The sequence below is a fragment of the Streptomyces turgidiscabies Car8 genome (assembly GCF_000331005.1).
Taxonomy (GTDB): domain Bacteria; phylum Actinomycetota; class Actinomycetes; order Streptomycetales; family Streptomycetaceae; genus Streptomyces; species Streptomyces turgidiscabies.
Genome location: NZ_AEJB01000506.1, coordinates 1 through 56,181, shown reverse-complemented (window position 1 = coordinate 56,181; position 56,181 = coordinate 1). Strand labels below are relative to the sequence as shown.

At 70.6% G+C, this 56,181-nt stretch carries 51 protein-coding genes (1 of these 51 only partly in view); 27 read left to right on the top strand and 24 right to left on the bottom strand.

What is annotated here, in order from left to right; all coding sequences use genetic code 11:
* From STRTUCAR8_RS36330 to STRTUCAR8_RS36295, 8 genes are all read right to left on the bottom strand, one after another.
* Window positions 1–1,081, bottom strand: the 5' portion of a protein-coding gene (locus STRTUCAR8_RS36330; RefSeq protein WP_006381271.1) for an alpha/beta fold hydrolase. Its footprint begins 221 nt before the window's first position; the window shows 1,081 of its 1,302 coding nt (coding positions 1–1,081); the start codon lies at window positions 1,079–1,081; the stop codon falls past the left edge of the window.
* A gap of 145 nt (window positions 1,082–1,226) precedes the next feature.
* Complete coding sequence (locus tag STRTUCAR8_RS36325) at window positions 1,227–2,258, bottom strand: LacI family DNA-binding transcriptional regulator (protein ID WP_006381247.1); 1,032 nt, start codon at window positions 2,256–2,258, stop codon at window positions 1,227–1,229.
* Between the two features lie 91 nt (window positions 2,259–2,349).
* The gene (locus STRTUCAR8_RS36320) at window positions 2,350–3,774 is read right to left on the bottom strand and encodes a BNR repeat-containing protein (RefSeq protein WP_006381265.1); all 1,425 of its coding nucleotides are present in this window, start codon (window positions 3,772–3,774) and stop codon (window positions 2,350–2,352) included.
* Window positions 3,775–3,825: 51 nt separating this feature from the next.
* Window positions 3,826–4,146, bottom strand: a complete 321-nt coding sequence (locus STRTUCAR8_RS36315; RefSeq protein WP_044473500.1) for an L-rhamnose mutarotase — start codon at window positions 4,144–4,146, stop codon at window positions 3,826–3,828.
* 17 nt (window positions 4,147–4,163) lie between these two features.
* A complete protein-coding gene (gene rhaS / locus STRTUCAR8_RS36310; RefSeq protein WP_006381231.1) occupies window positions 4,164–5,246 on the bottom strand; it encodes a rhamnose ABC transporter substrate-binding protein in 1,083 nt (360 codons plus the stop codon).
* Between the two features lie 103 nt (window positions 5,247–5,349).
* The gene (locus STRTUCAR8_RS36305; RefSeq protein WP_006381269.1) at window positions 5,350–6,330 is read right to left on the bottom strand and encodes an ABC transporter permease; all 981 of its coding nucleotides are present in this window, start codon (window positions 6,328–6,330) and stop codon (window positions 5,350–5,352) included.
* On the bottom strand, window positions 6,323–7,363 hold the full coding sequence (locus STRTUCAR8_RS36300; RefSeq protein ID WP_006381222.1) for an ABC transporter permease: 1,041 nt from the start codon (window positions 7,361–7,363) through the stop codon (window positions 6,323–6,325). The genes STRTUCAR8_RS36305 and STRTUCAR8_RS36300 overlap by 8 nt, the downstream gene beginning before the upstream one ends.
* Complete coding sequence (locus tag STRTUCAR8_RS36295) at window positions 7,360–8,877, bottom strand: sugar ABC transporter ATP-binding protein (RefSeq protein WP_006381232.1); 1,518 nt, start codon at window positions 8,875–8,877, stop codon at window positions 7,360–7,362. Before STRTUCAR8_RS36295 ends, STRTUCAR8_RS36300 begins: the two co-directional genes overlap by 4 nt.
* Before the next feature lie 288 nt (window positions 8,878–9,165).
* On the opposite strand from STRTUCAR8_RS36295, the gene rhaI reads away from it, so the two are divergent.
* The 8 genes from rhaI to STRTUCAR8_RS36255 all read left to right on the top strand — a co-directional run bounded on the left by rhaI (window position 9,166) and on the right by STRTUCAR8_RS36255 (window position 19,275).
* Window positions 9,166–10,326, top strand: a complete 1,161-nt coding sequence (rhaI, locus tag STRTUCAR8_RS36290) for an L-rhamnose isomerase (protein ID WP_006381237.1) — start codon at window positions 9,166–9,168, stop codon at window positions 10,324–10,326.
* A 132-nt stretch (window positions 10,327–10,458) separates the two neighbouring features.
* Window positions 10,459–12,498 carry a bifunctional rhamnulose-1-phosphate aldolase/short-chain dehydrogenase gene (locus STRTUCAR8_RS36285; protein ID WP_006381258.1) on the top strand — a complete coding sequence of 680 codons (2,040 nt, stop codon included), beginning with the start codon at window positions 10,459–10,461 and terminating at the stop codon, window positions 12,496–12,498.
* Window positions 12,495–13,946, top strand: coding sequence for a rhamnulokinase (locus STRTUCAR8_RS36280; RefSeq protein ID WP_006381223.1), 1,452 nt, complete (start codon window positions 12,495–12,497; stop codon window positions 13,944–13,946). Before STRTUCAR8_RS36285 ends, STRTUCAR8_RS36280 begins: the two co-directional genes overlap by 4 nt.
* Window positions 13,947–14,018: 72 nt before the next feature.
* Window positions 14,019–14,774 (top strand): (Fe-S)-binding protein, encoded by a 756-nt coding sequence (locus STRTUCAR8_RS36275; protein WP_006381272.1) that lies wholly within the window; start codon window positions 14,019–14,021, stop codon window positions 14,772–14,774.
* Entirely contained in the window at window positions 14,771–16,249 is a 1,479-nt protein-coding gene (locus tag STRTUCAR8_RS36270) for a LutB/LldF family L-lactate oxidation iron-sulfur protein (RefSeq protein WP_006381282.1), read from the top strand. Before STRTUCAR8_RS36275 ends, STRTUCAR8_RS36270 begins: the two co-directional genes overlap by 4 nt.
* Window positions 16,246–16,902: a LutC/YkgG family protein gene (locus tag STRTUCAR8_RS36265; protein WP_006381245.1), complete on the top strand. Its 657-nt coding sequence runs from the start codon at window positions 16,246–16,248 to the stop codon at window positions 16,900–16,902. Before STRTUCAR8_RS36270 ends, STRTUCAR8_RS36265 begins: the two co-directional genes overlap by 4 nt.
* Before the next feature lie 139 nt (window positions 16,903–17,041).
* Window positions 17,042–17,899, top strand: a complete 858-nt coding sequence (locus STRTUCAR8_RS36260) for an AAA family ATPase (RefSeq protein ID WP_044473505.1) — start codon at window positions 17,042–17,044, stop codon at window positions 17,897–17,899.
* Window positions 17,896–19,275, top strand: coding sequence for a vWA domain-containing protein (locus tag STRTUCAR8_RS36255; protein ID WP_006381260.1), 1,380 nt, complete (start codon window positions 17,896–17,898; stop codon window positions 19,273–19,275). The genes STRTUCAR8_RS36260 and STRTUCAR8_RS36255 overlap by 4 nt, the downstream gene beginning before the upstream one ends.
* Before the next feature lie 21 nt (window positions 19,276–19,296).
* Here STRTUCAR8_RS36255 and STRTUCAR8_RS36250 read toward each other — a convergent pair whose 3' ends face one another.
* The 4 genes from STRTUCAR8_RS36250 to STRTUCAR8_RS36235 all read right to left on the bottom strand — a co-directional run bounded on the left by STRTUCAR8_RS36250 (window position 19,297) and on the right by STRTUCAR8_RS36235 (window position 23,313).
* Window positions 19,297–19,662 carry a cupin domain-containing protein gene (locus STRTUCAR8_RS36250; protein WP_006381239.1) on the bottom strand — a complete coding sequence of 122 codons (366 nt, stop codon included), beginning with the start codon at window positions 19,660–19,662 and terminating at the stop codon, window positions 19,297–19,299.
* Between the two features lie 97 nt (window positions 19,663–19,759).
* On the bottom strand, window positions 19,760–20,803 hold the full coding sequence (locus STRTUCAR8_RS36245; RefSeq protein ID WP_006381238.1) for a ComEC/Rec2 family competence protein: 1,044 nt from the start codon (window positions 20,801–20,803) through the stop codon (window positions 19,760–19,762).
* Between the two features lie 27 nt (window positions 20,804–20,830).
* Window positions 20,831–22,114, bottom strand: coding sequence for a hypothetical protein (locus STRTUCAR8_RS36240; RefSeq protein WP_006381279.1), 1,284 nt, complete (start codon window positions 22,112–22,114; stop codon window positions 20,831–20,833).
* Window positions 22,111–23,313, bottom strand: coding sequence for a caspase family protein (locus tag STRTUCAR8_RS36235; RefSeq protein ID WP_006381228.1), 1,203 nt, complete (start codon window positions 23,311–23,313; stop codon window positions 22,111–22,113). Before STRTUCAR8_RS36235 ends, STRTUCAR8_RS36240 begins: the two co-directional genes overlap by 4 nt.
* A 111-nt stretch (window positions 23,314–23,424) precedes the next feature.
* Between STRTUCAR8_RS36235 and STRTUCAR8_RS36230 the strand changes: the two genes are divergently transcribed.
* Window positions 23,425–24,486, top strand: coding sequence for a DUF2235 domain-containing protein (locus tag STRTUCAR8_RS36230; protein WP_006381249.1), 1,062 nt, complete (start codon window positions 23,425–23,427; stop codon window positions 24,484–24,486).
* 43 nt (window positions 24,487–24,529) lie between these two features.
* On the opposite strand, the gene STRTUCAR8_RS36225 is transcribed toward STRTUCAR8_RS36230, so the two are convergent.
* The 5 genes from STRTUCAR8_RS36225 to STRTUCAR8_RS36205 all read right to left on the bottom strand — a co-directional run bounded on the left by STRTUCAR8_RS36225 (window position 24,530) and on the right by STRTUCAR8_RS36205 (window position 30,064).
* Window positions 24,530–25,195, bottom strand: a complete 666-nt coding sequence (locus tag STRTUCAR8_RS36225; protein WP_006381254.1) for a response regulator transcription factor — start codon at window positions 25,193–25,195, stop codon at window positions 24,530–24,532.
* Window positions 25,192–26,481 carry a sensor histidine kinase gene (locus STRTUCAR8_RS36220; RefSeq protein ID WP_006381225.1) on the bottom strand — a complete coding sequence of 430 codons (1,290 nt, stop codon included), beginning with the start codon at window positions 26,479–26,481 and terminating at the stop codon, window positions 25,192–25,194. The genes STRTUCAR8_RS36225 and STRTUCAR8_RS36220 overlap by 4 nt, the downstream gene beginning before the upstream one ends.
* Window positions 26,482–26,599: 118 nt before the next feature.
* On the bottom strand, window positions 26,600–27,748 hold the full coding sequence (locus STRTUCAR8_RS36215) for an ABC transporter substrate-binding protein (RefSeq protein ID WP_044473499.1): 1,149 nt from the start codon (window positions 27,746–27,748) through the stop codon (window positions 26,600–26,602).
* A 518-nt stretch (window positions 27,749–28,266) separates the two neighbouring features.
* Window positions 28,267–29,424, bottom strand: a complete 1,158-nt coding sequence (locus STRTUCAR8_RS36210) for a lactate 2-monooxygenase (protein WP_006381235.1) — start codon at window positions 29,422–29,424, stop codon at window positions 28,267–28,269.
* Between the two features lie 37 nt (window positions 29,425–29,461).
* On the bottom strand, window positions 29,462–30,064 hold the full coding sequence (locus STRTUCAR8_RS36205) for a TetR/AcrR family transcriptional regulator (protein WP_100247747.1): 603 nt from the start codon (window positions 30,062–30,064) through the stop codon (window positions 29,462–29,464).
* A gap of 171 nt (window positions 30,065–30,235) precedes the next feature.
* Here STRTUCAR8_RS36205 and STRTUCAR8_RS36200 point away from each other — a divergent pair, with 171 nt between their 5' ends.
* The 4 genes from STRTUCAR8_RS36200 to STRTUCAR8_RS36185 all read left to right on the top strand — a co-directional run bounded on the left by STRTUCAR8_RS36200 (window position 30,236) and on the right by STRTUCAR8_RS36185 (window position 34,171).
* Window positions 30,236–31,228 (top strand): SMP-30/gluconolactonase/LRE family protein, encoded by a 993-nt coding sequence (locus tag STRTUCAR8_RS36200; RefSeq protein ID WP_006381274.1) that lies wholly within the window; start codon window positions 30,236–30,238, stop codon window positions 31,226–31,228.
* 107 nt (window positions 31,229–31,335) lie between these two features.
* Window positions 31,336–32,166: an SDR family NAD(P)-dependent oxidoreductase gene (locus tag STRTUCAR8_RS36195; protein WP_006381229.1), complete on the top strand. Its 831-nt coding sequence runs from the start codon at window positions 31,336–31,338 to the stop codon at window positions 32,164–32,166.
* Complete coding sequence (locus tag STRTUCAR8_RS36190; RefSeq protein WP_006381276.1) at window positions 32,163–33,395, top strand: amino acid deaminase/aldolase; 1,233 nt, start codon at window positions 32,163–32,165, stop codon at window positions 33,393–33,395. Before STRTUCAR8_RS36195 ends, STRTUCAR8_RS36190 begins: the two co-directional genes overlap by 4 nt.
* Window positions 33,392–34,171, top strand: a complete 780-nt coding sequence (locus tag STRTUCAR8_RS36185; protein WP_006381270.1) for an SDR family NAD(P)-dependent oxidoreductase — start codon at window positions 33,392–33,394, stop codon at window positions 34,169–34,171. The genes STRTUCAR8_RS36190 and STRTUCAR8_RS36185 overlap by 4 nt, the downstream gene beginning before the upstream one ends.
* Window positions 34,172–34,181: 10 nt before the next feature.
* On the opposite strand, the gene STRTUCAR8_RS36180 is transcribed toward STRTUCAR8_RS36185, so the two are convergent.
* Window positions 34,182–35,699, bottom strand: coding sequence for a carboxylesterase/lipase family protein (locus tag STRTUCAR8_RS36180; RefSeq protein WP_006381266.1), 1,518 nt, complete (start codon window positions 35,697–35,699; stop codon window positions 34,182–34,184).
* 166 nt (window positions 35,700–35,865) lie between these two features.
* On the opposite strand from STRTUCAR8_RS36180, the gene STRTUCAR8_RS36175 reads away from it, so the two are divergent.
* From STRTUCAR8_RS36175 to STRTUCAR8_RS36140, 8 genes are all read left to right on the top strand, one after another.
* Window positions 35,866–36,831, top strand: a complete 966-nt coding sequence (locus STRTUCAR8_RS36175; protein ID WP_006381243.1) for a pirin family protein — start codon at window positions 35,866–35,868, stop codon at window positions 36,829–36,831.
* Between the two features lie 461 nt (window positions 36,832–37,292).
* Window positions 37,293–38,180 (top strand): helix-turn-helix transcriptional regulator, encoded by an 888-nt coding sequence (locus STRTUCAR8_RS36170; protein WP_006381236.1) that lies wholly within the window; start codon window positions 37,293–37,295, stop codon window positions 38,178–38,180.
* Window positions 38,181–38,394: 214 nt separating this feature from the next.
* Window positions 38,395–38,865 carry an aldo/keto reductase gene (locus STRTUCAR8_RS36165; protein ID WP_006381285.1) on the top strand — a complete coding sequence of 157 codons (471 nt, stop codon included), beginning with the start codon at window positions 38,395–38,397 and terminating at the stop codon, window positions 38,863–38,865.
* 369 nt (window positions 38,866–39,234) lie between these two features.
* Window positions 39,235–39,564 carry a carboxymuconolactone decarboxylase family protein gene (locus STRTUCAR8_RS36160; protein WP_006381224.1) on the top strand — a complete coding sequence of 110 codons (330 nt, stop codon included), beginning with the start codon at window positions 39,235–39,237 and terminating at the stop codon, window positions 39,562–39,564.
* Window positions 39,565–39,701: 137 nt separating this feature from the next.
* The gene (locus STRTUCAR8_RS36155; protein WP_006381233.1) at window positions 39,702–40,682 is read left to right on the top strand and encodes an aldo/keto reductase; all 981 of its coding nucleotides are present in this window, start codon (window positions 39,702–39,704) and stop codon (window positions 40,680–40,682) included.
* Between the two features lie 99 nt (window positions 40,683–40,781).
* Window positions 40,782–41,240, top strand: coding sequence for an SDR family oxidoreductase (locus STRTUCAR8_RS36150; protein WP_006381273.1), 459 nt, complete (start codon window positions 40,782–40,784; stop codon window positions 41,238–41,240).
* Between the two features lie 38 nt (window positions 41,241–41,278).
* Entirely contained in the window at window positions 41,279–42,301 is a 1,023-nt protein-coding gene (locus tag STRTUCAR8_RS36145) for an NHL repeat-containing protein (protein ID WP_006381280.1), read from the top strand.
* 188 nt (window positions 42,302–42,489) lie between these two features.
* Complete coding sequence (locus STRTUCAR8_RS36140) at window positions 42,490–42,813, top strand: FAD-dependent monooxygenase (RefSeq protein WP_044473498.1); 324 nt, start codon at window positions 42,490–42,492, stop codon at window positions 42,811–42,813.
* A gap of 39 nt (window positions 42,814–42,852) precedes the next feature.
* On the opposite strand, the gene STRTUCAR8_RS36135 is transcribed toward STRTUCAR8_RS36140, so the two are convergent.
* From STRTUCAR8_RS36135 to STRTUCAR8_RS36125, 3 genes are all read right to left on the bottom strand, one after another.
* The gene (locus STRTUCAR8_RS36135) at window positions 42,853–43,812 is read right to left on the bottom strand and encodes an NADPH:quinone reductase (protein ID WP_006381275.1); all 960 of its coding nucleotides are present in this window, start codon (window positions 43,810–43,812) and stop codon (window positions 42,853–42,855) included.
* A 2-nt stretch (window positions 43,813–43,814) separates the two neighbouring features.
* Window positions 43,815–44,426 carry a PadR family transcriptional regulator gene (locus STRTUCAR8_RS36130; RefSeq protein ID WP_407705420.1) on the bottom strand — a complete coding sequence of 204 codons (612 nt, stop codon included), beginning with the start codon at window positions 44,424–44,426 and terminating at the stop codon, window positions 43,815–43,817.
* Window positions 44,427–44,636: 210 nt separating this feature from the next.
* A complete protein-coding gene (locus STRTUCAR8_RS36125; protein ID WP_006381234.1) occupies window positions 44,637–45,563 on the bottom strand; it encodes a helix-turn-helix transcriptional regulator in 927 nt (308 codons plus the stop codon).
* Window positions 45,564–45,855: 292 nt separating this feature from the next.
* Here STRTUCAR8_RS36125 and STRTUCAR8_RS36120 point away from each other — a divergent pair, with 292 nt between their 5' ends.
* The 5 genes from STRTUCAR8_RS36120 to STRTUCAR8_RS36100 all read left to right on the top strand — a co-directional run bounded on the left by STRTUCAR8_RS36120 (window position 45,856) and on the right by STRTUCAR8_RS36100 (window position 52,147).
* On the top strand, window positions 45,856–46,944 hold the full coding sequence (locus STRTUCAR8_RS36120) for an alkene reductase (RefSeq protein ID WP_006381226.1): 1,089 nt from the start codon (window positions 45,856–45,858) through the stop codon (window positions 46,942–46,944).
* Between the two features lie 96 nt (window positions 46,945–47,040).
* Window positions 47,041–47,526: a (2Fe-2S)-binding protein gene (locus STRTUCAR8_RS36115; protein ID WP_006381267.1), complete on the top strand. Its 486-nt coding sequence runs from the start codon at window positions 47,041–47,043 to the stop codon at window positions 47,524–47,526.
* Window positions 47,523–48,518, top strand: a complete 996-nt coding sequence (locus STRTUCAR8_RS36110) for an FAD binding domain-containing protein (RefSeq protein WP_006381230.1) — start codon at window positions 47,523–47,525, stop codon at window positions 48,516–48,518. Before STRTUCAR8_RS36115 ends, STRTUCAR8_RS36110 begins: the two co-directional genes overlap by 4 nt.
* A gap of 115 nt (window positions 48,519–48,633) precedes the next feature.
* On the top strand, window positions 48,634–50,817 hold the full coding sequence (locus STRTUCAR8_RS36105) for a xanthine dehydrogenase family protein molybdopterin-binding subunit (RefSeq protein WP_006381268.1): 2,184 nt from the start codon (window positions 48,634–48,636) through the stop codon (window positions 50,815–50,817).
* Window positions 50,818–50,935: 118 nt separating this feature from the next.
* Entirely contained in the window at window positions 50,936–52,147 is a 1,212-nt protein-coding gene (locus tag STRTUCAR8_RS36100) for an XdhC family protein (RefSeq protein WP_044473497.1), read from the top strand.
* Here STRTUCAR8_RS36100 and STRTUCAR8_RS36095 read toward each other — a convergent pair.
* From STRTUCAR8_RS36095 to STRTUCAR8_RS36085, 3 genes are all read right to left on the bottom strand, one after another.
* On the bottom strand, window positions 52,104–53,159 hold the full coding sequence (locus STRTUCAR8_RS36095; RefSeq protein ID WP_006381248.1) for a PucR family transcriptional regulator: 1,056 nt from the start codon (window positions 53,157–53,159) through the stop codon (window positions 52,104–52,106). The genes STRTUCAR8_RS36100 and STRTUCAR8_RS36095 overlap by 44 nt on opposite strands.
* Before the next feature lie 239 nt (window positions 53,160–53,398).
* The gene (locus STRTUCAR8_RS36090) at window positions 53,399–54,835 is read right to left on the bottom strand and encodes a flotillin family protein (RefSeq protein ID WP_006381250.1); all 1,437 of its coding nucleotides are present in this window, start codon (window positions 54,833–54,835) and stop codon (window positions 53,399–53,401) included.
* Between the two features lie 120 nt (window positions 54,836–54,955).
* A complete protein-coding gene (locus STRTUCAR8_RS36085; protein ID WP_006381262.1) occupies window positions 54,956–55,471 on the bottom strand; it encodes a hypothetical protein in 516 nt (171 codons plus the stop codon).
* Between the two features lie 330 nt (window positions 55,472–55,801).
* Here STRTUCAR8_RS36085 and STRTUCAR8_RS36080 point away from each other — a divergent pair, with 330 nt between their 5' ends.
* A complete protein-coding gene (locus STRTUCAR8_RS36080) occupies window positions 55,802–56,152 on the top strand; it encodes a tetratricopeptide repeat protein (protein WP_006381227.1) in 351 nt (116 codons plus the stop codon).
* The last annotated feature ends 29 nt before the right edge of the window (window positions 56,153–56,181 follow it).

Genomic DNA, 56,181 nt, shown 5'->3' with positions numbered 1-56,181 from the left:
GCGGCCAGTCGGTGTGGGCGGCGAGGAGTTCGGCCGTTTCGCGCAGGGGGCGCAGGGCCGGGTCGACGTCGAACATCCAGGGGTGGACGGACTCGCCGGTGAACAGCAACGGGCCGTCGCCCGCGAGGGACTTGCCCGCGTCGAACTGCGGGAACTCGGCGCGCACCCGCTCGGCGGACCAGTCGGTGGGGCTGCCGTCCTGGCCGTAGATGGCCTCGTGGACGAGGGCGTACAGCGGATGACCGGCGTAGGACAGGAGGCCCTGGACCTCCTCCAGGAACGCGTCGGACAGGGCGGCGCCCCCGGGGGTCCTGACGAAGGCGTCCTCCAGGAGGTAGTGCAGCCGGTGGCTGCCCTCGCCGCCGCCGAGGAGGATGCCGAGGGACTGGAAGGCCTCGACGGTCAGGCGGTAGCCGTTCGGCAGGACCGGCTCGTAGACGCTCACGTACTCGGCGATCCGCCGTGCCCGGTCGACGTCCTGCAGGTAACGCGCGTAGTGCGCGGCGACCTTGCGTTCGATACGGGGATAGGCGGCCCGGTAGACGTCGTCCGCGTGCCCGTCGAGCGACGGGAGGCCGCCCGTGATCAGGGCGGCGGCCAGGCCCTCGGGAGCCGTCGACAGATAGTGCACCGCGCAGAAGCCGCCGAAGCTCTGGCCCAGGACGGTCCAGGGTGCGCCGCCGGTGACCGAGGGGCGTATGGCCTCGCAGTCCCGGACGATCGAGTCGGCGCGGAAGCGGGTCAGATAGGCGGCCTGGTCGGCGGGCCCGCCGCGCAGCGGCAGCGTCTGACGGTTGGCAGGGGTGGAGGCACCGGTGCCGCGCTGGTCCAGAAGGAGGACACGGAACTCCTCCAGGGCGCGGCCGAGCCAGGCACCCTGGCCGACGAAACGATTCGCTCCGAAGCCCGGGCCGCCCTGCAGATAGATCAGCCAGGGCAGTTCGGCGTCCTTCTTGTCGCTCGCGACGACCTCACGGGCGTAGAGCTCGATGCGCTCCCCCGCCGGGTCGTCGTGGTCCAGGGGGACGGTGAAGTGTCGGTCGGTGAGGACGACACCGGGCTGTCGGTAGCTGGCGGACAACGGGGCTCCTTGAACGTACGAATTCCAGGCCGTGGCCCAGTCCAGCACAGATTCTTCGCCCGGCCGACCCGGTGGATCAAGAAATTCCAGGAACTCCGCCGAATCCTCCACGGAATCCGCTACTGAACCGCTACTGAACGGCGACTCAGCGCGCCGACAGGCTGGAGCGCCGGACCACCAGCTCCGGCTGGAGTACGACCCTGCGGTGCGAGTGCCGTCTCGCGCCGGACTCCGCCTCCGTCTCGGTCTCCTCCAGGAGGAGTTCCGCGGCCAGGGCGCCCATGGTCACGGCGGGCTGGCGGACGGAGGTGAGCGGGACGGCCGCGGCGGCGGCGAACTCGATGTCGTCGTAGCCGACGATCGCGAGGTCGTCGGGGACGCCGACACCGGCCGCGTACATGGCCTGCAGGACGCCGAGGGCGAGCAGGTCGTTGGCGCAGAAGACGGCCGTCGGCCGGTCGGCGAGGCCCAGGAGGCGGGCGCCCGCGTCCCGGCCGGCGGCCACGTCGAGGCGCTCGGTGGGCAGCTCGCGCAGGGCGGTGGGGCTGAGGCCGGCCTCGGCGAGCGCGTTCATGGCGCCCGTGCGGCGGTCGCGCACCTGGTTGAAGCCGGGCGGTCCGCTGACGTACGCGATGGAGCGGTGTCCGGCGTCGACGAGATGACGTACGGCCAGTGCGCCGCCCGCCACGTCGTCCACGGACACCGAGCACTCGGTGGTGCCCTCGGCGACCCGGTCGACCAGGACGAACGGGATGCCATGGCGGCGGAACGACTCGATGTTGCGGCCGGTCGCGTCGGCCGGGGTGAGCAGCACTCCGCGCACCCGCTGTTCGGCGAAGAGCGACAGGTAGTCGGCCTCCTCCCCGGCGCTCTGCGCGCTGTTGCAGACCATCACGCCGAGCCCGGCGTCCCGCGCGGCCCGCTCGGCACCGCGTGCCACGTCGACGAAGAAGGGGTTGCCCATGTCGAGAACGAGCAGCCCCATGATGCGGCTGCGCCCGGCGCGCAGCTGACGGGCCGACTCGCTGCGGACGTAGCCGAGGCGGTCGATCGCGGACAGCACTCGCGCGCGGGTCTCGGTGGCGACCGAGTCCGGGCGGTTGATGACGTTCGAGACCGTGCCGACGGAGACTCCGGCAGCGCGTGCGACGTCCTTGATACCCACCGGCTGGGCCATCAGGCGGGGACCTCCAGGGAAACGAACGGTACCGGGCAGACCCTTACATTAGCGGCCTGCCCGGCTCTGGCTAATCCGCTGATCATTCCGGTCACGCGGGCAGCCGGAAGTCGACGACATGGAGTGCCGAGGGGGTCGTACCGCTCGACTTCTCCTGGTAGAGGACGGACAGGACGTTGTCCTGGGCGATCCGTGTCTCGTCGATCACGACCTCGCCGAAGGCGTTCAGACCGCTGCCGTCGAAGAGCACCGTCCAGTCGGTGTACCCGGAGGCCTTCGAGGCGCCGGCTATACGGCCGAAGGGGAAGATCGCGTAGGCGTTGTCGTACTTGTCGAGGACCAGCTTGGTGCGCTGGCTGGAATTGAGCGGGACCGGGATCTCGGTCTTCTGCCAGCTGCCGGCGGAGTTCTTGCGCAGGTGGAAGGCGCGGCCGTTGGCGGTGCGGTTGGCGACGTAGTTGGTGGTGCACTGGCCGAAGCGGCCGGGTACGTAGCTGATGACGGCGTGCGGCAGCCCGGACGAGTCGGTGAACTGGCTCTCCTGGTTCATCAGGGAGTGGTCCGGGTTCAGGGCGTCGACCACCAGGCCGCTGTCCGTCACGGCGACCTTGTCGGAGCCGCCGGTGGTGCCGACGAGCGTGCCCGCGTTGTTGCGCCAGGTGCGGCCCCGGTCGTCGGAGTAGACGTAGCCGGTGTCGTGGTTGGTGATGCCGCCGCTGTTGCACATGACGGCGCCGTTCTGCTCGCGCCAGGTGAAGAACGAGTGCAGGCGGCCGTTCTTGTCGTAGTCGATGCCGTGCAGGTACATGTTGCGGACCGTCGAGGAGCCGTGCTCGCTGGTGTACGTGCCGGTGGAGCTGGACCACTCGCCGAGGTTGGTCCAGGACGTGCCGTCGTACTCGGCGATCGCGTTGCGGCCGTTGCCGGAGATGCCGACGCGGTAGCTGAGCTGCAGCTTGCCGTCGGGCAGCGAGATGAACTGCGGGTACGTGAACTGCGTGGTGAGCGCGAGTCCGTCGAGTGTCGACTGGGGTGCGCCGAAGCGGGCCGCGGTCCAGCTGAGCCCGGACGGGTTGTCCACGAGCCCGGCCACCGACTTGACGTAGGTGAAGCCGTCGCTGTGCGAGTCCATGTTGAGGTGGAGGCGGCCGTCGGTCTTGGAGACGCCCATGGAGATGACGTTGTGCGAGTCGCTCGCCTTGAGGGTGTGCCCGACCTGGACCGTCGACCAGGTGCTGCCGCCGAGGACACGGCGGCCGACGACGGCGTTCTTGTCGGCGGTGTACCAGACGGCGTACTGGTAGCCCTTGTAGGTCAGCAGGGCGTTCTTCTGGAACGAGTTGTTGTTGACCAGGCCGTCGTAGGAGACGAAGAAGACGGCCTGTGAGTCGAGGGTGGTGTTGCCGGTCTGGGTGACCGAGGGGCCGGGGTCGGCGGCGCGGGCACTGCCGACGGCGAAGGCGGGGGTCACCACGGCGCCGGCGAGAGCGGCGCCCAGCAACGTACGTCTGTTCATCTCGGGGACTCCGTTGTCTTGCGAAATGAGATGGGGTGAAGCAGGGGGTGATCAGGCGAGGTGGAACACCTCGGTGAGGGGTTTCATGGCCTCGTCGGGACGGGCGCCGTCCAGCGATTCGAAGAACGGCGCCATCTCGGCCTGCCAGCGGGCGTTGATCTCGGCGGCTTCCATGCCGGCCTGGGCGGCGGCGAAGTCCTCGGTCTCCAAGTAGCCGACCAGCAGGCCGTCTTCGCGCAGGAAGAGCGAGTAGTTGTGCCAGCCGGTGGCCGAGAGCGCTTCGAGCATCTCGGGCCACACGGCGGCGTGCCGCTCGCGGTACTCGTCGAGGCGGTCCGCCCGGACCTTCAGCAGAAAGCACACACGTTGCATCAACAGCCCCCAGGGAATCAGAAGTTGAACTGGTCGATGTTGTCCTTGGTGAACACGGTCGGCTTGCCGAGGCTGATCACGCCGTCCGCGCCGATCGTGTACTCGCCCATGTCGCCGGCCTTGAAGGTCTCGCCCTCCTTGCCGGTGATCTGGCCCGAGGCCAGCGCGACGGCGGTGTACGCGGCCAGCGAGCCGAGCTTCGCCGGGTCCCACAGCTCGAAGCCCTCGACCGTGCCGTTCTTGACGTACTTGCGCATGTCGTTGGGGGTGCCGAGGCCGGTCAGCTTGACCTTGCCCTTGTACTTCGAGCCGGACAGGTACTGGGCGGCGGCCTTGATGCCGACGGTGGTCGGGGAGATGATCCCCTTCAGGTTCGGGTACTCCTGGAGGAGGCCCTGGGTCTGCTGGAAGGACTGCTGGGCGTCGTCGTTGCCGTACGCGACCTTGACGAGCTTGACGTCCTTGTACTTCGGGTCCGCCAGCTCCTTCTTCATGAAGTCGATCCAGACGTTCTGGTTCGTCGCGGTCTGCGCGGCGGACAGGATCGCGATCTCGCCCTTGTAGCCGATCTGCTCGGCGAGCAGCTGCACCTCGGTACGGCCCAGGTCCTCGGCGCTGGCCTGCGACACGAAGGCGTTGCGACAGTCGGTCTTGGTGTCCGAGTCGTACGTGACGACCTTGATGCCGTTCTTCATGGCCTGCTTGAGCGCGGTGCACAGGGCGCCCGGGTCCTGCGCGGACACGGCCATCGCGTCGACCTGCTGCTGGGTGAGGGTGTTGACGTAACTCACCTGCCCGGAGGTGTCGGTGGCGCTGCTGGGGCCGACCTCCTTGAAGCTGGAGCCCAGCGTCTTCAGCGCGGCCTCGCCGCCCTTGTCGGCGGAGGTGAAGTACGGGTTGTTGACCGCCTTCGGCAGGAAGCCGACGGTCAGGCCCTTCTTGGTGGCCGCGTTCGGGTCGGCCTTGCCGGTCGCGGCGGCGGAGGCGCCCTCGTCCTTGACGTCGTTCTTGGTGGTACCGCCACAGGCGGTGAGCGCCAGAGCGAGCGAGGTGGCAGCGGCGAGAGCCGCGGAGGCCCGACGGACGGAAGATCTACGCATGAGGGTTCCTTAGAAACAGAGGGTGAGGAGAAGCGCCCCTCTTTCAGGGGCGCGGGGAACTGCGCGACCAGCGACAGCGGGCCCGCAGCGATCGAACAACCGTCTACGTCAGCCTTTGCGAAGCCCTGGCAAGCGAGACCTGCCGAGCAACCCGAGGCCCAAGCACCGACAGCACCAGCAGGATGCCCGTGACGACGATCTGCGACTGAGCCGAAACATCCTGAAGGCTCATCACGTTCTGCAGCGCACCGAGCAGAAACACCCCGGCGATGGCTCCGCCGAGCGTGCCCTTGCCCCCGTCGAAGTCGATGCCGCCCAGCAACACGGCGGCGATGACGGAGAGTTCGAGCCCGGTGGCGTTGTCGTAGCGAGCGCTGGCGTAGTGCAGCGCCCAGAAGATCCCGGTGAGGGAGGCCGTGAGGCCCGTCACCATGAACAGGATCAGCTTCTGCCGCTTGACCCGGATACCGGCGAAGCGGGCGGCCTCCTCACTCGCGCCGATCGCGAACAGCGAGCGGCCGAACGGGGTGGCGTGCAGCGCGACCACGGCGATCGCGAGCAGCACGAGGAAGGGGAACAGGGCGTACGGGATGAAGGTGTCGCCTATGCGTCCCGCCGCGAAGTCCAGGTACTGGGTGGGGAAGTCGGTCACCGCGTCGGAGCCGAGCACGATCTGCGCGATGCCCCGGTAGGCGGCCATGGTGCCGATGGTGACGGCGAGGGAGGGCAGCCCGAGCCGGGTGACGAGCAGTCCGTTGACCAGCCCGCAGACGACTCCGAGGAGCAGACAGATCGGGATGATCGCCTCGATCGTCAGGCCCTGGTTCCACAGGGCGCCCATCACCGCGCCGGAGAGGCCGGCGGTGGAGGCGACCGACAGATCGATCTCGCCGGACACGACGAGAAGCGTCATGGGCAGCGCGATGAGCGCGATCGGGAGGGTGTTGCCGATCAGGAAGGACAGGTTGAGCCCGTTGCCGAACCCGTCCACGAACCCGAAGGACAGCAGGAGGACCACGACGAGGAGGGCCCCGACCACCGTGTCCCACCGGACGGCGGCGCGCGCGAACGACGAGTCAGCCATGGCGGGCGTTCCTCTTCTTCAGAGCTGACGCCACGCGCAGGGCGACGATCCGGTCGACCGCGATGGCAAGGATGAGCAGGATGCCGTTGATGGCCATGACCCACACCGAGCTGACACCGAGGGCGGGCAGCACGCTGTTGATGGAGGTCAGCAGCAGCGCGCCGAGCGCCGCCCCGTAGACGCTGCCGGAGCCGCCGGTGAAGACGACACCGCCGACGACGACCGCGCTGACGACGGTGAGTTCGTACCCGTTGCCCGTGCTGGAGTCGACGTTGCCGAACCGCGCGAGGTAGAGCGCGCCGGCGAGTCCGGCGAGGGCGCCGCAGAAGGTGTACGCGGCGAGGATCCGCTTGCGCACGGGGATGCCGGCGAGCCGGGCGGCCTCGGGGTTGGAGCCGAGCGCGTACAGCTCACGGCCGCTGCCGAACTGCCTGAGGTAGTAGGCGGTGGCGACGAGGACGGCCAGCGCGATCAGCGCGAGGTACGGGACCGCGGAGATACCGCCGGAGCCGAAGTCGACGAACCCGTCGGGCAGGTCGGCCGCCGTGATCTGCCGGGAGCCGACCCAGATGGAGTCGATGCCTCGGATGATGTAGAGCGTGCCGAGGGTGACGACGAGGGCGGGTACCTGGCCGAAGCTGACGAGCAGTCCGTTGAGGAGCCCGAAGCCGATGCCGAGGAGGACGGCCAGGGCGATGGCCACGACGGGGTTTCCGCCGCCCTGGAGGTAGAGGCCCGCGGCGAAGGCGCTGATGCCAAGGGTGGAGCCGACCGACAGGTCGACGTTGCGGGTGATGACCACCAGCGACTGGCCGGTGGCGACCAGGACCAGGATCGTCGCGTTCAGCAGCAGGTCCTTGATGCCCTGCTCGGACAGGAACTCGCTGTTGCCCGCCTGGGTGACGGCGATCATCACCAGGAAGACGAGCAGGATGGCGAGTTCGCGCATCTTGAAGACGCGGTCCACCAGCCTGGTGCTGCTGGACTTGGGCACCTCTGCGGCGGGGGCGGGATTGGGGGCGGTCACCGTCATGCGGCGGCCCTCCCGGTGGCTGCGGCCATCACCGTTTCCTCGGTTGCTTCGGAGCGCGGGATCTCGGCGGTGAGGCGGCCCTCGTGCATCACGAGCACGCGGTCGGCCATACCGAGGATCTCGGGCAGGTCGGAGGAGATCATCAGGATGGCCACACCGTCGGCGGCCAGCTCGCTGAGCAGGCGGTGCACCTCGGCCTTCGTACCGACGTCGATGCCACGGGTGGGCTCGTCGACGATCAGTACCCGGGGGCCGGTGGCGAGCCACTTGGCCAGGACGACCTTCTGCTGGTTGCCGCCGGACAGCGTGTTGACGGTGTCGGCGATACGGGCGTACTTCACCTGGAGCTTGACGGCCCAGTCGAGGGAGCGGCTGCGCTCGGCGCTCCGGTCCATCAGGCCGGCCTTGACGGTCTTCCGCAGGCCGGTGAGACCGATGTTCCGCTCGATGGACATGTCCATCACCAGGCCCTGGGCGCGCCGGTCCTCGGGGACGAGGGCGAGCCCGGCGGCCATGGCCGTGGAGGGCGCTCCGTTCGTCAGGACCGTGCCGTCCACCTCGACCTCGCCGGCGTCCCAGCGGTCGATGCCGAAGACGGCCCGGGCCACCTCGGTGCGGCCGGCGCCGACGAGTCCGGCGAGGCCGACGATCTCGCCGTGCCTCACGTCGAAGGAGACGTCGGTGAAGACGCCCTCGCGGGTCAGGCGGCGCACGCTGAGCGCGACCTCGCCTGCCTCGACGTCCTGCTTCGGGTAGAGCTCGTCGAGATCGCGGCCGACCATCCGGCGTACGAGATCGTCCTCGGTCATGCCGTCCAGCGGCTCGCTGGCGATCCAGGCGCCGTCACGCAGCGTCGTCACCCGTCGGCAGATCTTGAAGATCTCCTCCAGCCGGTGCGAGATGAACAGCACGGCGGCGCCCTGTTCGCGCAGGGTGCGGACGACGCCGAAGAGACGGGCGACCTCGCTGCCGGTGAGGGCGGCGGTCGGCTCGTCCATGATCAGGACGCGGGCGTCGAAGGAGAGGGCCTTGGCGATCTCGACGATCTGCTGGTCAGCGATGGACAGGCCGCGTGCGGGGCGGTCGGGGTCGAGTTCGACGCCGAGGCGTCGCATCAGGGCGGCGGTCGCCGCGTGGGTGGCCTTGTGGTCGATCCGGCCGAGGGCGCGCCGGGGCTGGCGGCCCATGAAGATGTTCTCGGCGATCGAGAGGTCCGGGAAGAGCGTGGGCTCCTGGTAGATCACGGCGATACCCGCGTCGCGGGCGTCGCCGGGGCCGTGGAAGGCGACGGGTGTGCCGTCGAGCAGTACCTGGCCTGCGTCCGGTCGGTGCACCCCGGCGAGCGTCTTGATGAGGGTCGACTTTCCGGCGCCGTTCTCACCGGCGAGTGCGTGCACTTCGCCGGGGAACAGCTCCAGGGAGACGTCCCGCAGGGCGCGCACCGCACCGAAGGACTTCGAGATGTCCTTGAGTGCCAGCACAGGGGCCGGCCCCGGGTCGGACGGGTGGGTCATGAGGGCTCCTCGACGACGCCTGTGGGTCTGGCCTCACGACGTCGTGAAAGGTTTCAACTGGGTTGCCGGGACGTTAGGCATGGGAGCCATGTCACGTCAATGGGTCCGTGTCGAAATTCTTTCGATAATTGAAGGTCACAGGCAAGTCACGGTAGGCCGAATCGGTCGGAGGACTTGACACCCCTCCGGGTGGCTCATAGCTTCCCGTTCTGAATCGTTTCATCAGATCGTCGTTCAGCGTGCTGTTTCCCAGCAGTCGTTCCGACCCGATGTCACAGGAGTCCTGAAGTGACCGAGCTCAGCGCGGTGAAGGCCGCTCTCAAGGCCCAGGCCATCGAAACGCCGTCGTGGGCGTACGGGAACTCGGGGACCCGTTTCAAGGTGTTCGCACAGCCCGGCGTCCCCCGCGACCCCTTCGAGAAGCTGGACGACGCCGCCCAGGTACACGCCTTCACCGGTGTGGCCCCGACCGTCGCCATGCACATTCCGTGGGACAAGGTCGAGGACTATGCGGCCCTCGCCAAGTACGCCGAGGAGCGCGGCCTGAAGCTGGGCGCGATCAACTCGAACACCTTCCAGGACGACGACTACAAGCTGGGCAGCATCTGCCACCCGGACGCGGTGGTACGGCGCAAGGCGCTCGGCCATCTGCTCGAATGCGTCGACATCATGGACGCCACCGGCTCCAAGGACCTGAAGCTGTGGTTCGCCGACGGCACCAACTACCCCGGTCAGGACGACATCCGCGAGCGGCAGGACCGGCTCTCCGAGGCGCTGGCCGCGGTGTACGAGCGGCTCGGCGACGACCAGCGGATGCTCCTCGAGTACAAGTTCTTCGAGCCGGCCTTCTACACGACCGACGTCCCGGACTGGGGCACGGCGTACGCGCACTGCCTCAAGCTCGGCCCGAAGGCACAGGTCGTGGTCGACACCGGGCACCACGCGCCCGGCACCAACATCGAGTTCATCGTCGCCACGCTGCTGCGGGAGGGGAAGCTCGGCGCGTTCGACTTCAACTCGCGGTTCTACGCGGACGACGACCTGATGGTGGGCTCGGCCGACCCGTTCCAGCTGTTCCGGATCATGTACGAGGTGATCCGGGGCGGTGGGTTCTCGCCCGAGGTCGCGTTCATGCTGGACCAGTGTCACAACATCGAGGCGAAGATTCCGGCGATCATCCGGTCGGTGATGAACGTTCAGGAGGCGACGGCCAAGGCGCTGCTTGTTGACGCGTCGGCGTTGGCCGCCGCTCAGCGGGGCGGGGACGTGCTGGCCGCCAACGCGGTGTTGATGGACGCGTACAACACGGATGTTCGGCCGTTGCTGGCGGAGGTTCGGGGCGAGATGGGGCTGGACGGGGATCCGATGGCCGCGTATGCCCGGTCCGGGTGGGCTTCGAAGATTGCTGCGGAGCGGGTTGGTGGGGAGCAGGCGGGGTGGGGGGCCTAGGTACTGGGTTCCGTCTGCCTGGTTCGGTTCGATGCAGGCTGCCGGTCCGTCGTGGCTTGTCGCGCAGTTCCTCGCGCCCCTAAAAGCATTCCCCAGCCCTTTCTCGAAATGTCACGTAAGGATTGATCACGTATGGCAACCCATCCCGAAGCCGCCGCTCTGCTCGCTCGGTCTCGTCGGCTCGGTGCTGACGCCCGGAACACGAACTACGCCGGGGGGAACACTTCCGCGAAGGGGACCGACATCGATCCCGTCACCGGGGGTGATGTCGAGCTGATGTGGGTGAAGGGGTCCGGGGGTGACCTGGGCACCCTGACCGAGGGCGGGCTGGCCGTGCTGCGGCTGGACCGGCTGCACGCGCTCAAGGGTGTGTATCCGGGGGTGGAGCGCGAGGACGAGATGGTCGCCGCGTTCGACTACTGCCTGCACGGCAAGGGCGGGGCGGCGCCGTCCATCGACACCGCGATGCACGGGCTCGTCGACGCCGCTCACGTGGACCATCTCCACCCCGACTCCGGTATCGCGCTGGCCTGCGCGGCCGACGGGGAGAAGCTGACCGCCGAGTGTTTCGGCGACAGCGTGGTGTGGGTGCCGTGGCGGCGCCCCGGGTTCCAGCTCGGCCTGGACATCGCCGCCGTGAAGGCCGCCAACCCGCAGTCCGTCGGATGCGTCCTCGGCGGACACGGCATCACCGCCTGGGGCGACACCGCCGAGGAGTGCGAGAAGAACTCGCTGCACATCATCCGCACCGCCGAGGCGTTCCTCGCCGAGCGCGGCAAGGCCGAGCCGTTCGGCCCGGTGATCGAGGGGTACGCGGCCCTCGCGCCCGGGGAGCGTCGTGAGCGGGCCGCCGCGCTCGCCCCGTACGTCCGGGCCATCGCCTCGCAGGACAAGCCGCAGGTCGGACACTTCAGCGACGCGGACGTCGTGCTGGACTTCGTGTCGCGCGCCGAGCACCCTCGTCTCGCCGCTCTCGGCACCTCCTGCCCGGACCACTTCCTGCGCACCAAGGTCAGGCCGCTGGTCCTCGACCTGCCGGCCTCCGCTCCCCTGGACGAGGCCATCGCGCGCCTGAAGGAGCTGCACGCCGAGTACCGCGAGGAGTACGCCGCCTACTACGGGCGCAACGCCCTGCCCGACTCCCCCGCGATGCGTGGCGCCGACCCGGCGATCGTGCTGATCCCGGGTGTGGGCATGTTCAGCTTCGGCAAGGACAAGCAGACCGCCCGGGTGGCCGGCGAGTTCTACGTCAACGCGATCAACGTGATGCACGGGGCCGAGGCGGTCTCGACGTACGCGCCGATCGAGGAGTCGGAGAAGTTCCGGATCGAGTACTGGGCCCTCGAGGAGGCCAAGCTCCAGCGGATGCCCAAGCCGAAGGCGCTGGCCACGCGGATCGCGCTGGTGACCGGCGCCGGCAGCGGGATCGGGAAGGCCATCGCCGAGCGGCTGGTCGCCGAGGGTGCCTGTGTCGTCGTCGCCGACCTCAACGCGGAGAACGCGGCTGCGGTGGCGGAGGAGCTGGGCGGGGCCGACAAGGCCGTCGCCGTCACCGTCGACGTGACCAGCGAGGAGCAGATCGCCGAGGCGTTCAAGGCCGCCGCGCTGGCCTTCGGCGGGGTGGACCTCGTCGTCAACAACGCGGGGATCTCCATCTCCAAGCCCCTGCTGGAGACCTCGGCGCAGGACTGGGACCTGCAGCACGACATCATGGCGCGCGGTTCGTTCCTCGTCTCGCGTGAGGCGGCACGGGTGATGATCGCGCAGGAGCTGGGCGGCGACATCATCTACATCGCCTCCAAGAACGCCGTCTTCGCCGGACCGAACAACATCGCGTACTCCGCGACCAAGGCCGACCAGGCGCACCAGGTGCGGCTGCTCGCCGCCGAGCTGGGCGAGCACGGCATCCGGGTCAACGGGATCAACCCCGACGGTGTGGTGCGCGGCTCCGGGATCTTCGCCGGCGGGTGGGGTGCGCAGCGCGCTGCCACGTACGGCATCGAGGAGGAGAAGCTCGGCGAGTTCTACGCCCAGCGGACCATCCTCAAGCGCGAGGTGCTGCCCGCGCACGTAGCCAACGCCGTGTTCGCCCTCACCGGCGGAGAGCTCACGCACACCACCGGGCTGCACGTCCCGGTCGACGCCGGCGTCGCCGCGGCCTTCCTGCGATGAGCCGTGCCGTCAAGTCGTACGCCGCGGTCGACCTCGGCGCGTCCAGTGGGCGCGTCATGGTCGGCCGGGTCGGGCCCGACACGCTGGAGCTGACCGAGGCGCACCGGTTCGTGAACCGGCCCGTGCGGGTGCCCGAGGGGCTGCGCTGGGATGTTCTCGCGCTGTACGGAGGTGTGCTCGACGGGCTGCGGGCCGCCGGTCAGGTCGACTCGGTCGGCATCGACAGCTGGGCCGTGGACTACGGACTGCTGGATGCCGACGGCGCCCTGCTGGGCAACCCTGCGCACTACCGCGACGCCCGCACCGAGGGCGTCGCGGAGAAGGTGTGGGCGTCCGTCCCGGCCACCGAGCTGTACGCGGCGACCGGGTTGCAGTACGCGCCCTTCAACACCCTCTACCAGCTGACGGCGGCCCGTGGCACTCGTCAACTGGCCGCCGCCCAGCGGCTGTTGCTCATCCCCGACCTGCTGACGTACTGGCTGACGGGTGAGGCCGGCACCGAGCTGACCAATGCCTCGACCACCCAGCTGATCGATCCACGCACCCGCGACTGGGCCCATGACCTGGCGCGGAAGCTGGACATCGACCTCGGGCTGTTCGCGCCGCTTCGCCGGCCCGGTGATCCGGCGGGTGTGCTGCGGGCCGAGGTGCTGGAGGAGACCGGGCTCAGCGGGCCGGTGCCGGTGACCACGGTCGGGTCGCACGACACCGCCTCCGCGGTGGCGGCCGTGCCGGCCGTGGACGAGCGGTTCGCCTACATCTGCACCGGCACCTGGTCCCTGGCCGGTCTGGAGCTGGAGGCACCCGTCCTCTCCGAGGAGAGCCGGGCCGCCAACTTCACCAACGAGCTGGGGCTCGACGGCACGGTCCGCTATCTGCGGAACATCATGGGGCTGTGGCTGCTCCAGGAGTGCGTACGGGCCTGGGGGAACCCCGACCTGGGCGATCTGCTGCGGGCGGCGGCCGAGGCGCCGGGGCTGCGGTCCGTGGTGGACGCGGGGGACGCGGCGTTCCTGGCGCCCGGGCGGATGCCGGATCGGATCGCCGAGGCCTGCCGGGCCTCCGGGCAGCCGGTGCCGGAGACTCCGGGCGAGATCACGCGCTGCATCCTCGACTCCCTCGCCCTCGCCCATCGGCTGGCGGTGGCGGACGCCCAGCGGCTCGCCGGGCACAGTGTCGACGCCGTGCACATCGTCGGGGGCGGGACGCGCAACGCGCTGCTGTGCCAGCTCACCGCCGATGCCTGCGGGCTGCCGGTGGTGGCGGGCCCGGCCGAGGCCGCCGCGCTCGGCAACGTCCTCGTCCAGGCGAGGGCCCACGGTCTCGTGGGCGACCGTACGGACATGCGCCGGCTGCTCGCCCGTACCCAGCCACTGACCCGCTACGAGCCGTCCGGCGATCCGGTGGCCTGGCGTGCGGCCCAGGCCCGTCTCACCGACGTCCGGTGAGACGGGGATTCCCCCACCGCGCGACCTCCACGTACTCTGCACTCATCCGATGATCGATCGCTAGGAGCCGCGATGCGTGTCGCCCTGTTCCTTACCTGTGTCAACGACACGCTGTATCCGGACACGGGCCGCGCCGTCGTGAAACTGCTGACCAGGCTGGGTGTCGAGGTCGACTTCCCGATGGCGCAGACCTGCTGCGGGCAGGCGCACTACAACACCGGGTACCGCCATGATGCCGAGCCGCTCGCCCGGCATTTCTCCGATGTATTCGGGGGGTACGAGGCGATCGTCACGCCCTCCGGGTCGTGCGGCGCGATGGTGCGGGAGCTGTATCCGCGGATGGGCGAGCGGGCGCGGGCCGAGGGGCGCGGGGACGGACTCGCGGCCACACTGGCGCCCGTGGTCCCGAAGACGTTCGAGCTGACGGAGTTCCTGGTGGACGTGCTGGGGGTGACGGACGTGGGCGCCTACTACCCGCACACCGTCACCTACCACCCGACGTGCCACGGGCTGCGCGGTCTCGGACTGGCCGACCGGCCGCTCAGGCTGCTCCAGGCCGTCAAGGGGCTGGAGCTGAGGGAGCTGCCCGGCGCCGACGAGTGCTGTGGCTTCGGCGGCACGTTCGCGCTGAAGAACTCCGATGTCTCGGCGGCGATGGGCACGGACAAGGTGCGCAACGCGGAGTCGACGGGGGCGGAGGTGCTGTGCGCCGCCGACAACTCGTGCCTCATGCACATCGGCGGGACCATGACCCGGCTCTCCACCGGTATGCGGCCGGTGCACATCGCGGAGATCCTGGCGAGCACGGAAGAGGAGCCCCTGGTATGAGCGGGACGTTCGTCGGGATGCCGGCCTTCCCAAAGGCGGCCCATGAGGCGGTGGGCAACCAGACCCTGCGCGCCAATCTGCGCCACGCCACCCACACCATCCGCGGCAAACGGGCGAAGGCCGTCGCCGAGGTGTCCGACTGGGCGGAGCTGCGGGAGGCGGGCAAGCGGATCAAGGACCACACGCTCCGTCATCTCGACCGCTATCTCGTCCAGTTGGAGGAGTCGGTCATCGCGTCCGGCGGTGTCGTGCACTGGGCTGCCGACGCGGACGAGGCCAACCGGATCGTCATCGACCTGGTGCGGATGACCGGTGAGTCGGAGGTCGTCAAGGTCAAGTCGATGGCCACGCAGGAGATCGGGCTGAACGAGGCCCTGGAGGCCGAGGGCATCCACGCCTACGAGACCGATCTCGCCGAGCTGATCGTGCAGTTGGGCAAGGACCGCCCCTCGCACATCCTCGTCCCGGCGATCCACCGCAACCGGGGTGAGATCCGGGACATCTTCGCGCGGGAGATGAGCGAGTGGGGCCGCCCGGCCCCCGAGGGCCTCACCGACACCCCCGCCGAACTGGCCGAGGCGGCGCGACTCCACCTCCGAGAAAAATTCCTGCGCGCCAAGGTGGGCGTCTCCGGGGCCAACTTCATGGTCGCCGAGACCGGCACCCTGGTCGTGGTCGAGTCCGAGGGCAACGGGCGGATGTGCCTGACCCTGCCCGAGACGCTCATCTCGGTCGTCGGCATCGAGAAGATCGTGCCGACCTGGCGGGACCTGGAGGTCTTCCTCCAGACGCTCCCCCGTTCCTCGACCGCCGAACGCATGAACCCGTACACCTCGACCTGGACCGGTACGACGGACGGGGACGGACCCCAGACATTCCACCTGGTCCTGATCGACAACGGCCGCACCGACACCCTCGCCGACGAGGTCGGCCGCCAGGCCCTGCGCTGTATCCGCTGCTCGGCCTGTCTGAACGTGTGCCCGGTGTACGAGCGGGCCGGCGGCCACGCCTACGGCTCCGTCTATCCGGGCCCGATCGGCGCCATCCTGAGCCCTCAGCTCCGGGGCACCGCGAGCGAGATCGACGCCTCACTCCCGTACGCCTCCTCGCTGTGCGGGGCCTGCTACGAGGTGTGCCCGGTCGCGATCGACATCCCGGAGGTGCTGGTGCATCTGCGCGAGCGCGTCGTGCAGGGCGGTCCTGCCACCCGGGAGGGCAACAAGGTGGTGCTGAAGCCCGCGAAGGGGCATGCCGCCGAGCGGGCCGCGATGCGGGCCGCCCGCTGGGCGTTCAGCCATCCCGGCGCCCTGCGCACCGGCCAGCGTCTCGCCTCCCGCACCCGGCGCTTCCACCCCCGCACCCTGCCTGGGCCCGGCAGGGCCTGGAGCGGCACCCGTGATCTGCCGGCCGTACCGGTGGAGCCGTTCCGCGACTGGTGGCAGCGCACCCACGGCGGAAAGGACACCACGAAGTGAACAGCCGCGAGCTGATCCTGGGCCGGGTACGGCGCGCACTCGCCGACGTGCCCCGCGACGACACACCGTACGACCAGGCCGTCGACCGCGACTATGTGCGCGAGCACGGAAACCGCAGCGTGGAGGAGACCGTCGAACTCCTCGCCGAGAACCTGGCGGACTACCGGGCGATCGTGCACCGCTGCACCGACGACGAGCTCCCCGCCCTGCTCGCCGGGATACTGTCCGCGCACGGCTCGGCGTCGGTGGTCGTACCGCCGGGGCTCCCGCCCGCGTGGCTGTCGGCCGCGGACATCACCCGGGTCGAGGACCGCGCGGTGAGCACCGCGTACGACCTGGACGAGGTCGACAGCGTCGTCACGGCGTGCGCCCTGGCCATCGCCGAGACCGGCACCATCGTCCTGGACGGCGGTCCGGACCAGGGGCGCCGCCGGATCACCCTGGTGCCCGACCACCACATCTGTGTCGTCCGGGTCCCCGGCCAGGTCGTCTCCTCCGTCCCCCAGGCTTTCGAACGCCTGGACCCGACACGGGCGTTGACCTGGATCTCCGGGCCGTCCGCGACCAGTGACATCGAACTCGACCGGGTCGAGGGCGTGCACGGTCCGCGCACCCTGGAAGTGGTGCTGGTGAGCGCTGACGGCCGCGCGTGAACGGGCGTGAGGGGCCGGGCGCTTCGGCGGTCGGCCCCTGCCATGGAGGGCCGTCGCGCGGATTCATGCGTGACACGGGCGGTGAACAAGCGCTTAGATAGTGACCAGGAAACCGTTCACGCCCGTGCTGGAGGCCCCGTTGTTCACATCCGTCGACGACGTCTCCGCGCGCCTCGCCAAGACCGGATATCTGGCCTCTCCCGCCGTCGCCACCACGGTCTTCCTGGCCGACCGCCTCGGCAAACCGCTCCTGGTGGAGGGCCCGGCCGGCGTCGGCAAGACCGAGCTGGCCAAGGCCGTCGCCGAGATCGCCGGCGCCGAGCTGATCCGCCTCCAGTGCTACGAGGGCGTGGACGAGTCCCGGGCGCTGTACGAGTGGAACCACGCCAAGCAGCTCCTGCGCATCAGCGCGGGCCGCGACGAGACGTGGGACGCGGCGCGCACGGACATCTTCAGCGAGGAGTTCCTGCTTCCCCGGCCCCTGTTGACCGCCATTCGCGGCGACAACCCCAAGGTCCTGCTGATCGACGAGACCGACAAGGCGGACGTCGAGGTGGAGGGCCTGCTCCTGGAGGTGCTCTCCGACTTCCAGGTCACGGTCCCCGAGCTGGGCACGATCACCGCGACCCGCCGTCCCTTCGTCGTCCTCACCTCGAACGCCACCCGCGAGCTGTCAGAGGCCCTGCGCCGCCGCTGCCTCTTCCTCCACATCGACTTCCCCGAAGCCGAGTTGGAGCGCCGTATCGTACGGCTGCGGGTGCCGGAGCTCGACGCGGCGCTGGCCGAGTCGGTGGTGCGGGTCGTGGGCGCGCTGCGCGCGATGGACCTGCGGAAGGTGCCGTCGGTCGCCGAGACCATCGACTGGGCACGCACCCTGCTCGCGCTGGGGGCGGACACGCTGGACGAGACGGTCGTACGGGACAGCCTGGGCGTTCTCCTCAAACACCAGGACGACGTCCTCAAGGCGAACGCCAAGTTGGACCTGGACTCGATGTGAACGCGCCGTCGGCCCACCCCGGTTCGGGTGCCGATGTCGCCGAACGGCTGACAGGGCTGGTCGGCGCGCTGCGTACGCACGGTGTGCGGATCGGTACCGGCGAGACCGTGGACGCGGCGCAGGCGGTGGCCGTGCTCGGCTTCACGGACCGGGAGTCGCTGCGCGAAGGGCTGGCCGCGACCCTGCTGCACGGCACCGCCCAGCGTCCGGTGTTCGACCCGGTCTTCGACCTGTACTTTCCCCGGGGTGTCGGGGGACCCGGCACCGGACCCACCGGGCGGGACGAGCTGCGCGACCGGCTCGCCGCCGCGCTGGCCGCGAACGACCGGGCGCTGCTGGCCCGGCTGGCCGCAGAGGCGGTCGACGGGTTCGGCGGCTACGGCTCCTCACCGGGATCGGACGGCTGGTCGTCGTACCAGACGCTGGACCGGCTCCGGCCGCAGACGCTGCTGGCCCGGGTGCGGGCGAGCCTGCGGGAGAGCGCCGGGGAGGCGGGGTTCGCCGACCGGTTGCTCGACGACGAGATCCGGCGGCGGATCGAGGAGTTCCGGCGGCTGGTCGGCGCGGAGGCGCGGCGCCGGGTCGCCGAGCGGCGCGGCCGGGACGAGATCGCGCGGCGGGCGGTCGCACCGACAGCCGACCGGGTCGATTTCCTGGTCGCCGGGCGTAGCCAACTGGCCGAGCTGCGCAGGACAGTTCAGCCCCTCGCGCGCAGACTGGCCACCCGGCTGGCGGCCCGCCGCCGCAAGGCCGCACGCGGTTCGATAGACCTGCGGCGCACGGTGCGCGCGTCACTGTCGACGGGCGGGGTGCCGATGCGGCCCGTGCTGCGCCGACGCCGGCCCGCCCGGCCCGAACTGGTCCTGCTGTGCGACGTGTCGGGTTCGGTGGCCGGCTTCTCCGACTTCACGATGCTGCTGGTGCAGGCGCTGCACGACCAGTTCAGCAAGGTCCGGGTGTTCGCGTTCGTCAACCGGGTCGACGAGGTGACCGGCCTGTTGGTGCACGGCGCCGCCGACGCCGAGGGGCTGGGCGCCCGAATCCGCGCGGAGGCGACCCTGACGGGCTGGCACGGCAGCAGTGACTACGGCATGGCCCTGGGCGAGTTCACAGAGCGGTACGGCGACGCGGTCGGCCCCCGCACGACGGTGTTCGTGCTCGGTGACGCCCGTACGAACATGAGCGACCCGAATCTGCCCGCGGTACGGCAGCTGGCCGAACGGGCCCGCCGCGTCTACTGGCTGAACCCGGAAGGGCGGTCCCAGTGGGGCACGGGCGACTCGGCGGCGCCCGCGTACGCCGAGCTGGTGGAGATGCGTGAGTGCCGCAACGCCCGCCAACTCGGCGCGCTGATCACCCGGTTGCTGCCGGTGTGAGCCCCCGGGCAGGCGTCGCGGTCAGCTTCCCTTCGCCTTCGCGTAGTCCTGTGCCATGCCTCCCGCGAAGTCGTGGACGATGACCTGTTCGTCGCCGACGACCCACGCGTCGTGCCCGGGCGGACACACGAAGACGTCGCCGGGGCCCACTTCGCCCTCGCCGCCGTCATCCATGCGGATGCCCATCCGGCCCTGGACGACATAGCCGTTGTGGTGGATCTCGCAGCTCTTCGTGCCCGCGAGGGGCCCGACCGACTCGGACCAGCGCCAGCCCGGTTCGAAGGTCGCCACCGCGAAGTCGAGGCCGGTCATGTGTACGGCCTCGAGGTGTCCTCTGGGGAAGTCGCGCCGCTCGTCCGGCTTCTCGACCGTCTTGATCTCCAGCATGTCTGCTGCCTCCCATCCCCCGCCATGGCTGTCGGACCCCCTCTTGCCTCCATCGTCCGCCTGTCAAGCCGGGGCCGCCATCCGAGCGACCCCGGGGTCAGAGTTCGAAGGTCACGAAGCCGTCAGCCGCGTCCGGCCCGGGTGCTGTCACCGTGTAGCCGAAACGGTCTCTGAGGGAGGCGACGTCCCAGAGCGCGGCACGGTCGCGGTAGTTGAAGACGATCTCCTTGCGCGCTCCGCCGTGCTGGAGGATGCGGGACATGGCGATGTCGTCGGGGTGGTTGTGCCGGGCGCCGCTGGTGGAGATCAGATAGCGGTCGCAGTCGAGGAGGCCCAGCAGCTCGTTGGAGAGGTTGTGGCCGCTGCCGTGGTGGGCGACCTTCAGGACGTCGACGTGGAGCCGTCCGCCCGCCGCCTCGGCCCTGGGGCGAATCGACTCGACGAGCCGGTGGTCGTCCGCGTCGCCGGTGAGGACGATCCGCCGGTCCTGGAACTCGAAGAGCAGTCCGATGCTGGTGACGTTCGTCGGAGAGTTGTCCCGCTTGAACGGGGTCGCGGCGAGCTGCTCCACGTTCACGGCGCCGCCGAAGTGCTCGAAGCCGGGGACGACCGGCGGCTCGTCGGGATCCCGGCCCGGGATCAGCCCATGGGCGGCGCACTCCTTCACCCACACCGGGGCCAGCTTCTCCAGCTGCGTCCGGTCGGGCGAGAGCACCTCCATCGTGGACCCGTCGTCGAACCACCCGAGCTGCCGCCCGACCTCCGCACCGCGCCCGCCGAACGCGTCGTTCCAGGGCACCTTGCCCGTCAGCAGCGCGCTGGTGAGCTTCTCGCCGTCCTGCGCGCCGAACCCTTCGGTGTCGAGGAGATGGTCGAAGCCGTTGAACCACACGTCCCCGAACTCCACCGGCCGGTCCGGGTCGTCAAGGAGGGCGAGCACTCCGAGGATGTGGTCCTGGTCGACGTGCGTGACGACGAGGAGGTCGACCAGCCCGTCGAGCCCGGCGAGAACCGGTTTGATCAGCGGATACGTGCCCGCGCGACCGCCGTCGACGAGGATCCGCCGGACGAAGGTGTCGTCGCCGTATTCCAGGAGCAGACAGTCGCCGTCCTCGCCGGGCAGCATCGTGAACCGGATCATCGCGGCCTCCTCGCCGGGTCTCTCGCTCTACTGGGGCACCCCTCGCAGACCGACGATCACGAACGGCTCGCGCATGTCCACGCGGTAGGACAGCAGCCGGGCCTGGTCGAGGCGGGTGGCGCACTCCGGGTCGTCGGGAAACTCGGAGAGGCCGTGGATGAGGCGGCTCAGTCCCAGGGTGAAGACCGGGACGCCTCGGTCGAAGGCCTCGACGAGCGCGTCCCGCGCCGCGCTCAGTTCGGTCTCCGTGTGGGCCCGGCGCAGATGGCGCATGCCCCACAGCAGCGAGCCGTCGCTCAGCCAGGGGAACTCGCGGCGCAGATGGTCGAGCCAGTCGTCCCAGCGGTGCCGCTGCTCGGTGAGCTCGCTGCCGACCAGGATGTAGGCGCCGGCCACCGCGGCGAGGGGGTTCTCCATCTTGGCGTAGAGCATGTCCTCGGCGTCCTTGACCAGTGCGGCGGCCGTACCGAAGGCGCCCCGGCCCATGTAGCCGAGGGCGGGCCCCACCCGGCTGTCGCGGACGGTGACGGAGACGGTGCTGCCGGTCGGGCTCTGGCGTTCGTTGACCAGGACCTCGATCTGCGCGTTCCCCCAGGGCGCGGGGAGGGTGACGATGTACTCGGCGCCTGCCATCGAGACGACCAGGAACTGCCGTCGGCCAGTGGGCCCCTTGAGGGCGGGCTCGCCCTCTTCGTCGACCGGGCCGTGCGGGCCGAAGCGGTAGAGGCGGGCGGCGGCGTCACCCAGGCCGAGGCTGGGCACGGTGTGCGGCGCCGAGCGCGCCAGGTCGAGAGCGACCGGTTCCGGTGAGGGGCCGTCGGTCAGGGCGAGCATGGTGGGGAAGTGCCAGCTGTCGGGCTTCGGGTCGCCGACCCAGACGGCACTCCCGGGTGCCACCACCCCGCGTGTCGCCCACACCCCGGAACGCGACCCCTGCGAGCGGGGCTCCTCGATCGTCTCGTCGTCGTGATACTCGCCGTACGCCTCGATGTTGCCCATGAGGTACTGCCAGGAGTGCGACTCGAAGGGCGAGGGCGCGGTGCGCAGCGTCACATGGGTGTCCTTGCCCTCGCTGACCTCCGCGTCCTTGGAGAGCACGATGCCGGAGGGCAGGGTGGCGGACACGAGATAGCGCCCGGGGTCGACCTCGTAGCGGGCCGCCGGCGCGGAGGTCCCGCAGGGGAAGAGGACGTCCCGGTGGGCGCTGCCGGTGCCGTCGGCCGGGTAGATGTCGCCGACGACCTTCGCCCCGTAGGGCAGGTCGGACTCGTGGAGGCTCAGCGCCACGGAGACCCGCAGACCGGTGCTCATGACGGCTTCCCCAGTTGCACGCGCCGGAACACCGGACGCACGGTGACGGGTTTGGTCCGCACCTCGTGGTCGCCGAGGTGGGCTTCGAAGACGTAGTTGCCGAAGCCGAGTTCGATGGCCCACTCGCACTCTGGGTCGTCCATGTCGATGTCGCCGGCCGACCGGCGCAGCCGCTCCCGGCCGTCCTGTCCGTCCTCCCGGCACACGAACTCGGCTTCGGCGTTGTCCTCCGCCGGGTCGCAGCCGACGTACACCGGGACGACCGGGGTGCCGGCCAGCTGGTGGAGGACGAAGACGGGCAGTTCGCCGACCGAGGGGACCTGGACGTTCGCGACGGGGCCGGCGAAGCTCGGCTGGTGCATGAAGTGGTCGATCGCCGTGAGGAGTTGGGAGGTGTTGACCTGCCAGTCACCCTCCGGGTCGTCGCTCGCGGCCCCGGCGAGGCTCTTCAGCACGGCCTCCGTGAACAGGCTGACCTCGCCGGTCCTGCCGTAGGAGCGGTCGCCGGCCAGGGTGGCGTAGTAGGGGATGTGGAAGCGCCGGGGCAGGTCCAGCGGGCGCGCGCCTGCGCCGAGCGGGGTGCAGCCGGCGAACCTGGTGCCCGAACTGTCGATCAGTACATCGGAGTTGGCGCGGCAGGCGTCCACGAAGAACACCTGCTGGCCGGCCTTGCACCGCTTGAGGCCGTTCATGAGGCCGGCGAAGTCCAGTGCTCCGTTGAGGGGGTTGTGGTGGTCGGCGAAGACGTCGGCGGCGAGCAGCGCCATGTCCTCGCCCTGGGAGACGCCGTGTCCGCAGAAGTAGAAGAGGAGCCGGTTGTCGACGTGGCTGTCGCCGCGGTCGTACCAGTCGCCGACCGCGGTGACGATGTTGCCGATGGTGGCGTCGTCGACGTCGTGGTCGGTCCGTGTACGGGGGTCGGTGAACGGCGTCGGGTTTTCCTCGCTGAGCAGCAGGGCCACGCTGCCGAGCGGGCGTTCGGGGTCGTTGTACTCGGTGAGCAGCCAGGTGGCGAAGGCGCGGGCCGACACCGGGGGCGAGCTGAGCTGGTGCATCCCGTCGGAGTCGGCGACCGGTGACTCACCGCCGTCGAGGTGCGGGTACTTGCCGACTCCGACGACCAGCGCGTGGGTGCGGGGCGGGGCGGCCCCTGCCTCGTCGGCGGCCACGTCTTCGAGATAGATCACTGAACCGGCCATGGATCCTCCGGAACACCACCGCTCCCGAGCATGCCCATTGGCATCATTTCTCCTACTATATTTCGTAACACCCTGTATGTCCTGGCATACGTCAGTGAAGGTGAGGCCGCCATGGCCAGGAACCTCGTCATCTGTCTGGACGGCACGGGAAATCAGCTGAAGGCGAAGGGCAACACGAACGTCGTACGGCTCTACGAGATGCTGGACCTCTCCGACCCCGCCCGGCAGATCGCGTACTACGACCCCGGGGTCGGCACGTTCTCCGCGGCGGGCACCCTGACGGCTGTGGGCCGCCGGCTGTCGAAACTGTTCGGGCTCGCCTTCGGTTCCGGGATCAGGGTCAACCTCGCGGAGGCGTACACGTATCTGATGCGGCACTACGAACCGGGCGACCACGTCTACGTGTTCGGCTTCAGCCGGGGCGCGTACACGGCGCGTGCGCTCACCGGCATGCTCAAGGCGGTCGGTCTGCTGCGGCCGGGGCTGGAGAACCTCGTCCCGTACGCCGTGTCGGTCTACGCCAGGAACAAGAGCTTCACCGCCGACGACTGGGCCCAACTCCACCATTTCGCGGGCACGTTCAGCATCAAAGTGGAGGCCAGGACGGGTATCCCCGTCGAGTACCTGGGCATCTGGGACTCCGTGAAGGCGGCCGGCATCCTGCGCTGGAACCTGCGCTGGCCGCACACCCGGCAGGTCCCGAACGCCCTCCGGGTCCGGCACGCCGTCTCCATCGACGAGAAGCGCACGCCCTACCGCGAGTACCTGGTCACCCCGGGCGAGCAGCCGGCGCTGCCGGACGGGGTCGAGCAGGTGTGGTTCGCGGGAGTCCACTCGGACGTCGGCGGCACCTTCGAGGACGACCACCATCTCGCCACCATCGCCCTGAAGTGGGTCGTGGACGGCGCCCTGGCCCCCGACGGCAAGGGCCTCCTGCTGAGGCCCGGGTCATACCGGCGCGAGGTGCCGGTCGGCCCCTCGTACGCGCTGGGCAAGGTGCACCGGATGGGCTGGATCTGGGCCCTGCTGACCTACCGGCATCGCCCACTGCCCCCGCACGCCCGGGTGCACGCGAGTGTCCGCGCCCGCGTCGGCGAGCTGCCGGACTACGGTTCCCGCATCCCGAAGACCGCCGCGTGGGCGGACGAGGACTGGCTCACATCCCGGGGCTGACGCTTGGACAGCCTCCGAGAGCTTCCCCAACCCCCCTCCCGGTTCACGTCAGTTCGAGCACACCCCGGCGTACGGCCTCCGAGACCGCCGCCGCCCTGTTGTCGACCTTGAGCTTGCGGTAGACACGCACGAGATGCGTCTTGACCGTGGCCTCGCTGAGGAACAGCGCCGCCGCGATGGCCCGGTTGCTGAGCCCCTCGGCCATCAGCCGTACGACCTCGATCTCGCGTCCACTCAACTCGCGTTCCGGGCTGACCACTTGGCCGACGAGTTCCCCCACGATCTCCGGTGCCAGCCCCAACGCCCCGGTGGCGGCCCCGCGCACCGCCCGGAACAGTTCCTCGGGTGGGCCCGCCTTGAGCACATAGCCGCGGGCGCCCGCCTCCAACGCCCGTACGACATCGGCCCGTCCGGCATAGCTGGTCAGCATCACCACCGCCACACCGGGCGCCTCGGCGGCGAGCCGCCGGATCGCCTCGACCCCGTCGATCCCGTTCCCCGGGCTCCCGAAGCGAAGGTCCATCAGCGCGACGTCGGGGAGCATCCGGGCGACCAGCCCGACAGCCTCCTCACCGCTGCCGGCCTCGGCGATCACATCGAGGTCGGGTTCGCCCTCCAGGAGCGCGCGCAGACCGGCCCGTACGACGGCGTGGTCGTCCGCGATCACCACGCGCAGCGGCCCGGCCGGGCCCGGTGGGGCCGTGGTCATCGGACGGTCGCCGTGGGGACCGGCGCAGCGGGGGCGACGGACCCGGCGGTGGGCTGCTGCGGCCGGGTCCGCGCGCAGACCGTGGCCCGGATCCGGGTGCCCCGGCCCGGTGCGCCGCTGACGTCCAGGTCACCGCCGTACTCGCGCAGCCTGGCCCGCGCGGCGGGCAGCCCGAAACCCCGGCCCGGGCCCGGTGACGTACGGGCGAAGACCTCGGCGGGGTCGAATCCCACGCCGTCGTCGCTGACCTCCAGGTCCACCTGGTCCGGCCGCCGTCGGCTGAGGGTGACCTGCACGTTCACCGCGTGGGCGTGTTCGCGGACGTTCGCCAGTGTGCTCTGCGCTACCCGGAACAGGGTGGTCGCGGCGTGTTCGTCGAGAACGGGCTGGGGGTCGCCCACCGACCGGAACCGCACCTGGGCCGCGGTCCCGTCGGCCTGGGAGCGGGCGCACAGGACGCGCAGCGCGCTCTCGATGCCGGTCTCGGCGACAGAGGACGGAGTGAGGTCCCGGATCATACGGCGGGTCTCGGCGAGGTTGGTGCCCAGTCCGTCGGCGACAGCGCGGACACGTGAACGTGCCGCGTCGGGGCGCTCGTCCCAGTCGCGTTCGGCGGCCTGGAGCAGCATCAGGCCACCGGCGAGTTCCTGGGCGAGGGTGTCGTGCAGATCGCGGGCGATCCTGGTCCGCTCCGCCAGCACACCCGCGCGGCGCTGCTGCCGGGCGACGAGTTCCCGCGTGTCACGCAGTTCCTCGACGAGAAGCCGGCGCGCCTCGGCGTCCCGTTGCTGGACGCGGTAGAGGGCGACGGTTCCCCAGACGGCCGCCACGGGCACCACCACGGCCTCGGTCACGAGCCGGCCGTCGGCCCCGGCCAGCGCCACGACGAGGACCAGGGTGATCACGGCGAGCGCCACGGCCGCGGACCGGCGGCCGAGCACGCGCTGCGCGGCGCACGCCAACGGCAGGGCGCACCACACGAAGGCGGAGATCAGCTCGGCCGGGACGAGAGCCAGCAGGAGGCCCCACAGGACGAGGAGCAACGGAATCCAGGTCGCCCGCCCGACCGCCCCGAACCGGTCCCACGCCGTCACTCCGCCCGTGTAGACGAGCGCGAGCAGCCCGCTGACCGTCGCGATGTACCAGCACAACTCGCTGTTGATCTGGGCGAGTTGCAACAGTGCGGACGCCACGATGACGAAGAACGCCAGATGCGGCACGTGTTCCAGGGTGAACCGACGACCACGAACCGTCAGCGGCGAACGGACGGGAACACGGTCGGGCACGGCAGATCCCCTTGGGCAGACTGATCCGATCGAAAGGATGCCCGAGTCTATCGACCGCCTGTATGACCACCGTGAAGAACCGGTGGAGGCGGCCGAGGAAACCGCCCTTCGAGCGGAGCTACGCGCCGGGGTGCAGGCCCAGCGATCCCGGGGTCGGATCCCCCTTCACCTCACCGAAGTACAGCGCGAACGTCTGCTTCCAGCGCTCGATTCCGGCGCGGTCGGCCATGAAGCGGGGGAAGCCGTCGAGGTTGGCGTTCGGATACTTCCAGATGGGCTGGAGGCCACCCGCGGGGGTGATGTCCGTCCGTACGGACCAGCCGTTGCGGGAACCCTGCTGCTGCGTGGTGGAGAGCTGCCAGTTGAGGTAGAGCTTGGCGGCAGTGGTGTTCCGGCCCTGCTTGAGGATCGCGGCCCGCTGACCCCACGACATGAAGGGGTGCCCTTCGGCGACGGTCCACCGGGAGGGTGCCGTGGCCGGCGCCAGGAGGGAGCCCGAGCCGCCGACGCCGAGCGCCTTCTGCCCACTGGAGACGGCCAGCCCCGGAGTGTGGCTGCCGCGGGCGAACCGTACGTCCTGGGCGGCGAACCTGGCGGCCCAGTCCCAGCCGTAGTGGTCCACGTACAGCTTGAAGAGGTAGAGGACGGCGTCGTCGTCGTGCGGGTAGGACGACGCGATCTGCCCCTTCCACTTCGGGTCGATCAGGTCGAGCGGGGACTTCGGGGCGTCGGCGCCGACGGCGGCGACGTTGTACGAGTAGCTGAAGCCGATCACCGCGATGGCGGTCCAGGCGCCGTGCGGGTCCTTGAGGGCGTCGTACACCTTGGAGAAGCCCGCCGGCCTGTAGTGCAGCAGGCGGCCCTGCCCTTTCCAGCGAGTGAAGTCCTGGAGCGTCTGGAGCTGGACGACGTCCGGGACGAGGGTGTCGGTCGCGAACTGATTGTCGACGCGGACGTCGTGGACCTTGCTGTAGTCCACGACGACCTTGAGGTCGATCTCCGGGAAGCGGGCCGCGAAGCCCGCGCGGATGCCGTCGCCCTGGCTGTCGACGTCGCCGCCCGCGTAGACGACGAGCTTGCCGCCCTCGGCCAGCGCGGCCCGGTACAGCTCGTCGAGCGTCCGGGTCTCCTCGCCGCGCGCGGTCGAACCTGACCCGGCGGACGAGGCCGCGGCGGCGGGGGTCCCGGTGGCACCGAGCGCGCCGACACCCAGGGCCGCTCCGGCTCCGGTGGCGAGCACACGACGTCGACTGAGAAAACTGGACACGCTGAAAGCCTCTCGATGGGGGGAGTCGAGCTGGAGTTCGAGCCTGACGCGAACGAGAGGGTCTTCGCGTCGGCTGTACGGAGCGTGGTGGGGGCTGGGGGATGAACCTCTCGTTCAACCCATCGGTTGAACGGAGGTGGCGAGGGTGACGGGGGTGGCTGGGCATGACGGGCACGGCCGGGCGCGGCCAGGGTGACCCGAACGGCCGGGCGAGCCCCGCATGACCGGACGCCGCCGGGCGAGCCCCGCTGGGCCGACGTCGCCGAGCGTGCCCCGCATGACCGGGCAAGGCCCGAGTGACCGGACGTGACCCGCGTGACCGGACGTCGCCGGGCAAGGCCCGCGTCGCCGGGCAAGGCCCGCATACCCGGACGCGGCTGAACGTCGCCGGGCGAGCCCCGCTGGACCGACGTCGCCGAGCGTGACCCGCATGACCTGACCTAGCCGGGCGAGCCCCGCTGGGCCGACGTCGCCGAGCGTGACCGGCATGGCCGGACGTAGCGGTGCATGGCCCGGTGTCAGACGGGCTGGAGTGTCTCGGGGGCGAGGTCCTTGAGGGTCGGGTAGCCGTCGACGGCCATGATCAGGTCCGCTTCGGCGAGCAGGGAGCGCAGGACGTGGACGATGCCGTCGGTGCCGCCCAGGGCGCAGCCGTAGGCGTACGGGCGGCCGATACCGACCGCTGTCGCGCCCAGGGCGAGGGCCTTGACGATGTCGGCGCCGCTGCGGACCCCGGAGTCGAAGAGGACCGGCAGGTCACCGGCCGCCTCGACGACCGCGGGCAGGACGTTGAGCGCGGGGAGGCCGCCGTTGGCCTGTCTGCCGCCGTGGTTGGAGCAGTAGATGCCGTCCACTCCCGCGTCGCGGGCGCGGCGCGCGTCCTCGGGGTGGCAGATGCCCTTCACGATCAGCGGGAGGTCGGTCAGTGAGCGCAGCCAGGTCAGGTCGTCCCAGGTGAGCGGATTGCCGAAGACCTGCGTCCAGTGGAGGATCGCGGCCTGCGGGTCCTCCTCGGGCGGCCTTCCGAGCGCTGCCCGGAAGGCCGGATCGCTCGTGTAGTTGGCGAGGCAGTGGCCGCGCAGCTGGGGGAAGTTGGCCGTCGCCAGGTCCCTCGGGCGCCAGCCGGTGATCCAGGTGTCGAGGGTGACGACGATGCCCCGGTACCCGGCCCGCTCGGCACGGTCGACGAGGCTCTCGGCGATGCTCCGGTCGGTCGGGGTGTAGAGCTGGAAGAAGCCGGGAGTGTCGCCGAGTTCACGGGCCACGTCCTCCAGCGGGTCGGCGGACAGGGTGGAGGCGACCATCGGGACTCCGGTACGGGCGGCGGCGCGGGCCGTGGCCAGGTCGCCGTGTCCGTCCTGGGCGCACAGTCCGATGACGCCGATCGGGGCGAGGAACACCGGCGAGGGGAGTGTCGTGCCGAACAGCTCGACGGTGAGGTCGCGCGTGGCGGCGCCGACGAACATGCGCGGGATCAGGCCCCAGCGGGCGAAGGCGTCGACGTTGGCCCGCTGGGTGCGCTCGTCGCCGGCGCCCCCGGCGACGTAGGACCAGACGGACGGCGGCAGCGCGGCCTTCGCCCGGTCCGCCAACTCGGCGAACTCCATGGGGTAGGCGGGCAGGACGCCACCCAGCCCGTTCAGGTAGATCTCGTTCTGGTAGTCGGCGAACGCCATGCGGACACCCTTTCCCTCAGGTCAAGCGGCTCATGACTCAGGCGGCTCGCGGCTCAGGCGGTCGCGGCGGGCGTGCAGAGAAGTGATCGCGAGCAGTCGAGCGCGGCCTGCTGTCGGCGTGTTGCGGTCGACGAGCCAGGTCATGTTGAGGCCGTCGATCATCGACTGGACGTACCGCGCGAGCACCGGGCACCGGTTCGGTCCACTCGATCCCGGCGTTGTCGGCGGCGAGTTCGAGCAGACCGGCGAAGGCGCGCAGGAAGATCTCGTACTGCTTCATGGCGACGTCCTCGAAGCCGGGATTGCGCAGCGCGTACTGGGTGAGCTCGTAACTGATCTGGTGCTCGCCGGGGTTGGCCTCGAAGCCCTTCCAGAAGGCGTGCAGGCTGTCGAGGACGCTGTCACGGATGTCCTTGTGCGGGGCGAACAGGCCGCGGACCTCGGCGACGTACCGCTCGGTGAGGGTCTCGGTGACGAGTTCGAGCAGTTGGGCCCGGGACTCGAAGCAGTAGTGGAAGGCCCCGAGGGTCATGTCCGCCTCGGTGACCACCGCGCGGGTGGTGGCCTTGGCCACGCCGTCGCGTGCCATGACCCGGATCGCCGCCTCAAGGAGCTCCGCTCTCCGGTCGCTCGCCGCCATGCGGGGCACGCGTTCTCCTCTCCGCACCGGTCTCACCTGTGGGTTCGCCCGTCAGGATAGCCAACCGACCCAGGAGAAGTAAGTCGCTCGTCCAGGACGCTTGACTTACTTCTCTCGTCTGGGCCACCGTAGCGGGAAACAGACGGGTACGAGCAGCCTCAGGAGGCAGGGGTGCGAGCGAGGGCCACAGTCGTTCTGGACGGATTCGGCGTCCTGGAGTCACTGCGCTGGCACGACGACGCCCTGTGGTTCTGCGACCTCGCCCACGGGACGGTGCACCGCTGGGACACCCGGGGCGAGCCGGAGACGGTGGCGGAGGTCCCCGGCCGGGCGGGCGGCCTGGGCTGGCTGCCCGACGGGCGGATGCTGGTCGTCTCCATGGACGGGCACTGTGTGTACCGGCGGGAGCCGGACGGTTCGCTGGTCGTGCACGCCGACCTCAAGGGCATCGCCGGGGGCCCCGCCAACGACATGTTCGTCGACCGGCTGGGCCGCGCCTACGTGGGCAACTTCGGCTTCGACTACCACGACTTCGTCCGCCGGCAGCCCAACTCGATGCTCTACGCCCCGCCGGGACCGCCCAGGACCCCTCTCGCCTGCTTCTCCCCCGAGGGCGAACTCCTAGGTCTGAGCGAGCCGTTGACGTTCCCGAACGGTCTGTTCCTCCTCGACGACGACCGGCGTCCGGGCGAGGGGCCCGTCCTGCTGGTCGCCGAGACCCTGGCCATGCGCCTCACCGCCCTGCCTGTGCTGCCCGACGGGCGCCTCGGCCCGCCCCGGCCCTGGGCTCCGCTGATCCCCTCCGCCCTGTGGACGTCCCTCAACCATCCCGGGCCGCTGGGCCGCGTCACCCGCCGCGTCTCCGCGCTCCTTGACCGGCCGTCGATCGCCGCCCGCTCCGCCAGCCCCATCGCCCCGGACGGCATCGCACCCGGCCGGGACGGTACGGCGTGGGTCGCCAACGCGCTGCGCGGCGAGTGCGTCAGGGTGGGACCCGGCGGCGTGATCCTGGACCGGGTGGCCACCAGTCGGCAGACCCTGAGCTGTGTGGTCGGCGGACCGGACGGCAACACCCTGTACGCGGCCACCACACCGACCGACGACCCGGTGCGCGCGGCCGGGCTCAACGGGTCCCGGCTGGAGGCGTACGTCCTGCCGTCATAACCGCGACCTTCGCCAACTCGGCCTATTCTTCCGGGAGTTCACATGCACGGACATCGAACGGATGGTGCGCGGCGTCCGCGCGCCGACGCTCAGGGCGGGGGTCCGCGGTGAGCGTCGTCCTGATCACCGGTGCCGCGAGCGGTATCGGTGCGGCGACCGCGCGCGAGGCCGTGCGCCGGGGCCACCGGGTGGCGCTCGCCGACATCGACCTCGCCGGAGCGACCCGGATCGCCGGTCAACTGGGCGACGCCGCCCGCGCGTTCGAGCTGGACATCCGCGACGAGGCGGCGTGGGAGACGACCTTCGACGCGGTCGCGGACCAACTCGGCCCGGTCGACGTGCTCGTCAACAACGCCGGGATCATTCACACCGGCTACGCACGCGAGTTGCCGCCGGACCGGCACCGGCACATGGTGGAGGTGAACCTGCTCGGTCCGATCACCGGCATGCTGGCCGCCCTGCCCCGGATGCGCGCCCAGGGCCACGGGCACATCGTCACCGTGTGCAGCATGACGTCGTTCCTGCCGCTGCCCGGCTACACCACCTACGGCGCGACCAAGCACGGGCTGCGCGCCTTCCACCACAGCGTGGCCATCGAGGAACGCGACGGACCCGTCACCTTCAGCATCGTCCATCCGCCCGGCACCCGCACCCCCATGCTGGAGCAGGAGATGGCAGATCCCAGCGCGGTGATCACCTTCGCCGAGAAGCCGCTCTCCCCCGAAAAAGTGGCCTCGGTGATCGTCGACGCCATCGTGAGAAAGCCGGTAGAAATCGTCCACCCCGCCATCGGCGGACGCGTACAGCGGGTCGCCGGTGTGTTCCCCCGGCTGATGCGCTTCGTGATCCCCAAGGTGGTGGCCATGGCCAAGCGCCGCAGCCCGGGCCTCGTCCCGGCGCCGACCGCGGTACCCGAGCAAGGAGACACCCACCGATGACCATCGACACCACCCCTCCCAGAACCGGTTCGGATCCGATGTCCCAGAGCCATTTCGAGGGACTCCGGGCGGCGACCGCCGGCCTCGAACCGCCCTTCGGCGTCATCGACCTGGACGCCTTCGACGCCAACGCCCGTGACCTGGAACGCCGTGCGGGCGGCAAGCCGATCCGGCTGGCCAGCAAGTCGCTGCGCTCCCGCGCGCTCGTCAGGCGAGCCCTGGACCGCCCCGGATTCGACGGCATCCTCGGCTTCACCCTGCCCGAAGCCCTGTGGCTGGCCGAGGAGTTCGACGACATCCTCGTCGGCTATCCGACCGCCGACCGCACCGCGCTTCGCCAACTGGCCGCCGACGAACGGCTCGCGTCCCGGATCACCCTGATGGTGGACTGCGTCGAGCATCTCGACCTGATCGACGCCGCCACCGGCCCGCGCACGACCCGTATCCAGGTGTGCCTGGAACTGGACGCGGCCCTGCGCCTCGCGGGCGGACGCATCCACCTCGGGCCGCGCAGGTCCCCGGTGTACACCCCCGAGGAGGCGGCGGCGTTCGCGCGCGCGATCGCCTCCCGCCCGGGCTTCGAGCTGACCGGCATCATGGGTTACGAGGGGCAGGTCGCCGGGCTCGGTGACAACGTGCCCGGCAACGCGATCAAGCGGGCCGTCGTACGGGCGATGCAGCGTTCCTCCGTCGAGGAGCTGAGCCACCGCCGGGAAGCCGCGGTGGCGGCCGTACGGGCCGTCACACCGCTGCGGTTCGTCAACGGCGGCGGTACCGGCAGCCTGGAGACCACGACCGCCGAGGACTCGGTCACCGAACTCGCGGCGGGCTCCGGCCTGTACGGTCCGGGCCTGTTCGACTTCTACCGCGCCTTCCGGCCCGTCCCGGCGGCGTACTTCGTGCTGCCCGTCGTGCGCCGCCCCTCGTCGTCGGTGGCGACCCTCCTCGGCGGCGGCTGGGTGGCGTCCGGGCCGCTCGGCAAGGACCGGCTGCCCACGCTGGCCTGGCCCCCCGGGCTGCGCGTGACCGCCACCGAGTCCTTCGGGGAGGTGCAGACCCCGCTGGTGGGCAGGGCCGCGAGCGTGCTGAACATCGGGGACCGGGTGTGGCTGCGGCACGCCAAGGCCGGTGAACTGTGCGAGCGCATCGGCGACCTGCACCTGGTCAGCGGCGGCACGGTGGTCGACACCGTGCCCACCTACCGCGGTGAGGGCCGCCACTTCCTGTGACCGCCGACACCACCATCACCGGCCGGACGGTCCTGATCGTCGGGGCCTCCTCCGGTATCGGGGCGGCCGTTGCCCGCCGACTGGCCCCGGCGGGCAACCGCCTCGTCCTGACGGCCCGGCGCGCCCCCGAACTGGCCGCCGTGGCCCAGGAGGTACGGGCCGCGGGCAGCGCCTGCCTCGACCTGGCCGCCGACGCCCTGGACCCGGAGGCGGCGGCCGGCGTCGTGACGGCCGCCGTCGCGGAGTTCGGCGGCGTCGACATCGCGCTGCTCAACGCCGGTCAGGGGCCGGACATGGCCATGGACCGGGTGAGCACGGTGGACGTGTCCCGGATCATGGCGTTGAACTACGACGTCGTCGTCAACTACCTGGTCCCTCTGATCCGGCAGTTGGGCGAGCAGCCGGACGGCGGCCTGATCGCCCACACCAACTCCCTCGCGGGGCTGATGGGCATCCCCCGCCAGGGCCCGTACTCGGCGGCGAAGGCGGCCGTACGCATCCTCCTCGACGCGTCGCGCGTCGAACTGGCCCCCAGGGGCATCCGGTTCACCTCGATCCACCCCGGCTTCGTGGGAACGGACCGGGTCGGCGCGGACGGTCTGCCCAAGCCCTTCCAGGTCAGCCAGGAGCGCGCGGCCCGGTACGTCGTACGCGCCCTGGAGCGGGAACCGGCGCAGGCCTGTTTCCCCTGGCAGACGACGGCGTTGGTCCGCACCCTGCGTGCCCTGCCCACGCCGGTCGCCGACCGGGTGCTGCGGCTGCTGGCCTCCGGGTAGGGCTGCCGCGTCACTCCGCCGTCAGGGGCAGCACGCCGAACGTGTGGCCCTCCCACAGGCGGCGGGAAGCCTCCTCCGGGTAGGCGGCGACGGACGGTTCGGTGTCGAGGAGCAGGACGAGTCGCCGCTCGGTGTCGTACGCGGGCCAGCCCGGGTCGCCCGTCGCCGCGAAGGACGTCCAGGCGGAGCGGAAGCGGGCGGAGACCGCCTCGGCCCCGGACGACGGTATGGGCCCGACCAGCATCCCGCCGAGTCCCCCGGCGACGTCGCCGAAGTTGCCGAAGGTCAGCGGCACGTCCAGGCCGTGACAGGCGCCCAGGGCACCGCCGTTCACCGGGGCGGACCAGGTCAGCTCGTACACGTGGGCCCGGCCGCCGCCGGCCACCTGGGCCTGGGCGAGGTGCAGCGACGGCATGCGGAACAGCCAGTCGGACTGGACGAGTTCGAACAGGTACTCCGCCGAGGCGTCCGGGAAGGCGGCGCGATAGGCCTGTTCGGCTTCGGGCCCGGGGCCGAACACGCGCAGGACACTCGCCGCCATCTCCTCGTCCACCCGGCCGAACAGCCCGGCGAACATGAGGAAGAGGCGGTACTCGTCACGGGTGTGCCCGACGATCAGGTCCACGTCCCGCGCGGCGCCGCCCGCCAGCGCCTCCCACGGCGCGGTGGGCAGGACGTCACCGTCGACGACGGGCGAGAACGGGGTGGGTGTGAGGGCGACCGCACCCCACCTCGGCACGTGTTCGAGCATCCGGGCGCTCAGCGCGGCTCCCGCCTCCGGCAGCTTGCGCGGGTCCACGGCTGCCAGGTCGGCGACCGTGGGACGCAGTCCGAGCTCACCCGCCAGCGCGCCGGCGATGTCCCCGGCCAGCGCGTCCGAGAAGTACGTGCCGGGCACACTCTGGGCGATCGCCCGCCGGAACAGTCCTCGCGCCCTCGGCATGACCAGCAGCGCGGCGACGGACCCGGCGCCCGCCGACTCGCCGAAAACGGTGACCTGGCCGGGGTCGCCGCCGAACGCGCTGACGTTCTCGCGCACCCATTCCAGGGCGGCGACCTGGTCGAGCAGCCCGCGGTTGGCCGGGGCGCCCTCGATACGGGCGAACCCCTCGATGCCGACCCGGTAGTTGAGGGTCACCACGACGACGTCTCCCTCGCGGGAGAGACGGCCGCCGTCGTAGTTCGGGTCGTCGGCGGAACCCAGCTTGTAGGCACCGCCGTAGATCCATACCATCACCGGCCGGCGCGCCGCCGGATCCGCGTCGGGGGTCCACACGTTGACGGTCAGCCAGTCGTCCCCGGCGGGCGAGGTGCCGGGGCCCGTCACCTCCTGCGGAGGAGGCGGCCCGAAGGCGAAGGCCTCCCGCACCCCGTCCCAGGAGGCCGCCCGTCGTGGTGCCGCGAACCGCAGCTCCCCCACCGGCGGCTCCGCGAACGGAATGCCGCGGAACACCGCGAGGCCGCCCTGCCAGCGCCCTCGGACAGCGCCTGCGGCCGTCCTGACCTCGGGAAACTCGCCTGTACTCATGCATGGCTCCTCGGAGAACACCTGCCCATGACGGTCCGGCCCACGATAGTCGAGGTGAACTACCTTTCACCAAGCGAACGCCACCTGTGGTGGGGAGGTTTACGGAGAGCGCGCCAGGGGTCCACTCCCGTGCGCACGGACTTGCTCCCCGACTAGGTTGTGCGCCATGAGCAACCTTGACCGCGCGCCCGTACCCAGCGTCTGTGGCGGCCGTGGATTCGTCGTCGCCGAACCCGTGCGCGAACTGCTGAGCCCCCGGCGCGTCAAGCTCGGGGAGGGCACCGAGGTACGCCGGCTGCTGCCGAACCTCGGGCGGCGCATGATCGGCGCGTGGGCCTTCGTCGACCACTACGGGCCGGACGACATCGCCGACGAGCCCGGTATGCAGGTGCCGCCGCACCCCCACATGGGACTGCAGACGGTGAGCTGGCTGCACGAGGGCGAGGTGCTGCACCGCGACTCGACCGGCAGCCTCCAGACGATCCGCCCGCGCGAACTGGGCCTCATGACCTCCGGCCGGGCCATCAGCCACTCCGAGGAGAGCCCCAGGTCCCACGCGCGCTTCCTGCACGGGGCGCAGCTGTGGGTCGCCCTGCCGGACGGCCACCGCCACACCGACCCCCACTTCGAACACCACGCCTCTCTGCCCACGGTCACGGCACCCGGCGTGACGGCGACCGTGATCCTGGGCGCTCTCGACGGCGCGACCTCGCCCGGCACGACGTACACCCCGATCGTCGGCGCCGACCTGACGCTCGCCGCCGACACCGACGTACGCCTGCCACTGGTGCCCGACTTCGAGTACGGGGTGCTGGCGATGTCCGGGGAGGTGCACGTCGACGGGGTGCCGGTGCTGCCGGGCTCGATGCTCTACCTCGGGTGCGGCCGCACCGAACTCCCGCTGCGCGCCGCGTCCGACGCGAGCGTGATGCTCCTGGGCGGCGAGCCGTTCGAGGAGGAGCTGGTCATGTGGTGGAACTTCATCGGTCGGTCTCAGGACGAGATCGTGCAGGCGCGCGAGGACTGGGCGAAGGGGGCCCGGTTCGGCGAGGTGAAGGGCTACGACGGGGCCCCACTGCACGCACCGGAGCTTCCGGCGACGCCGATGAAACCAAGGGGACGGGTGCGCTGAACTGCGAGAAGGTCGGGTCGCCGGCCCCAGGTGCGCGAGGTCGTCGAACCGCTCGGCCGCAACGATGACCTCCGCCGGCGTGAGGGGTGGACGCCGCGTCCGGAAGGCAACCGAGGCGGTCCGCGTCATGGCGTCTTGGCCGTCTCCTGGGTGCGTGTCCTTCTCGGTGATCTTCACTTTGCCCGCCCGGCGGCGGACATGCCCGCCGGGAGGTGCGAGCCGGGATTCAGGTCTGGTCGGGGTCGGCTTGAGTAGCAGTCCGGTCGCCGCTGACGTCACGGCGAGGAGGACCGCGTCGATCAGGAGAGCGGTGTGCAGACTGTGCAGGAAACCGGCCAGGTCGGCCAGGAGGGCGCCCCTGCGACTCCGCGCTCCCGGAAGAAGCCGGAGTTGGGGGTTACTGCTGTGAGGGGTAATGACAGGGTCTCTCAGCCCGTGTGCGGCGAACCTACTCTGGCCTCATGGACAACCGCGCCGAAATCAGTGCGTTTCTGAAGTCTCGCCGTGACAAGATCACGCCCGAGCAGGCCGGTCTGCCCGCGTACGGCCACCGCCGGGTGGCCGGGCTGCGCAGGAACGAGGTCGCGACGCTCGCCGGCGTCAGCGTCGAGTACTACACGCGCCTGGAGCGCGGCAATCTCAGCGGTGTCTCCGACAGCGTCCTGGACGCGCTGGCCCAGGCTCTGCGGCTCGACGACACGGAGCGCACACACCTGTACGACCTGGCCCGAGCGGCGAACACGACGCCTGCCCGTGTGCGGCGCCGGACCGCCCGGCCCGCGGTGCGGCCCAGCGTGCAGCGCATCGTTGACGGGATGCCGAGCATGCCGGCGTTCGTGAAGAACCACCGGTTCGACATTCTGGTCGCCAATCCGCTCGGTCGCGCACTGTTCTCGGAGATGTACGCCGATCCGGTCTGCGGGGCGAACACCGTGCGGTTCGTGTTTCTCAGCCCCGCGGCCCGGCGGTTCTACGTCGACTGGGAACGCATCGCCAGGGGCGCTGTGGGTGCGCTGCGGATCGAGGCGGGCAAGAACCCGTACGACCGCGAGTTGTCGAACCTGATCGGTGAACTGTCGACCCGCAGCGACGCCTTCCGCGTGATGTGGGGCGCCCACGACGTACACGTCTTCCATGACGGGACGAAACGCCTTCGGCATCCGGTCGTCGGCGAGCTGGAGCTCAACTTCGAGTCGATGAACCTGCCGGACGGCTCGGGGCTGGTCGTGGCGTTGTACAACGCGGCCCCCGGCTCCGCGGCCGAGGAAGGGCTGAACCTGCTGGCGAGCTGGTCCGCCACCGCTGAGGCCGCGGACGTGCGGGCCGCCGAGGCGGACTCCGAGAACTGAACCGACCTCCACAGCCCCGCCTTCTCCGGCTACCGCCGGCAGGAAGGGCGGGGCTTTGACTTGCGCATATGCCGCTGGGGGTCCCTGCTGTTACCCCTCACAGCGGAGACTCCCTCATCGCGTCCGTTCCCGGTTGCATGGTCAGTGCCCCGCTTTGGGGCCGACCGGTATCGAACCTCGTATCGGTCCGTCCCCGCTCATGGAAGGAACCACCATGGCCGGCAAGAGCACGATGATCACGCTGAACAACGGCGTGCGGATGCCCGCGCTCGGCCTCGGCGTCTTCCAGAGCCCACCGGAGGAGACCGCCACCGCGGTCACGACCGGGCTCCAGCACGGCTACCGACTGATCGACACGGCCGCCGTCCACGGCAACGAGAAGGAGGTCGGCGAGGGCATCGCCGCCTCCGGCGTCGACCGCGGTGAGGTCTTCGTGACCACCAAGCTGTGGCTCTCCGACTTCGGCCGCGACGCGGCCCTGCGTGCCTTCGCCGCCAGCCTGGGCAGGCTGGGCCTGGACCACCTGGACATGTACCTGCTGCACTTCCCGTACACGTCCGAGTTCGGCTCCACGGTCGCCGCGTACAAGGCAGCGCAGAAGCTGCCGGCGGACCGGCGGGTGCGGGCGATCGGCGTCTCCAAAGCCCAATGGCGACCGTCGTCCTGGTGGTGCTCCTGGGTGTGACGGGCCTGGGCATCACATCGATCGCCACCCCGCTGGCGGTGCGTTTCGGACACTCCTCGCCCGCCCTCGCCGCTGCCTTGACGGTGTCGGCCTTCAACCTGGGGATCGCCCTCGTCTCCTGGCTGGCGGGCACCACCTTGGACACCTCCCTGGGCGTGACCGGACCGGAGTTGGTCGGCGCGGTCACGGCCGGCCTGGGTCTGATTCCCCTGCTCGTCCTCGCCGCGATACGCGCCACCCGGACCGCCGCGCCTCAGGTGTCCCTGCCCCCCCCCCCGCTGACGAGGAGACCCCGCACAAGGCTCAGGCCGACCGCGAGGCGGCCTGACTACGGGACACAGATCAAGCACATAGAAAGGATGAAACGCCGTGGCTGGAGAACAGACCGCCGCACAGAAGCTGCTCGGCGACTTCGCGCCCGAACTGGTCCGGCTCACCGACGACGTCCTCTTCGGCGAGGTGTGGGCGAGCGAGGGCCTGTCCCAGCGGGACCGCAGCCTGATCACGGTTGGCACCCTGGTCGCCCTCCACCGCGCCGACCAGCTCGCCTTCCACCTGCCCAAGGCCCTGGAGAACGGGGTGACGAAGGACGAGCTGGTCGAGGCCGTCACCCACATCGCGTTCTACGCCGGCTGGCCCAACGCGATGTCCGCGATCACCCAGCTGAAGAACATCGTCGAGGGCGCCGACGCGAGCTGACCCCGCGCCGACCCGTCCGGAGCAACACCCCGTGCGACGACGTGGACTGACCACACGTCAGACACACCTCACGACCATCAGGACCCACACCGGCCGCGGCGTTGTCGTCGCTCTTGGCCACTCGAAAGGAGAACGAAATGAAGAAGCGTGAACTGGGAAACAACGGGCTCGAAGTGTCGTCGATCGGACTCGGCTGCATGGGAATGACCTTCGGCTACGGCCAGGCCGCGGACCCGGGTGAGGCCGTCAAGCTGATCCGGGCGGCCGCCGAGCGCGGGGTGACGCTCTTCGACACCGCGGAAGGGTACGGGGAAGCGAACGAAAGGCTGGTGGGCGAGGCCCTGGCGCCGGTGCGCGACCAGGTCTCCATCGCCACGAAGTTCGGGTTCAAGGACGGCAACCCCACGGCGGGGCTGGACAGTCGGCCGGAGCGGATCCGGCTGGTCGCCGAGCAGTCCCTGCAGCGTCTGCAGACCGACCGCATCGATCTGTTCTACCAGCACCGGGTGGACCCCGACGTGCCGATCGAAGAGGTCGCCGGCACGGTCAAGGCCCTCATCCAGGAAGGCAAGGTCAAGCACTTCGGCCTGTCCGAAGCGGGTGCGGACATTATCCGCAGGGCCCACGCGGTCCAGCCGGTCACGGCCCTGCAGAGCGAGTACTCGCTGTGGTGGCGCGAGCCCGAGGAGATCATCCTGCCGACCCTGGAAGAGCTGGGCATCGGCTTCGTGCCGTTCAGCCCGCTCGGCAAGGGCTTCCTGACCGGCGCGATCAGTCAGGACACGAAGTTCGAGGCCAACGACATCCGTAACGTGCTGCCGCGCTTCGAGGAAGAGGCGCGTGAGGCCAACCTCGCGCTGATCGCGCTGCTGGGTGAGATCGCGCACGCCAAGCAGGCGACCCGGGCTCAGACCGCCATCGCGTGGCTGCTGGCGCAGAAGCCGTGGATCGCGCCGATTCCGGGCACGACGAAGCTGCACCGCCTCGAAGAGAACATAGGCGCCGACACCGTCGAACTGACCGGCGAGGATCTCAAGCGCATCGAAGAGGCCGTTGCCCAGGTGCAGATCAAGGGCGAGCGGTACACCGCAGCGCAGCAGAAGACCATCAACCGGTAAGTCACCGGCCTACATCGGCAGCCTTCATCGGCCCGTTCCTGACGAAGCGTCCTTCGAGGCGCTTCGTCAGGAAGGCCCTGCCCATCAGGAGGAGTGCACATGGAATCGCAGGCACTCAAGGGGCGGATCGCCCTGGTCACCGGCGGCACGACCGGACTCGGCCTCGGCGCCGCCGAGCGTCTGGTCGAAGAGGGAGCCACCGTCTACATCACAGGCCGGCGCAAGGACGTACTCGACGCCGCGGCGGAGAACCTCGGCACGTCCGCCACCGGGATCCGAGCGGACGTCACGAGCAGGAGCGACATGCTGCACGTCGCCGAAACGATCAAGGCGGCGCACGGCCACCTCGACATACTCTTCGCCAACGCGGGCGGCGGACACGCCACGCCTCTCGCCGAGCTGACCGAGGAACAGATCGACAGCGAACTCGACGTCTTCGACTTCGCCCTGACCCGCGACAAGGTGGCCGCGATCGACGCCCTCGACACCGGCGTACGCGGCGGACCCGACCCGGACTCGCTCGACCTGGACAACGCCGGCTTCCCGATCCCCGACTAGGGACTCCCCGGCGCCGACGCAGACAACGAAAGAGCGCAATGATCACGAAAGACATATCCATGAAGAAGCCGTTCAAGCTCGTGGCGATCGCCGCGACGGCAGCCGTCATCGTCTCGGCGCCGTACGCGTCCGCCGCGACCGGACACGCGGACACGCAGCCCGCCGTCACCCACGTGAAGACCGTGGCCGCCTTCGACTTCGCCACCGGCGACGTGCCCGAGAACATCACCGTCGCCCCGGACAATTCACTGACCGTCTCGATGGTGGGCACGCCCGCGGGCGAACGGCCGGCGTTGGTACGGATCGCGCCGTCCGGGCACCGCACGGTGCTGATCACCGGACAGAAGGGCGACGGGATCACCGGCAACACCCGCGGCCACGACGGCACCGTCTACTACAACGTGTGGTCCTCCGACACCTCCCGCAACGGGGTGTGGAAGCTGCCGCCCGGCGGCACTCCTCACCGCATCGCGGCATTGCCCGTGGGCGGAGTTCCCAACGGTATGGCCATCGATCCGGCCGGGCGGACCTTGTACGTCGCCGACAGCCGGATGGGCACCGTCTGGGCCGTACCGGTCTCCGGCGGCCGTGCGACCGCGTGGCTGGTCGGCCCCGCCCTCGCGATCAAGGCGTCCGCACCCGTGCCGTACGGTGCGAACGGACTCCGATTCCACAACGGCGCCGTATGGGTCTCCAACCTCAGCAAGGCAACCCTGCTGCGGATCCCCGTCACCGCCACCGGAGCTGCGGGCCGGGTCCACACCGTCGCCGGCGGCCTCACCGGCATCGATGACTTCAACTTCCTCAGCGACCGCTCCGACGTCGTGTTCGCCGCGCTGAACACACAGAACCAGATCGCGGTCGTCTACCCGGACGGCACCACCAGGACCGCGCTGACCGCCTTGGACGGCCTCGCCTCGCCCACGGCCACCGCCGTGCGTGGGAAGCGGCTGTACATCACCGACGGCGGACTCAACGAGCCCCACGACGCGAAAGTTCAGAGCGGGAAGATCGACCTCGGCGCGCTGCTCTCACTCCGATCGCCCGGCAGTTCCCAGTAATCCAGAGGGCGTGGCCTGCAGGGATGCCACCTGGGGGTCCCTGCAGGTACCCCTCACAACCGAGACTCCCACGTCGTCGCCCTTCCCGGTTGCATGGTCAGTGCCCCACTTCCGCAGGGGCGGGACACAGCTGGCAGGAGCCCGGCGATCACGCCGGCCAGCGCCGCCGAGGTGAGGAGAACAACAGCATGACCACAGCTGTACGCGACGTGCCCCGTTCCGGGACCCGGGACGAGCGCCAGGGCGCCGCCATCGTCGTCGGTGCGTCTCTCGCAGGTCTGATGACCGCATCGGCCCTGTCGCACGCCGGAGTCGACGTGACGATGCTGGAACGATCGGGGGCCGCCCCTCGGGCCCGGAAGGGGGCTGCTCTCGGCGGGGTGAGTGAGGGCCTCCTCAGCAGAATCACGGGATCCCGTCACTCGCAGGGGCACTCCCACCACTCTGAGCTGCGGAAACGACTGATCGCGGCCGTAGCGGCAGCGCGGGGCGCCGGACCGACGACCGGGTGACGACCGTCGGGAGGAGCGAGGAGATTCCGCCAGGTTTCTCTACCGCGGAACGTCGATCAGGACGCGGCCCCGGCCGCCGGCATCGACGCGGTCGTGAGCTTTGGCGATGTCGGCCAGCGGGAAGCGGTCGCCGACATCGACGCTGAGGGCGCCGACGGCGGCCGCGGCCGTGAGATCCCGGGCGGCCTGGCGCCTGGCCTGCACGGGGAAGTCGTCGCTGCCGAGCAGGCGCAGGGTGACGTTGTTGAACAGCAGGGTCCAGAACGGGATCTCGGTGCGGTCGTCTCGGGTGGCATACGCGGCAATGACGGCGCCGTTCGCGGCCACGGCGTCGTCGAGCTCGGCGTTGTCGGACAGGGCGACCTCGATGATCCGGTCCACGCCTTCGGGTGCGTGGGCGCGGATCGCGCCGGCCGGGTCGCCGCAGTCGAGGGCGACGGCGTGGGAGACGACCGCGGGATCGATCCGGTCCAGGTCGGTGCCGCGCCGGACGGTGCCGATGACCGTGGCCCCGCCCCAGCGGGCGAGCTGGGCGGCCAGGGAGCCGACCCCTCCCAGGACGCCGTTGACGAGGACGAGTTCGCCGTCGACGGGGCCGTCGGCGAAGACGGTGCGGTGCGCCGTGATGCCGGGGATGCCCAGGCTCGCGCCGAGGTCGTCGGTGAGGTGGTCGGGCAGCGGGACGGCGAGGTCGCCGGGGGCGACGGTGTACTGGGCGGCGGTGCCGAAGGGGCGGTAGGACTGGGCGCCGTACACCCACACACGCTGCCCCACGCGGCGCGCGTCGACGGTGCCGGCGGCGTCGCTGTGCGGAATCACCTGCGGATAGGGCATGGCCGAGCCGGTCCAGCCACTCCGCTTCTTGGTGTCGCCGGGGTTGGCGGCGGAGACGGTGACGTGGACACGGACCTCACCGGGGCCGGGGGTGGGGTCGGGCAGCTCGCCGTATTGGAGTACGTCGGCGGCCGGGCCCTGCTGGTCGTACCAGGAGGCAAGCATGTTCAGTCCTTCCGGTCACGGGTGTGGGTCTGGGGGCGGGGCTGCTCGTCGGCTCCTCGGACGCCGTCGCCGTCCAGGACCTCGTGGAGCCAGGCGCGTTCGGCGCGGCTGGTGGCGCGGGCGGTGAGCATCATGCCGCGTCGGTAAGGGTCACTGACCTGCTCGGCGCGCAGCGGTGTGTCGCCGTCGTAGAAGAAGCTGGCGGGAGCCTCCAGAAAGTCCAGGCGGCGGCGCAGCACAGCGTGCTGCTCGGCGGGGTCGGGCAGCAGCGAGAGGAACGCCAGGATGGTGAACCAGCGGGAGAAGTCGGTGATTTCGTGCTCGGCTGGTTCCCGCAGCCGCCGCAGCATGTCCTCGCGTCCCGCATCCGTCAGGTTCAGCACGTACCGGCCACCGCCCGCCTCGGGCGCGGTGCGCCGCTCGATCAGCGCGGCCCTGGTCAGCCGGTTGAGCGCCGGGTAGAGGGTGCCGTCACTGACCGGACGGCTGTAGCCGGTCAGGTCCGTGATGCGCCGTCGCAGCTCGTGACCCGGGCAGGGGGTCTTCGGCGAGGAAGCCGAGTATCGCGAGTTCGAGCATGACCCATGGGTTTCACATCGAAACGATGTACACATCGTTTCGATGTCACGAAGACCATGACTGCCACTACTCCCCGCCAGGCCCACGTATCTCCACCGACGGCACGAAGGGCGGACTTCGGCCTCCTCGGGACACCCGCACGGCGACGAATGGGCCGAGCGGAACGGAGCGGTGCGGGCGAGCGGCGATCCCGTACCCGCAGGACGTATGGAGATGCGGTCGAAGGCGGGAGTATCGGAACTGCGTCAAGCCGTGTGTGTCGGCGGCATCCCGGCCGCTCCCGTCCTTGTCGCGTCGGTGCCCCAGCTGGCCAGCAGTCGTAGTGCCTCCGCGGACGGGGAGCCCGGTTCGGCGTGGTACGTCAGCAGCATCTGTTCATGGGCGTCGGCCAGGCGGAACGCCTCGAGGCGGAGATCGAGTTCGCCGACGAGTGGGTGGTGCAGGCGCTGGACGGCTCGGCACGTCTCCGTGACGTCGTGGGTGGCCCACAGCTGTCTGAACTCCTCGCTTTTCACGGAGAGTTCGCCCACCAGCGCGGACACCCGGGGGTCGTTCGGATGGGAGCCGGCGTACATGCGCAGCTGGGAGACGACGTCGTTCGCCTTGTGCTCCCAGTCCATGAAGAGGTCGCGGTACTCGGGCCTGAGGAACACCAGCCGCGCCCAGTTCTGCTCCTGTGCGGGCAGCTCGGCCCAGTCGCCGAAGACCGCCGCGGCCATCCGGTTCCAGGCGAGGATGTCCGAGCGCGGCCCCACGAGGATCGCCGGGATGCCGTCCATGGTGTCCAGCAGCGTCCGCAGGTGGCCCCGCACCTGCTGGGTGGGGGCGGCCGGCTTCTTCTTCTGCTGCCTCGGCTTCGCCAGGTGCGTGAGGTGGGCGTGCTCGGCGTCGCTCAGCCTGAGCGCGCGGGCGATGGCGTCGAGGACCTCCACGGACACGTGCTGCCCGTTGCCCTGTTCCAGCCGCGTGTAATAGGCCACCGACACCCCGGCCAGCTGCGCCAGCTCCTCGCGGCGCAGCCCCGGCACCCGCCGGTACCGTCCGAAGCTCCGCAGCCCCACGTCCTCCGGCTTCAGCCGGGCCCGCCGGGTGCGCAGGAACTCGCTGAGCTCGGCACGCGGGTCCAGAGCGTCGGCGGCGGGCTCGAGCACCGGTTCGGGGTGTTCGTCCATGCCTCGAGTATCCACAGTCGGACGCACACCAGCCTGACCCAGCCAGTGGTAGGCATCGCAGGCGTACGCAAAGCCGTGGCCTGGGTGGGTGCCGGCCCGGCCGGGACGCTGACCAACGTGCCCGGGCGGAAGACAGCCGGGCGCGGAACCTCAGCCGGGAAAACCGTCGGCATGCCATTTGACCAGCCCAAATGAGGACCGCCGAGGTCCTGGCCCCGGTTCCCCGACACCCCGCCAGGCCCATGCTGCCGCCTGTCTCTTCCACCGGACCCGTTCTTCGAAGGAAGCTGCCATGACCACCGTGTTCGATCCGATCGACCTCAGCGGCAAGGCGCTGGCCAACCGCGTCGCGATGGCGCCGATGACCCGCAGCCGCGCCGCCGCTCCCGCGGGCACGGCGACGGAGCTGATGGCCACCTACTACGCCCAGCGGGCGAGCGCCGGCCTGATCATCACCGAGGGCATCCAGCCCTCGGTCGTCGGCCAGGGCTACACCAACACCCCCGGCCTGCACACCACCGAGCAGGTCGACGCCTGGCGGAAGGTGACCGACGCCGTCCACGCCAAGGGCGGCACGATCTTCGCGCAGCTGATGCACACCGGCCGGATCAGCCACCCCAGTCTGCTGCCCGACCCACTCATCCCCGTCGCCCCCTCCGCCGTCGCGGCAGCGGGCCAGGTCTTCACCTACCAGGGCCCCCAGGACTACGTCACGCCGAAGGAACTGGACCAGGACGACATCGCCCAGACCATCGCCGACTACGCCGACGCCGCACGCAACGCCATCGCCGCCGGTTTCGACGGCGTGGAGATCCACGGCGCGAACGGCTACCTGATCCACCAGTTCCTCGCCCCCAACACCAACCTGCGCACCGACAGCTGGGGCGGCGGGCCTACGGACCGGGTCCGCTTCGGCATCGAGGTCGCCACGGCCGTCGCGGAAGCGATCGGCGGCCACCGCACCGGCTTCCGCATCTCCCCCGGCAACCCCTACAACGACATCTCCGAGACCGACCCGGCGGACGTGCTGGAGACCTACACCACGCTGATCGCCGGCCTCGCCCTGCTGGACCTCGCTTACCTGCACCTGCTCGAGAGCCCGGACCGCGACCTGACCGACCGGCTGCGCAAGGACTGGCCGACAGCGTTCGTCCTCAACCCCTTCACCCACCCCGAACCCACCGGCCCCGGCGCTCTCGCCCACATCGAGGACGGCACCGCGGACATCATCGCCTTCGGCGCCCTGTTCCTGGCCAACCCCGACCTGCCCGCCCGCCTCGCAGCCGACGGCCCCTACAACACCCCCGATCCGGCCACCTTCTACGGCGGCGACCACCGCGGCTACACCGACTACCCGGCGCTGCCCGCCGACAGCGCGTGATCTGAACAGGCCAGAGTCCTTCTGATCCAGCCCCTTGTGCCTGATGGCGCCCCCCTCAAGAGAACGGGCCCTCGGGTGAACCGGAGGAATGACACGGTGGAGATCGAGCTGCGGATCAACGGATCCGCTCAACGGCTGGACGTCGCGCCGCAGGTGAGCCTGCTCGACGCGCTGCGCGAGTACCTGGGCCTGACCGGCACCAAGAAGGGCTGCGACCAAGGCGCGTGCGGAGCCTGCACGGTGCTGGCCGACGGCCGGCGGATCAACGCCTGCCTGGCGCTGGCGGTGCAGTACCAGGGCCGTGAGATCACGACCATCGAAGGCGTCGACCACCCGTTGCAGGCGGCATTCGTCCGTACCGACGGATTCCAGTGCGGCTACTGCACGCCGGGCCAGATCTGCTCGGCGATCGGGATGCTCGCCGAACACAAGGAGGGCGCACCCAGCGCGGCGACCGAGCACCTTGCCGACAGTGGCGGGGAGTTGGACGAGGCGGAGATCCGGGAGCGGATGAGCGGCAACCTGTGCCGCTGCGGCGCCTACAACGGCATCGTCTCGGCGATCAAGGAGGTCGCGAAGTGAAGTCGTTCTCCTACGTCAGCGCGCCGGACACGGCCACGGCGCTGCGCACGATCGCGGACAACACTGACGTGAAGTTCCTGGCGGGCGGGACGAACCTCGTCGACCTCATGCGGGAGGGCATCGAACAGCCGTCGACGGTCGTGGACATCACCCGCCTGCCGCTGGACGGGATCGAGGAACTCCCGGACGGGGGGATCCGCGTTGGGGCGCTGGTGAGCAACAGCGCGCTCGCGGCCCACCCCCTCGTCAGGACCCGCTACCCGGTCCTGGCGCAGGCGATCCTGCTGGGGGCCTCGGCCCAGTTGCGGAACATGGCGACCGTGGGAGGCAATCTCCTGCAGCGCACCCGCTGCGTGTACTTCTACGACGAGACCTCCGCCTGCAACAAGCGCACACCCGGCAGTGGTTGTGACGCGATCGGCGGGTTCTCCCGGGGCAGTGCGGTGCTGGGGGCGAGCGAGCACTGCATCGCGACGCATCCCTCGGACATGGCGGTTGCGCTGGTGATGCTCGACGCCCTCGTCGAGGTGGAGAGCGTGCGCGGTATCCGGCGTATCCCGGTCGCCGACTTCCACCGCGAGCCGGGCAACACCCCGCACATCGAGACGGTGTTGGCCGCCGACGAGCTGATCACGGCCGTCGAGCTGCCGCCGGTGCCGGTCGCGGCCACCTCGCGCTACCGCAAGGTCCGCGACCGCGCGTCGTACGCCTTCGCCCTGGTCTCCGTCGCCGCCGCACTGGCCGTCGAGGACGGGGTGGTCACCGAGGTGCGGCTCGCGCTGGGCGGCGTCGGCACCAGACCCTGGCGGGCCACCGAAGCCGAACGCGCGCTGCTTGGCCGGCCCGCGACCGAGGAGGCCTTCCGGCAGGCGGCGGAAGCCGCACTCGCCGCCGCAGTCGGCGGACCGCAGAACGCCTTCAAGATCGAGCTCGCACGGCGCACGATCGTGGCGACCCTGCGGCAGTTGCTGACCGACGGGAGCGCGGCCTGATGTCGAGGTCAAAGGCGACCGGTTCACGCCCGGTCAGTGTCACAACCGTCCCTGCCCGGCCCGCGCGGCTTCCGCGTGACGTGCGCCCGGGCCGTACCGAGGAAGGCAGGGCGGCATGACTACGATCGGACAACCGCTCGACCGCGTCGACGGCGGGGTCAAGACGACGGGTGCGGCGAAGTTCGCCGCCGAGCACTTCTATCCCGGCCTCACGCACGCCGTACTCGTGCACGCCACCATCAGCCGTGGCCGGGTCACCGCCCTGCGCACCGACGAGGCGAGCGCGGTGCCGGGCGTGATCGCCGTCATCACCCACCTCGACGCGCCCCCCATGAAACCGGCGCACAAGCCCGGAACATTCAACTTCGCCGGTTTGTTCTCCGGGACCTCGGTGAACTACTTGCAGAGCGACGAGGTGCACTGGGAGGGGCAGCCCATCGCGGTGGTCGTCGCGGAGACCTCCGCCGCCGCCCGGGAGGCCGCCGCGCTGGTGCGCGCCGAGTACACCGTCACCAAGTCCTCGGTCGACTTCGAGGGGTCCGAACAAGACGCACAGCCGCAACCGAACGACTCGTTCTTCCCCCGGGGAGCGAAGAGGGGCGACGCGGAGGCGGCGCTGGCCACCGCGCAGGTGTCGCTGGACCTGCGGTTCACCACCCCGCCGCACAGCCACAACGCGCTGGAGCTGCACTCCACCACCGCCGTCTGGGACGGCGACCGGCTGACCGTCCACGACGCGACGCAGTCGATCGACTGGTTCCGCACCCACCTCGCGCTGCGGTTCTCCGTGCCCAGGACAAACGTACGGGTGCTGGCGCCCTTCGTCGGCGGCGCCTTCGGCGGCAAGTTCTCGATCTGGCCCGGCACCATCCTCGCGGTGCTGGCGGCCCGGGCGACCAAGAGGCCGGTGCGGCTGGTGCTCTCGCGGGAATCGGTCTACCGCACAGTGGGCGGACGCACCCCGTCCGTCCAGCGGGTCGCGCTCGGGGCCGACCGCGACGGCAGGCTGACCTCGCTGCTGCACACCAGCATCACCCGCGCCAGCGAGATCGGCGGTAGTTTCGAGCAGGTCACCGGTGTGTCCCAGCATCTGTACGCGGCCGACAACATCCTCGCGCGGCATGACCGCGTCCAGCTCGACCTGCTGCCCAGCACCTTCACGCGGGCGCCGGGCGAGGCGATCGGCACCTTCGCGCTGGAGTCCGCGATCGACGAGCTGGCCTATGAGCTGGGCATGGACCCGATCGCACTGCGCCTGCGCAATGACACCGCGGTCGACCCGATCGACGGCAGGAAGAAGTTCTCCCACCGCAAGCTGCCGGAGCTGTACGCGCTGGGCGCGGAGCGGTTCGGCTGGCACGAGCGAAACCCCGAACCACGTTCGACGCGCGAGGGGCGGTGGCTGGTCGGGACAGGTGTGGCAACGGCGTTCCACCCGGCGTTGATGATGCCGGTCAACGTCACGGTCCGGCTGTCGGCCGACGGCGGCGTCCTGGTGCGCTGCGCCTTCCAGGAGATGGGCATGGGTGCGGCCACGGCGCAGGCCCAGATCACGGCCGACGCGCTGGGTGTGCCGTTCGACGCCGTGCGTGTGGAGTACGGCGATTCCGATCTGCCGATGGGGCCGGCCGCCGCTTCCTCTGTCCAGACCGCGAGCACCGCCGCCAGTGTGCTGCAGGCGTGCGAGGAGCTGAAGCAGACGCTGAAGTCCATGGCCCGCAAGACCGGCGGCGACAGCCACGCGGAGATTCTCCGGCGCGCGAAGGTGCCGCACGTCGAAGCCAAAATCGGATCCGAGACGCGCCTCGGCCGCATCGCCGGGCGGGCACGGTTCCTCCCGGGCTTCCTGCTCGGGGCCCAGCGGTTGATCAAGGCTGCCTCCGGTGTGCAGTTCTGCGAGGTGAAGGTCGATGCGGAGACCGGCGAGACGCGGGTGTCGCGGTGGGTCGGCGTGTTCGACATCGGCACGGTGATCAACGCGAAGACGGCGGCCAGCCAGGTGCGCGGCGGCATCGTGATGGGCCTGGGCCTGGCGATGGCCGAGGAGACCCTCTTCGACCCGCGCAACGGACGGATCATGAACCCCAGCCTGGCCGAGTACCACGTCCCGGTGCACGCCGACATCCCGCCGATCGACGTGTCCTTCCTCGACGAACCGGATCCGAACACGCCCCTCGGTATCCTCGGCGCGGGCGAGGTGGGTGTCACGGGTGTCGGTGCGGCCGTGGCGAACGCCGTGTACCACGCGACCGGCAGGCGGGTGCGGGACCTGCCGATCACGCTGGACAAACTGCTCTGAGGCGACAGCGGTCAAAGCCCCCGTCGCGCCGGTGCCCGTCGGGCACCGGCGGCGCGACGAGGGCCTGGCCTCCTCATGGCAGATCCGCGCCGTCCGACCACCACGAGAAAGAAACCTCATGCTGGACATCGCTGACGAGCTGAACCGGTGGCTGGAGGAAGGGCGTGACTTCGCCGTGGCCACCGTCGTGGCCGTCAGCGGCAGCGCACCGCGCGGGCCGGGCGCCGCGCTCGCCGTCGACGCCGACGGCACCGCAATCGGCTCGGTCTCCGGCGGCTGTGTCGAGGGCGCCGTCTACGACCTGTGCACCCAGGCGCTCAAGGACGGCGATGCGGTGCGCGAGCAGTTCGGCTACAGCGACGAGGACGCCTTCGCCGTCGGCCTGACCTGCGGCGGTGTCCTCGACATCCTGGTCACCCCCGTATCCGCGGAGGCCCCCGGCAGGAAGACGTTCCAGACGGCGCTCTCGACCGCCGTCCGGGGCGAGGCGGTGGCACTCGCCCGCGTGGTCCAGGGCCCGGCGCAGCTCCTCGGCCGAGCGCTGGCAGTCCGTCACGACGGCTCCTACGAAGGAGAACTCCGCGGGCTCCCCGCCCTGGACCGCGCCGTCGCCGACGAAACCCACGCCCTGCTCAACGCCGGCCGCACCGGCACCTTCGACATCGCGCAGGACGGCTCCCACTGCGAGCCGGACCTGAGCGTGTTCGTCGAGTCGAGCGTGCCACCGCCGCGCATGCTCGTCTTCGGCGCCATCGACTTCGCCGCAGCACTGGTACGCGTGGGCAAGTTGCTCGGCTACCACGTCACCGTGTGCGACGCCCGGCCCGTCTTCGCCACCCGGACGCGCTTTCCCGAGGCCGACGACATCGTGGTCGACTGGCCGCACCGCTACCTGCGCCGTACCCAGCCCGACGACCGCACGGTGGTGTGCGTCCTCACCCACGACGCCAAGTTCGACGTCCCCCTCCTGGAGACGGCCCTGCGCCTGCCGGCCGCCTACATCGGCGCGATGGGCTCCCGCCGCACCCACGAGGACCGCGACCGCAGACTCCGCGAAGCCGGCCTCACCGACGCCGAACTGACCCGCCTGCACTCGCCCATCGGCCTCGATCTCGGCGCCCGCACGCCCGAGGAGACCGCCCTGTCCATCGCCGCCGAGATCATCGCCGCCCGGCACGGCGGTACAGGGCTGCCCCTGAGCGACTCATACACACCGATCCACCACGACCGAACCGATGCCAAGTCAACTGAAGCCGCGCGGGAGGGTGCGCTGAGCTTCGGACGCGTCACAGGGGTCGGGCAGGCCAATCGAGCAGTCGGGCACCGATGACGGCGGTCTGCAGGGTGTAGCGGTCGGCGGGGTCCGCCGGATCGTTGCCGGTCAGGGTGTGGACGCGTTCCAGCCGGTAGGTCAGCGCGCGCACGCTGAGCGACAGCCGCCGGGCCGCGGCGGCGGCGACGCAGCCGGTGTCGAAGTACGCGGCGAGGGTGTCGAGCAGCGGCTGGGCCCCACCACGCGCCTGTTCCAGCGGTCCCACCGTGCTGCGCACGAGATCCATCAGTGCCTGCCGGTCCCGGGCCAGGACGGGAAAGACCAGCAGGTCCGCCGCGCGCAGCAGACGCTCGTCGAGGCCCATTCGCTGGGCCACGTCCAGGGCGTTCAGGGCCTCTTCGTAGCTGTGTCCGATACCGACCGCGCCGGGCCGGGGCCGGCCGATGGCCACCTGTGCCTGTCCGGTGGCGGCGTGAGCGTGCTCGGCGAAGTGGGTGAGGACGTCGTCCTGGTCGCCCGGGGCGATGCACACCATCCGGCCGTCCTTGGTCGTGAACAGGATGCGGCGGTTCTCGAAGCGCGCGAACAGTTCGCCTGCCACGTGCCGGGGTATCGCGTCGGTCTCGTCGTACTTCTCCGGCCCCTCGGCCACGGCGACCGCGTGGGCGCGGGACAGACGAAGCCCGAACCGTTCGGAGTGCGCGGCGAGTTGACCGGGGTCTCCGCGGCCGTGGAGCAGATCGTCGATGAACTCGCGGCGGGCTGCCTCCTCCTTGCGGACCACGAGGCGCTGCGCGCGCTCGTAGCCGTCGGCGAAGGCGTCCACGGCCTGCTCGACGACGGCGAGGACACTGTCCGGGGTTGCCGCGCGCGGCCAGTCTCCCCGGGCCGCCGTGAGATGGGCGCGGACAAGGGTGCGCCAGCCGTGTCCGGCTTCGGCTGCCTGTGCGCCCAGGTCCCGGCGGGACTGGACTTCGTCGCGGGTCAGGCGCCGGCCCGTGGCGGTGGCGTCCGCCAGGATCCGCTCGAAGCCGTCGAGGTAGGGCCCGGGCGCGTCCTGGACGGTCATGCTCTCCCCCTGTTTCGGCGCGGACGGAGCCGGGCGCGCCTCCCCGTCGGGCGGCGGCGCCGACCGGGACCCGTCCGGCGGTGCGCCCGTCCACATTTGTGAGAACACCACTCTCACCGAAGCTCCGGGACGACGTCCAGCGGCCGCGGGCCGCTTCGCGATCTCCGGGACGCCCCTGCCTACGAGTCCGAGCGGTTCGACGGCCGCCCGGCCTCGCCGCACCACGCTCGGCGGCCGGCTCAGCCGGTGACTTCGACCTTCCCGTTGGCGGCGGCGGGCGCTGTCGTCGCGAGCCGCGCGCCGCCGTCGGCTCGCCGAGTGATCCCCTTCAGCAGTTCGGCGAAGTCGACGCCGGTGGTGGAGCTGAGGAGTTCGACGCCCTGGGCGACGTTGTCGGCGACGGTCCGCGACAGCGTGCTCGCCCCGTCCGTCGAGATCACCGTCATCTTGTCGATGGCGCTGAGCGGTTCGGACGCCTTGGCGACGACCTGGGGCAGCACCTCGACGAGCATCTGCAGCACGGCCGCATCGCCGTACTGCGCGAAGGCATCGGCCTTCTTCCGCATGGCCTCGGCCTCGGCGGCACCCCGGGCGCCGATCGCGGCGGCCTCCGCCTCCCCCTCAATGCGTACGGCGTCGGCGAGCGCGGCCCGGTGCGCCTTCTCGCCCTCACCGGTGAGCCTGGCGCGCTGGGCATCCGCCTCGGCCTCCTTGACCAGGGCGATCCGGCGGGCCTCGGCCTCCTGTTCGGCCTGGTAGCGGGCGGCGTCGGCAGGCTTGCGGACCTTGGTGTCCAACTCGCGGTCGGTCAGCGCCGCCTGGCGCTCGGCGACCTTCTCCTGCTCGGCCAGCACCTGCTGGCGCCGGTCCGCCTCGGCTAGCGGGCCGGCCGCCGCCGCACGGGCCGCGGCCTCGTCGGTCTCGGCCTTGATCTCGGCCTGCTTCAGCGCGAACGTCCGCTGCGCGATCGCGATCTCCTCCTCGGCCTTCAGCCGCGCCTGCTCGGCGGCCCGACGGGCGACGGCCTCGGCGATGTCGGCTTCCTGCTTGGCGCGAGCGGCCTCCGGACGGCCGAGGTCCTCCAGGTAGGAGCCCTCGGTGGTGATGTCCTGGATCTGGAAGGCGTCCAGTACCAGGCCCTGCCCGGACAGGCTCGCCTCGGCCTCCTCGGCGACCTGCCCCGCGAACACGGCCCGGTCGCGGATGATGTCCTCCACCGACATCCGGCCGACGATGGCACGCAGCGCGCCGGAGAGCACCTCCTGGGTGAAGCCGACGATGCCGTCCTGCTGCATCAGGAACCGTTGCGCGGCGGCCCGTATCGAGTCCTCGGTGCCGCCCACCTTGACGATGGCGACGCCCTCCAGATGCGCCTTCACGCCTCTCAGGGTGACTGCACCGCGCACCGCGACCGGGATGTGCCGCGAGGACAGGTCGAGGGTGAACTTCTGCTGTACGAACGGCACGACGAACACGCCGCCGCCGACCACGACCTTCTGGCCGCTGTTGTCGGTGAAGATCCGGCCGGTGTCCGGATCGGTGGCCTGCTTTCCGCGCCGCCCGGTGACGATGAACGCCTGACTCGGACCCGCCACCTTGTAGCGGGTGACAACCACGAGAGCGAGCAGTACCAGGAGTACGACGACTCCGGCGACCGCGATGACGACAGGACTCATGACAGTGCCCCTTTCGAATACCGCACCCCGGTGCACGCGGCAGAACGGATGAATGAAATGAAGTGAACGAGAGGGAGGATCGCCGACGGAGCGAACGGCAAAGGCGTGATCGGCCGGGGCTCAGCGCTCGACGGGCCGTACCGTCACGGAGGTCGCGGACAGCGAGTCCTCGACCCACACCTCGGTACCCCGCTCGACACGGACGGTGCTCCTGGCGGCGTACTTCACCGGCTGGCCCGCCAGGTACAGCAGCACTTCGCCGTAGCCGTCGACAGGGATCGCGGTGACCACGGACCCGGAACTCCCCACCAGCTCCCTGCCGTCGGGAGCGGCGCCGGACACGTCCCGCATCAGGGCCCGGCTCAGGCGCCAGGTCGGCCAGGCCGCCCCCAGGCCCGCACCAGCCCCCACCACCGTGGCGGCGCCGACGCCGATGTCCGTCGTACCCAGGGCGATCGCCCCACCGAAGCCGAGCATCGAGACGAACCCGGCGATCACCGGAAGCGACAGCAGTCCGTCGAACAGCCCGTCCAGCACGCCGACGCCGTCGAAGAGCCCTTCGAGGACACCGTCGAAGACGAGCGCGAGCACCAGCAGAACAAGGCCCGCGAGGCCGAGAACCAGAAACAGCGTCATACCTGCGCCCCTCCCCCGTTTTCCGCGCGGCGCGCCGTGACCACGTTCCCACGTGCCGTTCCCGATGTTCATTGCCGGAACCCGGCAGTCTTCACGCCGCTTCGATGCCCGCTCTACACGTCCGCGCGCCATGTCCCGAGCCGTGACCAGCGCACCAGGGAGTTCGGCCGGTCCCTGCCGCATCACGGCAAGGTCCACGTAGTCGCCGGGCCCCAGGACGTGGCCCTCAGGGAGCAACGAGCGGGCGAACGGGGAGCTGGCTGCCCTGGCCGGACCACCGGCGGAATGACCGGCCGCTCGAAGCGGTTACCGCCTCCGAAGGAGGCACGAGTGGAGACCACGACGAACACGTACTACGACCACGGGACCGCTGCGGAGCGCTGGGAGCGGGCGCGGCTGTTCTTCGACGCCAAGGACTACGCCGGTGCGGCGCGGGTGCTGGGCGGGCTGGTCGAGGAGGTGCCGGAGCAGACCGGGCCCCGGCTGCTGCTGGCCCGCGCCTACTACCACTCGGCTCAACTGCAGCGCGCGGAAGCCGAATTGCGGGTCCTCGTCGAGCGCGACCCGGTCGAGCAGTACGCCCGACTGCTGCTCGGACGCACACTCCAGCGCCAGGGCCGGCACGAGGAGGCCGCACCGCACATGAAGCTCGCCTCGGCCCTCGCCGGCGACTTCGAGTAGCGCCGCGACGCGACGCGACACACAGGACG

Excerpts from the sequence above, each read along its gene's own strand:
- STRTUCAR8_RS36100 (WP_044473497.1), top strand. The coding sequence starts at position 50,936 with ATGCTGGACATCGCTGACGAGCTGAACCGGTGGCTGGAGGAAGGGCGT.
- STRTUCAR8_RS36165 (WP_006381285.1), top strand. The coding sequence starts at position 38,395 with ATGGCCGGCAAGAGCACGATGATCACGCTGAACAACGGCGTGCGGATG.
- STRTUCAR8_RS36315 (WP_044473500.1), bottom strand. The coding sequence starts at position 4,146 with ATGCAACGTGTGTGCTTTCTGCTGAAGGTCCGGGCGGACCGCCTCGAC.
- STRTUCAR8_RS36285 (WP_006381258.1), top strand. The coding sequence starts at position 10,459 with ATGGCAACCCATCCCGAAGCCGCCGCTCTGCTCGCTCGGTCTCGTCGG.
- STRTUCAR8_RS36270 (WP_006381282.1), top strand. The coding sequence starts at position 14,771 with ATGAGCGGGACGTTCGTCGGGATGCCGGCCTTCCCAAAGGCGGCCCAT.
- STRTUCAR8_RS36235 (WP_006381228.1), bottom strand. The coding sequence starts at position 23,313 with ATGGCCGGTTCAGTGATCTATCTCGAAGACGTGGCCGCCGACGAGGCA.
- STRTUCAR8_RS36295 (WP_006381232.1), bottom strand. The coding sequence starts at position 8,877 with ATGACCCACCCGTCCGACCCGGGGCCGGCCCCTGTGCTGGCACTCAAG.
- STRTUCAR8_RS36300 (WP_006381222.1), bottom strand. The coding sequence starts at position 7,363 with ATGACGGTGACCGCCCCCAATCCCGCCCCCGCCGCAGAGGTGCCCAAG.
- STRTUCAR8_RS36240 (WP_006381279.1), bottom strand. The coding sequence starts at position 22,114 with ATGAGCACCGGTCTGCGGGTCTCCGTGGCGCTGAGCCTCCACGAGTCC.
- STRTUCAR8_RS36225 (WP_006381254.1), bottom strand. The coding sequence starts at position 25,195 with ATGACCACGGCCCCACCGGGCCCGGCCGGGCCGCTGCGCGTGGTGATC.
- STRTUCAR8_RS36250 (WP_006381239.1), bottom strand. The coding sequence starts at position 19,662 with ATGCTGGAGATCAAGACGGTCGAGAAGCCGGACGAGCGGCGCGACTTC.
- STRTUCAR8_RS36320 (WP_006381265.1), bottom strand. The coding sequence starts at position 3,774 with ATGAACAGACGTACGTTGCTGGGCGCCGCTCTCGCCGGCGCCGTGGTG.
- STRTUCAR8_RS36135 (WP_006381275.1), bottom strand. The coding sequence starts at position 43,812 with ATGCTTGCCTCCTGGTACGACCAGCAGGGCCCGGCCGCCGACGTACTC.
- rhaS (WP_006381231.1), bottom strand. The coding sequence starts at position 5,246 with ATGCGTAGATCTTCCGTCCGTCGGGCCTCCGCGGCTCTCGCCGCTGCC.
- STRTUCAR8_RS36305 (WP_006381269.1), bottom strand. The coding sequence starts at position 6,330 with ATGGCTGACTCGTCGTTCGCGCGCGCCGCCGTCCGGTGGGACACGGTG.
- STRTUCAR8_RS36170 (WP_006381236.1), top strand. The coding sequence starts at position 37,293 with ATGGACAACCGCGCCGAAATCAGTGCGTTTCTGAAGTCTCGCCGTGAC.
- STRTUCAR8_RS36325 (WP_006381247.1), bottom strand. The coding sequence starts at position 2,258 with ATGGCCCAGCCGGTGGGTATCAAGGACGTCGCACGCGCTGCCGGAGTC.
- STRTUCAR8_RS36245 (WP_006381238.1), bottom strand. The coding sequence starts at position 20,803 with ATGATCCGGTTCACGATGCTGCCCGGCGAGGACGGCGACTGTCTGCTC.
- STRTUCAR8_RS36205 (WP_100247747.1), bottom strand. The coding sequence starts at position 30,064 with ATGGCGGCGAGCGACCGGAGAGCGGAGCTCCTTGAGGCGGCGATCCGG.
- STRTUCAR8_RS36275 (WP_006381272.1), top strand. The coding sequence starts at position 14,019 with ATGCGTGTCGCCCTGTTCCTTACCTGTGTCAACGACACGCTGTATCCG.
- STRTUCAR8_RS36230 (WP_006381249.1), top strand. The coding sequence starts at position 23,425 with ATGGCCAGGAACCTCGTCATCTGTCTGGACGGCACGGGAAATCAGCTG.
- STRTUCAR8_RS36210 (WP_006381235.1), bottom strand. The coding sequence starts at position 29,424 with ATGGCGTTCGCCGACTACCAGAACGAGATCTACCTGAACGGGCTGGGT.
- STRTUCAR8_RS36155 (WP_006381233.1), top strand. The coding sequence starts at position 39,702 with ATGAAGAAGCGTGAACTGGGAAACAACGGGCTCGAAGTGTCGTCGATC.
- STRTUCAR8_RS36180 (WP_006381266.1), bottom strand. The coding sequence starts at position 35,699 with ATGAGTACAGGCGAGTTTCCCGAGGTCAGGACGGCCGCAGGCGCTGTC.
- STRTUCAR8_RS36145 (WP_006381280.1), top strand. The coding sequence starts at position 41,279 with ATGATCACGAAAGACATATCCATGAAGAAGCCGTTCAAGCTCGTGGCG.
- STRTUCAR8_RS36105 (WP_006381268.1), top strand. The coding sequence starts at position 48,634 with ATGACTACGATCGGACAACCGCTCGACCGCGTCGACGGCGGGGTCAAG.
- STRTUCAR8_RS36085 (WP_006381262.1), bottom strand. The coding sequence starts at position 55,471 with ATGACGCTGTTTCTGGTTCTCGGCCTCGCGGGCCTTGTTCTGCTGGTG.
- STRTUCAR8_RS36190 (WP_006381276.1), top strand. The coding sequence starts at position 32,163 with ATGACCATCGACACCACCCCTCCCAGAACCGGTTCGGATCCGATGTCC.
- STRTUCAR8_RS36095 (WP_006381248.1), bottom strand. The coding sequence starts at position 53,159 with ATGACCGTCCAGGACGCGCCCGGGCCCTACCTCGACGGCTTCGAGCGG.
- STRTUCAR8_RS36090 (WP_006381250.1), bottom strand. The coding sequence starts at position 54,835 with ATGAGTCCTGTCGTCATCGCGGTCGCCGGAGTCGTCGTACTCCTGGTA.
- STRTUCAR8_RS36125 (WP_006381234.1), bottom strand. The coding sequence starts at position 45,563 with ATGGACGAACACCCCGAACCGGTGCTCGAGCCCGCCGCCGACGCTCTG.
- STRTUCAR8_RS36280 (WP_006381223.1), top strand. The coding sequence starts at position 12,495 with ATGAGCCGTGCCGTCAAGTCGTACGCCGCGGTCGACCTCGGCGCGTCC.
- STRTUCAR8_RS36140 (WP_044473498.1), top strand. The coding sequence starts at position 42,490 with ATGACCACAGCTGTACGCGACGTGCCCCGTTCCGGGACCCGGGACGAG.
- STRTUCAR8_RS36130 (WP_407705420.1), bottom strand. The coding sequence starts at position 44,426 with ATGTGTACATCGTTTCGATGTGAAACCCATGGGTCATGCTCGAACTCG.
- STRTUCAR8_RS36175 (WP_006381243.1), top strand. The coding sequence starts at position 35,866 with ATGAGCAACCTTGACCGCGCGCCCGTACCCAGCGTCTGTGGCGGCCGT.
- STRTUCAR8_RS36120 (WP_006381226.1), top strand. The coding sequence starts at position 45,856 with ATGACCACCGTGTTCGATCCGATCGACCTCAGCGGCAAGGCGCTGGCC.
- STRTUCAR8_RS36150 (WP_006381273.1), top strand. The coding sequence starts at position 40,782 with ATGGAATCGCAGGCACTCAAGGGGCGGATCGCCCTGGTCACCGGCGGC.